The 55,418-nt window shown below is 63.9% G+C and carries 57 protein-coding genes, 1 tRNA gene and 1 pseudogene (2 of these 59 only partly in view); 20 read left to right on the top strand and 39 right to left on the bottom strand.

Annotation, left to right across the window (positions count from 1 at the left end; translation table 11 throughout):
* The 3 genes in view from IVA96_RS28920 to IVA96_RS28910 are tightly spaced (at most 55 nt apart) and all read right to left on the bottom strand, a layout consistent with a single transcriptional unit that may run on beyond the window.
* Positions 1–928: the 5' portion of a saccharopine dehydrogenase NADP-binding domain-containing protein gene (locus IVA96_RS28920; RefSeq protein WP_247277089.1), read on the bottom strand. Its footprint begins 251 nt before the window's first position; only the first 928 of its 1,179 coding nucleotides appear in the window; the start codon lies at positions 926–928; its stop codon lies off the left edge, out of view.
* Between the two features lie 9 nt (positions 929–937).
* Positions 938–1,720: a DUF169 domain-containing protein gene (locus IVA96_RS28915; protein WP_247277088.1), complete on the bottom strand. Its 783-nt coding sequence runs from the start codon at positions 1,718–1,720 to the stop codon at positions 938–940.
* A gap of 55 nt (positions 1,721–1,775) precedes the next feature.
* Entirely contained in the window at positions 1,776–2,543 is a 768-nt protein-coding gene (locus IVA96_RS28910; RefSeq protein WP_247277187.1) for a YdcF family protein, read from the bottom strand.
* A gap of 168 nt (positions 2,544–2,711) precedes the next feature.
* Between IVA96_RS28910 and IVA96_RS28905 the strand changes: the two genes are divergently transcribed.
* From IVA96_RS28905 to IVA96_RS28895, 3 genes are all read left to right on the top strand, one after another.
* On the top strand, positions 2,712–3,653 hold the full coding sequence (locus IVA96_RS28905) for an acetamidase/formamidase family protein (protein ID WP_247277087.1): 942 nt from the start codon (positions 2,712–2,714) through the stop codon (positions 3,651–3,653).
* Positions 3,654–3,853: 200 nt separating this feature from the next.
* Positions 3,854–4,051: a hypothetical protein gene (locus IVA96_RS28900; RefSeq protein WP_007603456.1), complete on the top strand. Its 198-nt coding sequence runs from the start codon at positions 3,854–3,856 to the stop codon at positions 4,049–4,051.
* 73 nt (positions 4,052–4,124) lie between these two features.
* On the top strand, positions 4,125–4,628 hold the full coding sequence (locus IVA96_RS28895) for a GcrA family cell cycle regulator (protein ID WP_247277086.1): 504 nt from the start codon (positions 4,125–4,127) through the stop codon (positions 4,626–4,628).
* Between the two features lie 265 nt (positions 4,629–4,893).
* Here IVA96_RS28895 and IVA96_RS28890 read toward each other — a convergent pair whose 3' ends face one another.
* A complete protein-coding gene (locus IVA96_RS28890) occupies positions 4,894–6,450 on the bottom strand; it encodes a porin (protein ID WP_247277085.1) in 1,557 nt (518 codons plus the stop codon).
* Positions 6,451–6,858: 408 nt separating this feature from the next.
* Between IVA96_RS28890 and IVA96_RS28885 the strand changes: the two genes are divergently transcribed.
* Positions 6,859–7,365, top strand: a complete 507-nt coding sequence (locus IVA96_RS28885; protein WP_247277084.1) for a MarR family transcriptional regulator — start codon at positions 6,859–6,861, stop codon at positions 7,363–7,365.
* A gap of 13 nt (positions 7,366–7,378) precedes the next feature.
* Here IVA96_RS28885 and IVA96_RS28880 read toward each other — a convergent pair whose 3' ends face one another.
* Together IVA96_RS28880 and IVA96_RS28875 are read right to left on the bottom strand one after the other, a co-directional pair.
* Complete coding sequence (locus tag IVA96_RS28880) at positions 7,379–8,494, bottom strand: alpha/beta hydrolase (RefSeq protein ID WP_247277083.1); 1,116 nt, start codon at positions 8,492–8,494, stop codon at positions 7,379–7,381.
* Positions 8,495–8,746: 252 nt separating this feature from the next.
* Positions 8,747–9,718, bottom strand: coding sequence for an SDR family NAD(P)-dependent oxidoreductase (locus IVA96_RS28875; RefSeq protein WP_247420693.1), 972 nt, complete (start codon positions 9,716–9,718; stop codon positions 8,747–8,749).
* A 520-nt stretch (positions 9,719–10,238) separates the two neighbouring features.
* On the opposite strand from IVA96_RS28875, the gene IVA96_RS28870 reads away from it, so the two are divergent.
* From IVA96_RS28870 to IVA96_RS28860, 3 genes are all read left to right on the top strand, one after another.
* On the top strand, positions 10,239–10,478 hold the full coding sequence (locus IVA96_RS28870) for a hypothetical protein (RefSeq protein WP_247277081.1): 240 nt from the start codon (positions 10,239–10,241) through the stop codon (positions 10,476–10,478).
* A 758-nt stretch (positions 10,479–11,236) separates the two neighbouring features.
* Complete coding sequence (locus IVA96_RS28865; protein WP_247277080.1) at positions 11,237–11,440, top strand: hypothetical protein; 204 nt, start codon at positions 11,237–11,239, stop codon at positions 11,438–11,440.
* A 392-nt stretch (positions 11,441–11,832) separates the two neighbouring features.
* The gene (locus IVA96_RS28860; RefSeq protein ID WP_247277079.1) at positions 11,833–12,345 is read left to right on the top strand and encodes a septal ring lytic transglycosylase RlpA family protein; all 513 of its coding nucleotides are present in this window, start codon (positions 11,833–11,835) and stop codon (positions 12,343–12,345) included.
* A gap of 361 nt (positions 12,346–12,706) precedes the next feature.
* Here the strand turns inward: IVA96_RS28860 and IVA96_RS28855 are convergent.
* The 7 genes from IVA96_RS28855 to IVA96_RS28825 form a co-directional block, all read right to left on the bottom strand.
* A tRNA-Pro gene (locus tag IVA96_RS28855) sits at positions 12,707–12,784 on the bottom strand.
* 103 nt (positions 12,785–12,887) lie between these two features.
* Positions 12,888–13,466, bottom strand: a complete 579-nt coding sequence (locus IVA96_RS28850) for a MerR family transcriptional regulator (protein ID WP_247277078.1) — start codon at positions 13,464–13,466, stop codon at positions 12,888–12,890.
* A 24-nt stretch (positions 13,467–13,490) separates the two neighbouring features.
* On the bottom strand, positions 13,491–13,832 hold the full coding sequence (locus IVA96_RS28845) for an integration host factor subunit alpha (protein ID WP_018456841.1): 342 nt from the start codon (positions 13,830–13,832) through the stop codon (positions 13,491–13,493).
* Between the two features lie 131 nt (positions 13,833–13,963).
* Complete coding sequence (locus IVA96_RS28840; RefSeq protein ID WP_247277077.1) at positions 13,964–14,944, bottom strand: beta-ketoacyl-ACP synthase III; 981 nt, start codon at positions 14,942–14,944, stop codon at positions 13,964–13,966.
* Positions 14,941–16,002 carry a phosphate acyltransferase PlsX gene (gene plsX, locus IVA96_RS28835; RefSeq protein WP_247277076.1) on the bottom strand — a complete coding sequence of 354 codons (1,062 nt, stop codon included), beginning with the start codon at positions 16,000–16,002 and terminating at the stop codon, positions 14,941–14,943. Before plsX ends, IVA96_RS28840 begins: the two co-directional genes overlap by 4 nt.
* A gap of 295 nt (positions 16,003–16,297) precedes the next feature.
* Positions 16,298–16,867, bottom strand: a complete 570-nt coding sequence (locus tag IVA96_RS28830) for a DUF177 domain-containing protein (protein WP_247277075.1) — start codon at positions 16,865–16,867, stop codon at positions 16,298–16,300.
* Positions 16,864–17,415 carry a ubiquinol-cytochrome C chaperone family protein gene (locus IVA96_RS28825; protein ID WP_247277074.1) on the bottom strand — a complete coding sequence of 184 codons (552 nt, stop codon included), beginning with the start codon at positions 17,413–17,415 and terminating at the stop codon, positions 16,864–16,866. The genes IVA96_RS28830 and IVA96_RS28825 overlap by 4 nt, the downstream gene beginning before the upstream one ends.
* Positions 17,416–17,513: 98 nt before the next feature.
* Here IVA96_RS28825 and IVA96_RS28820 point away from each other — a divergent pair, with 98 nt between their 5' ends.
* Both IVA96_RS28820 and IVA96_RS28815 read left to right on the top strand, forming a co-directional pair.
* On the top strand, positions 17,514–17,999 hold the full coding sequence (locus IVA96_RS28820) for an outer membrane protein assembly factor BamE (RefSeq protein WP_247277073.1): 486 nt from the start codon (positions 17,514–17,516) through the stop codon (positions 17,997–17,999).
* Positions 18,000–18,190: 191 nt separating this feature from the next.
* Positions 18,191–19,192, top strand: coding sequence for a tripartite tricarboxylate transporter substrate binding protein (locus tag IVA96_RS28815; protein ID WP_247277072.1), 1,002 nt, complete (start codon positions 18,191–18,193; stop codon positions 19,190–19,192).
* Between the two features lie 150 nt (positions 19,193–19,342).
* Here IVA96_RS28815 and IVA96_RS28810 read toward each other — a convergent pair whose 3' ends face one another.
* From IVA96_RS28810 to IVA96_RS28755, 12 genes are all read right to left on the bottom strand, one after another.
* A complete protein-coding gene (locus tag IVA96_RS28810) occupies positions 19,343–21,463 on the bottom strand; it encodes a sodium-translocating pyrophosphatase (RefSeq protein ID WP_247277071.1) in 2,121 nt (706 codons plus the stop codon).
* A 232-nt stretch (positions 21,464–21,695) separates the two neighbouring features.
* On the bottom strand, positions 21,696–22,694 hold the full coding sequence (gene thiL / locus IVA96_RS28805) for a thiamine-phosphate kinase (RefSeq protein ID WP_247277070.1): 999 nt from the start codon (positions 22,692–22,694) through the stop codon (positions 21,696–21,698).
* Between the two features lie 193 nt (positions 22,695–22,887).
* Entirely contained in the window at positions 22,888–23,385 is a 498-nt protein-coding gene (nusB, locus tag IVA96_RS28800; RefSeq protein WP_027548253.1) for a transcription antitermination factor NusB, read from the bottom strand.
* Between the two features lie 3 nt (positions 23,386–23,388).
* Entirely contained in the window at positions 23,389–23,880 is a 492-nt protein-coding gene (ribH, locus tag IVA96_RS28795) for a 6,7-dimethyl-8-ribityllumazine synthase (protein WP_247277069.1), read from the bottom strand.
* 155 nt (positions 23,881–24,035) lie between these two features.
* Entirely contained in the window at positions 24,036–24,647 is a 612-nt protein-coding gene (locus tag IVA96_RS28790) for a riboflavin synthase (protein WP_247277068.1), read from the bottom strand.
* Positions 24,647–25,795, bottom strand: a complete 1,149-nt coding sequence (gene ribD, locus IVA96_RS28785; protein WP_247277067.1) for a bifunctional diaminohydroxyphosphoribosylaminopyrimidine deaminase/5-amino-6-(5-phosphoribosylamino)uracil reductase RibD — start codon at positions 25,793–25,795, stop codon at positions 24,647–24,649. Before ribD ends, IVA96_RS28790 begins: the two co-directional genes overlap by 1 nt.
* On the bottom strand, positions 25,792–26,274 hold the full coding sequence (gene nrdR / locus IVA96_RS28780) for a transcriptional regulator NrdR (RefSeq protein WP_011087793.1): 483 nt from the start codon (positions 26,272–26,274) through the stop codon (positions 25,792–25,794). The genes ribD and nrdR overlap by 4 nt, the downstream gene beginning before the upstream one ends.
* Before the next feature lie 15 nt (positions 26,275–26,289).
* Positions 26,290–27,588, bottom strand: coding sequence for a serine hydroxymethyltransferase (gene glyA, locus IVA96_RS28775; RefSeq protein ID WP_247277066.1), 1,299 nt, complete (start codon positions 27,586–27,588; stop codon positions 26,290–26,292).
* A 266-nt stretch (positions 27,589–27,854) separates the two neighbouring features.
* The gene (locus tag IVA96_RS28770) at positions 27,855–28,076 is read right to left on the bottom strand and encodes a hypothetical protein (protein WP_014494771.1); all 222 of its coding nucleotides are present in this window, start codon (positions 28,074–28,076) and stop codon (positions 27,855–27,857) included.
* A gap of 37 nt (positions 28,077–28,113) precedes the next feature.
* Positions 28,114–28,350: a hypothetical protein gene (locus IVA96_RS28765; RefSeq protein ID WP_247277065.1), complete on the bottom strand. Its 237-nt coding sequence runs from the start codon at positions 28,348–28,350 to the stop codon at positions 28,114–28,116.
* 196 nt (positions 28,351–28,546) lie between these two features.
* Positions 28,547–29,065, bottom strand: coding sequence for a MarR family winged helix-turn-helix transcriptional regulator (locus tag IVA96_RS28760; protein WP_018320040.1), 519 nt, complete (start codon positions 29,063–29,065; stop codon positions 28,547–28,549).
* Positions 29,066–29,571: 506 nt separating this feature from the next.
* Entirely contained in the window at positions 29,572–30,069 is a 498-nt protein-coding gene (locus IVA96_RS28755; protein WP_247277064.1) for a DUF6163 family protein, read from the bottom strand.
* A gap of 123 nt (positions 30,070–30,192) precedes the next feature.
* Here IVA96_RS28755 and hemB point away from each other — a divergent pair, with 123 nt between their 5' ends.
* The 3 genes from hemB (at position 30,193) to IVA96_RS28740 (ending at position 32,904) form a co-directional block, all read left to right on the top strand.
* Positions 30,193–31,257, top strand: coding sequence for a porphobilinogen synthase (gene hemB, locus IVA96_RS28750; protein WP_247277063.1), 1,065 nt, complete (start codon positions 30,193–30,195; stop codon positions 31,255–31,257).
* A 211-nt stretch (positions 31,258–31,468) separates the two neighbouring features.
* Complete coding sequence (locus IVA96_RS28745; protein ID WP_247277062.1) at positions 31,469–32,008, top strand: RDD family protein; 540 nt, start codon at positions 31,469–31,471, stop codon at positions 32,006–32,008.
* Between the two features lie 119 nt (positions 32,009–32,127).
* Positions 32,128–32,904 carry an arginyltransferase gene (locus IVA96_RS28740; RefSeq protein ID WP_247277061.1) on the top strand — a complete coding sequence of 259 codons (777 nt, stop codon included), beginning with the start codon at positions 32,128–32,130 and terminating at the stop codon, positions 32,902–32,904.
* 140 nt (positions 32,905–33,044) lie between these two features.
* Here the strand turns inward: IVA96_RS28740 and IVA96_RS28735 are convergent, their stop codons facing one another.
* Entirely contained in the window at positions 33,045–34,409 is a 1,365-nt protein-coding gene (locus IVA96_RS28735) for an Nramp family divalent metal transporter (protein WP_247277060.1), read from the bottom strand.
* Positions 34,410–34,573: 164 nt separating this feature from the next.
* Between IVA96_RS28735 and IVA96_RS28730 the strand changes: the two genes are divergently transcribed.
* On the top strand, positions 34,574–35,818 hold the full coding sequence (locus IVA96_RS28730; protein WP_247277059.1) for an MFS transporter: 1,245 nt from the start codon (positions 34,574–34,576) through the stop codon (positions 35,816–35,818).
* 57 nt (positions 35,819–35,875) lie between these two features.
* Here the strand turns inward: IVA96_RS28730 and IVA96_RS28725 are convergent, their stop codons facing one another.
* Positions 35,876–37,135, bottom strand: coding sequence for an adenylate/guanylate cyclase domain-containing protein (locus IVA96_RS28725; RefSeq protein ID WP_247277058.1), 1,260 nt, complete (start codon positions 37,133–37,135; stop codon positions 35,876–35,878).
* A gap of 177 nt (positions 37,136–37,312) precedes the next feature.
* Between IVA96_RS28725 and IVA96_RS28720 the strand changes: the two genes are divergently transcribed.
* Positions 37,313–38,470 (top strand): MFS transporter, encoded by a 1,158-nt coding sequence (locus IVA96_RS28720; RefSeq protein ID WP_247277186.1) that lies wholly within the window; start codon positions 37,313–37,315, stop codon positions 38,468–38,470.
* Between the two features lie 31 nt (positions 38,471–38,501).
* On the top strand, positions 38,502–38,693 hold the full coding sequence (locus IVA96_RS28715) for a hypothetical protein (RefSeq protein WP_247277057.1): 192 nt from the start codon (positions 38,502–38,504) through the stop codon (positions 38,691–38,693).
* Here the strand turns inward: IVA96_RS28715 and IVA96_RS28710 are convergent.
* The 3 genes from IVA96_RS28710 to dmeF form a co-directional block, all read right to left on the bottom strand.
* A complete protein-coding gene (locus IVA96_RS28710; RefSeq protein WP_247420690.1) occupies positions 38,690–39,568 on the bottom strand; it encodes a DMT family transporter in 879 nt (292 codons plus the stop codon). The two genes, IVA96_RS28715 and IVA96_RS28710, sit on opposite strands and share 4 nt — an antisense overlap.
* Before the next feature lie 180 nt (positions 39,569–39,748).
* The gene (locus IVA96_RS28705) at positions 39,749–40,579 is read right to left on the bottom strand and encodes an N-acyl homoserine lactonase family protein (protein ID WP_247277055.1); all 831 of its coding nucleotides are present in this window, start codon (positions 40,577–40,579) and stop codon (positions 39,749–39,751) included.
* 72 nt (positions 40,580–40,651) lie between these two features.
* Positions 40,652–41,620: a CDF family Co(II)/Ni(II) efflux transporter DmeF gene (dmeF, locus tag IVA96_RS28700; RefSeq protein WP_247277054.1), complete on the bottom strand. Its 969-nt coding sequence runs from the start codon at positions 41,618–41,620 to the stop codon at positions 40,652–40,654.
* Positions 41,621–41,817: 197 nt separating this feature from the next.
* Here dmeF and IVA96_RS28695 point away from each other — a divergent pair, with 197 nt between their 5' ends.
* From IVA96_RS28695 to IVA96_RS28680, 4 genes are all read left to right on the top strand, one after another.
* On the top strand, positions 41,818–42,636 hold the full coding sequence (locus IVA96_RS28695) for a chromate resistance protein ChrB domain-containing protein (RefSeq protein WP_247277053.1): 819 nt from the start codon (positions 41,818–41,820) through the stop codon (positions 42,634–42,636).
* A complete protein-coding gene (chrA, locus tag IVA96_RS28690; protein WP_247420686.1) occupies positions 42,636–44,021 on the top strand; it encodes a chromate efflux transporter in 1,386 nt (461 codons plus the stop codon). The genes IVA96_RS28695 and chrA overlap by 1 nt, the downstream gene beginning before the upstream one ends.
* Before the next feature lie 69 nt (positions 44,022–44,090).
* Positions 44,091–44,375 carry a hypothetical protein gene (locus tag IVA96_RS28685; protein ID WP_247277051.1) on the top strand — a complete coding sequence of 95 codons (285 nt, stop codon included), beginning with the start codon at positions 44,091–44,093 and terminating at the stop codon, positions 44,373–44,375.
* A gap of 158 nt (positions 44,376–44,533) precedes the next feature.
* A complete protein-coding gene (locus IVA96_RS28680; RefSeq protein WP_247277050.1) occupies positions 44,534–44,971 on the top strand; it encodes a nuclear transport factor 2 family protein in 438 nt (145 codons plus the stop codon).
* Positions 44,972–45,242: 271 nt separating this feature from the next.
* Here IVA96_RS28680 and IVA96_RS28675 read toward each other — a convergent pair whose 3' ends face one another.
* On the bottom strand, positions 45,243–47,105 hold the full coding sequence (locus tag IVA96_RS28675; RefSeq protein WP_247420683.1) for a response regulator transcription factor: 1,863 nt from the start codon (positions 47,103–47,105) through the stop codon (positions 45,243–45,245).
* A 457-nt stretch (positions 47,106–47,562) separates the two neighbouring features.
* On the opposite strand from IVA96_RS28675, the pseudogene IVA96_RS28670 reads away from it, so the two are divergent.
* Positions 47,563–47,670 (top strand): annotated as a pseudogene (locus tag IVA96_RS28670) (IS110 family transposase); the annotation flags it as partial.
* Positions 47,671–47,706: 36 nt separating this feature from the next.
* Here the strand turns inward: IVA96_RS28670 and IVA96_RS28665 are convergent.
* The 8 genes from IVA96_RS28665 to lepB all read right to left on the bottom strand — a co-directional run.
* The gene (locus IVA96_RS28665) at positions 47,707–48,483 is read right to left on the bottom strand and encodes a DUF4239 domain-containing protein (RefSeq protein WP_247420680.1); all 777 of its coding nucleotides are present in this window, start codon (positions 48,481–48,483) and stop codon (positions 47,707–47,709) included.
* A 1,278-nt stretch (positions 48,484–49,761) separates the two neighbouring features.
* Positions 49,762–52,020: a DNA topoisomerase IV subunit A gene (gene parC, locus IVA96_RS28660; RefSeq protein WP_247277047.1), complete on the bottom strand. Its 2,259-nt coding sequence runs from the start codon at positions 52,018–52,020 to the stop codon at positions 49,762–49,764.
* Positions 52,021–52,080: 60 nt separating this feature from the next.
* On the bottom strand, positions 52,081–52,368 hold the full coding sequence (locus IVA96_RS28655; RefSeq protein WP_247277046.1) for a hypothetical protein: 288 nt from the start codon (positions 52,366–52,368) through the stop codon (positions 52,081–52,083).
* Between the two features lie 100 nt (positions 52,369–52,468).
* On the bottom strand, positions 52,469–53,221 hold the full coding sequence (gene recO, locus IVA96_RS28650; RefSeq protein ID WP_247277045.1) for a DNA repair protein RecO: 753 nt from the start codon (positions 53,219–53,221) through the stop codon (positions 52,469–52,471).
* Between the two features lie 40 nt (positions 53,222–53,261).
* Entirely contained in the window at positions 53,262–53,642 is a 381-nt protein-coding gene (locus tag IVA96_RS28645; RefSeq protein ID WP_247277044.1) for a hypothetical protein, read from the bottom strand.
* Between the two features lie 21 nt (positions 53,643–53,663).
* The gene (gene era / locus IVA96_RS28640) at positions 53,664–54,590 is read right to left on the bottom strand and encodes a GTPase Era (RefSeq protein WP_247277043.1); all 927 of its coding nucleotides are present in this window, start codon (positions 54,588–54,590) and stop codon (positions 53,664–53,666) included.
* A complete protein-coding gene (gene rnc, locus IVA96_RS28635; protein WP_247420676.1) occupies positions 54,580–55,416 on the bottom strand; it encodes a ribonuclease III in 837 nt (278 codons plus the stop codon). Before rnc ends, era begins: the two co-directional genes overlap by 11 nt.
* A protein-coding gene (lepB, locus tag IVA96_RS28630) for a signal peptidase I (RefSeq protein WP_247277041.1) crosses the window boundary here: on the bottom strand, positions 55,413–55,418 show its 3' portion. Its footprint extends 759 nt past the window's final position; only the last 6 of its 765 coding nucleotides appear in the window; the start codon falls outside the window, past its right edge — the gene reads right to left on this strand; the stop codon is at positions 55,413–55,415. Before lepB ends, rnc begins: the two co-directional genes overlap by 4 nt.

Genomic DNA, 55,418 nt, shown 5'->3' with positions numbered 1-55,418 from the left:
CGCGCTCTTCCTTCGAAGGTCCCTCGCCCGGCTTCGGTGCGCCGGGGCCGGTCTTGCCGGCGTTTGCCGCCATCACGCGCTTCGCGTTGGCCTCGCCCATCTCGCCCGGACCGGTCAGCACCATCTCGTCGTAGACGAAATCCTTGCCGTAGGGAAAGCCCATCAGCATGTTGGAGCGGTGAACGTTGCGCGTGTTGATCAGCGCCATCGCGAACGGGGCCGCCCAGGATTGCAGGTCCTCCTCGACGAAGGGCTTGTTGCCCTTCGGCTGCTTCGGGCCGGTGAAGCCGGGCGTCAACGCAAACGGATCGTTCAGGATCGCGACAAGGCTGAGGTCCTTGGCAACCGCATCGAAGGTCGCTTTTGCACTCGCCGCGGTGCCGCCTGACAGCGTACCACGCATGTCGCGCACGCGGCCCTTGACGCGCGGCGCCGGCGCGCCGAACACGCGCTTGGCCTCTTCCTGCACGAAGAAAGTGCCAAGCTCGAACGGCACGGAATCATAGCCGCAGGAAAACACGATGCGCGCGCCGCTTGCCTTGGCCGCGGCCTCGTATTTGTCGATCATCTTCCGCATCCAGACCGGCTCGCCGCAGAGATCGAAATAATCCACGCCCGCAGCGACGCAGGCCGCGAGCAGTTCCTCGCCGTAGAACTGATACGGTCCGACCGTCGTGATCACCGATCTGGTCTGCGCCACCATCGCCTTCAGCGAAGCCGCATCCGACGCGTCGGCCACGATCAATGGCGTCTCGGCGTGTGCGCCGATCGCTTCGCGCACCGATCTCAGCTTGTCGAGGCTGCGGCCGGCCAGCGCCCATGTCAGCGCCTTGCCGTCCTTGTAATGCGCCGACAGATATTCGGCGACGAGTTGGCCGGTGAAACCGGTCGCGCCGTAGACGACGATGTCGAATTTCGCAGAGCTCATAATCGGCCTTTACTTTTTCGCGTAGCTCACGCCCATGCCGGCACGGACGTCGCTTTGAATGCCATAGGGCGGAATCGGATAGCGCAGGCCATTCTTAGCCAGCGCCTTCATGCCCTCGATTGCCTTGGCGAGGTGCGAGGGCTTCAAGGCCATCAGCATCTCCTCGTCCGGCACGCCGCCATAGCGCCGTTCGGCATAGCATGGCAAGGACAGGCTGGGCTCGCCGGTCTTGAGCGCCCGCCCCCAGGAATCCGCGCAGGCGGTCTCCCCGACCACGCCCCATTCGAACTTCCTGTAGCCGGTATATTGCAGCCCGTTGATCAGGATGATCATCTGCCCGGGCGTCGCGTAAACGAGGCAAATGTCGGGCGGATCGAGCCTGCCGCTCGCGAGCGGGCTGACGGCGAGCGCCTGATATTGCCCGAACGGCACCACATCGAGCGCTTCCTGGCGCTTGCGTGCATCTTCCGCCGTGCCGTGCCACACCCCGACGTAACTGTCGCCCGCGAGCCATTTATCATCCTGCGGCGCAAGACCGATCACGGCGCGGCATTGCGCACCCACGAGATCGTCGGCGGTGATGCCGACGGTCCATCCCAGACGCGCGGCCATGCTGACGATCTGGTCGGTGGTGTGGATCGCGTTCGGCCGCCGGATTTTTGGGATCGCCTCCATGTCCGCGGCGCGCGCGAACAGTTTCATGCCGATCACCGTCGTCTTCAGCCGGAGCAGGCTGTTGAGATCGGCGACGAGTGCAGCAAGGTCGATCCTATCCGCGCTCTGCTGTTGCATGGCGTCCTCCGGTCCGGCGATCGCGCGCCGCCTGTTGTTGTTTGCGGCTCTCGTTCTAGTCCTTGGTGGGCCCCGGAAGCAACTCGCCGGTCCTGCCCATCAGGCGGTAGGCCACGAGGCCGATCCACTCGCGCACGGCGACGTCGGTTCGGCCAAGCCCGTCCGCACCCATATTGGTGAAGGAAAAGAGATCGTCACGCCCGCCCATTCGCCAGTCCACCGGGTAGGCTTCGACGTCAAATCCGGCCTTGCGAAAGATCCCCATCGAGCGCGGCATGTGAAAGGCCGACGTCACCAGAAGCCAGCGCTCGCCCGGCTTCGGCGACACCAATTGCTTCGTGAAGATGGCATTCTCCCAGGTGTTGCGGGAGTCCCGCTCGAGGATCAGGCGTTGCTTCGCTATGCCGACATTCTCCAGGACTGGCGCGGAGTAATCAGCTTCCCTCGCGACGGTCGAGACCAGGTTCGACGTGCCTCCGGTGAAGACGATACGCGCATTGGGATAGCGGCGCGCGAGCTCGGCCGGCGCAAACAGACGATCGGCCGCGTGCGCGACCACCGGCGTGCGATGAGCCGCCGACAGATCGGTGTCGACGGAGCCGCCGAGCACGATGATGCCGTCGGGCGCACCGCGCGACGGATCCCAGGGCGCAAAGCGCGACTCCAGCGGATAGAGCAAGAGATTGCCGAGCGGCGAGAACGCTGCGAGCGCCAGCAGAACCAGCGTGACTGCGGCAAGCTTGCGGCCGAACGCGGCAAAGCGCGTCGCCATCAGCACGACAGACACGATCCCAAGCTCGACCAGGAGATTGATCGGCAGCAGCGCGACACCAAGGGTCTTGGAAAGAGCGAAAAACAGGAGAGCCTCGCTGGAATGATCGTGCCCGTCATGCGCGGGCTTGACCGGCCCGGCCTTCTTCAGAAATCTTCTTGAAAGAGGATCGATCGCCGGGTCAAGCCCGCGGCCGATGAAACCAACCGGACCCGGCAAATGACCCATCATCACCTGCATTCCAGCCCCGAAACCTGCCATTGGGGCTTCTTCGAAGCCGCGCTCAGGCCTGTCCTCACCATCGCCAGCGGCGACGAGGTGACGATCGACACCATCAGCGGCGGTCCGGACATGCTGCCCGACCGCAATCAGTTTCACATTCCGCCGGAGATGTTGGAGGTTCACGCCAGGAACGAGCGCATGCTGCCCGGCCACATCCTCACCGGTCCGATCGCGGTCGAAGGCGCCGAGCCCGGCGATGTGCTCGCGGTCGAGATCCTCGACGTCGAGCTCCGGCAGGATTGGGGCTGGAACATGATCAAGCCGCTGTCCGGCACCCTGCCCGACGATTTCCACGCGACGCGTATCCTGAACATCCCGCTCGACCGAACGCGGATGACCGGCCGCATGCCATGGGGTCTGGACCTGCCGCTCAAACCGTTCTTCGGCGTGATGGGCGTGTCGCCGCCGCCGGCCTGGGGCCGCATCTCCTCGCTGGTCCCCCGCGCGATGGGCGGCAATCTCGACAACAAGGAGCTCGGCGCGGGCGCAACACTTTATTTGCCGGTGTTCGTGCCGGGCGCGCTGTTCTCCTGCGGCGACGGGCACGGCGTGCAAGGCGACGGCGAGGTCTGCGTCACCGCGATCGAGACTGCACTCCGGGGCCGCTTCCGCCTGACATTGCGCAAGGATCTCAAGTTCGACTATCCCCGCGCCGAGACGGCGACGCACTACATGACCATGGCGATGGACCCCGACCTCGACCAGTGCGTGGTGCGCGCGCTGCGCGACATGATCGCGCTGCTCGGCGAGACGCGAAACTTGTCGCGTGAGGACGCCTACACGCTGTGCAGCCTGGCCGCCGATCTGCGGGTGACGCAGACCGTTAACGGCGCCAAGGGTATCCATTGCATGATCGAAAAGGCGATCGTGCACGGCTGAGCCGGCGCGCCTCTCCTGATGTGGTGACGCCACGCCGCCGCCCGGCTTTCGGGCGACGTGCCGCGCCATGCCCGAACTTCTCCAGCGATTCCAACGGGCTGACATACCGGTCTGGCCCGGATTTGACTTGCACCCCCGAACCTAAATAGAGTCTTAATCGTTACTTTTATGTACCCGAGTAAGAGGCTAGCGTTCGGGCCATGGCCACCGAAAAAGCCGAGACTGACCGCATTCCCGTAACCTTGGCGCTCTCGACCATCACCTATCTGGAGAAACTGGTGAGACAGGGCACCCACGGCACGAGCGTTCCCGGCGTTGCGCGGACATTGATCGAGGAAGGCATCCGTCTCGCCATCAAGGACGGGCTTTTGTCGATCCGCGACAATGGCAGGACGTGAGCGCGCGCCTGACGTGAGGCGGACCGATCTCGAGAGGCGGATGGCCGACATCTGCAACCTGGGACCGTTACACATGCCTGCTCTTTCCCCGACTCCTTCTCAGACCGCTTCACCGACTTGGACCGACGAACGCATTGAACTCTTGAAGCGGCACTTCGACGCCGGCCTCTCCTGCCGAGAGATCGCCGCCGACATCGGCGTCAGCCGCAACGCCGTGATCGGCAAGCTGTCCCGATTGAATCTGACGCGGGGCCGGACGGTCGATGACCGCAAGGTTCACGACAGGGGCTTTGCGCCGGCGCGCGCGTCGAGGGCCGTCCCGCGGCTGCAATACGAGATGCTCGCCACGATCTACGGCGAGACCGGCATGCCCGTGGTTGCAGAGCCGATCGACGACGGCAACCGCTGCTCGCTGCTGGAGCTGTCTGAGAATCGCTGCCGCTGGCCGATCTCGACGCCGGGCGAAGACGATTTCTGCTTCTGCGGCAATGCTGCGCCGGAGGGCCAATCCTACTGCGGCGGCCACAGCCGCCTCGCCTACCGGCCGAACTCACGCACCCGCGCTATCCGCGGCTGAAACAGGCACTCCCACAACGAAAAACCTCCGGTGGGGCATCACCGGAGGTTTCTGGAGGCTTAGCGTGAAGCCAAGAGCCGCAACTTTCGTAATCGGCTGAGAGCTATATAGCTTAGTAACTCAGGTAAGTAAATAAATCTGAGGCGATTGAATCGCATAGCACGTCTTCATCGACTGCGTGGGAGGCTGCCGATTCCGAACCGCCTCCTTGTAAAAAAGCCCCGGCGGTTTCCCGCCGGGGCTGCTTCATCTTCGAAGACCGAGCTTACCAGTTGCGCTGTGCGCGCAGCAGCAGGCTGTAGGTGTCCTGGTCCTTCAGCTCGTAGGTGGCCGCCGGCTTGGCGACAGTCGTCAGTGCTCCGGTCGTGATCGCGCCCGAGTACTTCTGGTCGAGATGGCTGTAGGTGAAGTCAGCCGAGAACGTCAGGTTCTTCACCGGCGTCCAGCGCGTGATGACGCCGACCTGGCCAATGTTGAAGTCCGGGTTGCAGGTACCGGTCAGGGTGGCGAACGCCGCGCTGCCGCAGATCAGGCCCTTGGCGGTGCCGTTGTAGTTGACCGCAGCCCACGCACCATAGAGTGCCGTGTTCCAGTACGGGCTCCAGTTGTGGGTGTAGGCACCCCGGAAGCCGTAGGTCTTGGTCAGCTCGAGGTTGCCGCCCGGGCCGAACACCGCGTCAGACACGCCGGCGAAGCCGATGCTCTGATAAGCGGCGTTCGAGCTGCCGAACATCGAGTAGCTGGTCGCTGCCAGCGACTGGAAGTTGTAGCGGCTCGCGCCCTCGGTGTAGACGCCGGACAGATTGATCACGTCGCCGGCGCCGGTCGGAATGTTCTTGATCGACAGAGCGAGCTGGACGGCCCAGCCCCACTTGTCTTCCGGATGACCGGTGACTTCAGTGGCGCCGTAATAGCCGACGTGGTTGTCGTGTGCGGCGACCGACGCCTGGAACATACCCCAGGCCTGGTCGACGCGGACCATACCGACGAGGTCGGGAGATCGGGTGCCGCCGATGTCGTTCGAGCCGTAGGCGCCGCCGAGGACGCCGGTGGTGCTCATGCCCGCCGTGTTCCAGAGGTTGGTCGTGAAGAACTGAGTCTGGTCCTGCGCCGAGATCGTCGCCGTCACGCCCTGGCCGAAATCGGCCGTGTAGGTGAACTGGGCGACGCCGTTGGTCGAGCCGCTGCCGCCGACCAACTGGTCGAAGTTGTTGCCGGGATAGTTGACCCAGGGCGCGTCGAACTGCGATACCGCCTTACCCATCGTGAAGCCGGCGAACTGGATGAAGGCATAGTAGACGCCGAGCGCGCCGCCCGAGATGCCGCCGTCGGTGCCGTTGACGTTGCCGCTGGAGGAGCCGACGAGGCCCGTGCCCGCAGCGTTGAGGCCGAGGGTGCCGCTGTACTGGGTGGCGCCCGTGCCCGAACCGGTGCCGACATAATTGCCGGTCGTCCAGGTGAAGACCGCGTCGAAATAGGTGCGGACCACGCCGTACTCGGTCGCGGTGCGCGTGTCGATGTTGAGATCTTCACGAGCGCGCATCGAGTAGTAGTTCGTCAAGCGGTTGTTCGCCGCGAAGACGCCGTTGTACTGGGCGCTGTAATTGCCGCCCGCGTTGAGGGCGACTTCAGCACGCAGATAACCGCCCAGCTTGATGCAGGTGTCGGTCCCTGGGATGTAGTAGAAACCCGCACCATAGAGCGTGCAGATCTTGACGTATTCGACCGCCTTGGCCTTGACCGGAAGATCGGCCGCCTGGGCTCCACCGACGGCGATCAGACCCGCCGCAGTGCCGAGCAAAAGGCTCTTCACCAGTTTCATTTAAAACCTCCAAGTTGCTCATTTTACGGAGACCAGACCGTATGGCCCCCCAGATCTCCGTCTCTCAAATCCGCTCGGCCGCTTTGCGCTTTCGGACACACCCGCTTCGAGCGAGGGACGTGAGCGAACCACCTGCAACGGGACGATCGAGAACCCCCCACCGTCATGGATCAATATGCCTGCGTCGTTCGGTAATCAAAATAGTTTATTAGATCAGCTTTTTGGTTTTGCTGAACCTGTGCCCGGCGCGCAACACCGACGGCTCAAGGAGCAATCAACTGAGCTGATCATCTTTGTAGTTTTAGTGACAAAATTACCCTGCTCTGCACTTGCGTCAGGACAGGCTTGCGTGGACTATGGCCTGCTACGAACACTGGCCTGAAGAATCAGTTCACCGGGAGTGACGCTGTGTCCGCAACGAGGAAAGAGGGTTCACGCCTGCGCTCCGTCGGCAATCTGGATATCATCAGGCGCTTCACCTGGGAGATCTCTTCGATCAACATGTATCTGGAGGAGCTGCGTCAGTTCTGGGCGAGGACGCTCGGCATCAGCGGCCCGCAATGGCTGATCCTGATGGCCATCTCCGACCTCGATAAGGACGACGGCATTCCGGTCAACGTCGTCTCCAAGCTTCTCCACGTCGATCCGTCGTTCGTCACCACCCAGTCCAAGCTGCTCGAGAAAAAGGGCCTGTTGCGCCGTCGGCCCTCGCCGACCGACGCCAGGGTGGTCCGGCTGTCCCTGACCGAGAAGACACAGAAGCACCTGGCGAGCCTCAACGAGCAGTACAAGACCATCAAGGAATTCGTCTTCCAGGAGTTCGACGAGCAAGAGCTCACCGAATTCACCGCCAAGCTCGCAATGCTGAAGTCCCGCCTCGAGAAGGCCTGCGTCCGCCTCACACTCGATTTCTGACGCGCGCTTTAGATCATATCTGGCCGGTTGCGCCGAGCCGCGATTCGAGCCAGTCGAAGATGTATTCGTTGGCAAGGCTCGGATTGTCCGCATGGGCCTGCGCCGCGCCAGTCTCGGCCGCAGTGAACACCTTCAACATGACATCCGACGAGCTGCCAATACGGGAGCTCTGGACGATCTGACGCGCCCGGTCGGCCTTGAGCCAGCCATCCTCGCCGAGCGTGATCAACACAGGGCAGTCGATGCTGGAAGCCATCAGCGGCGCATGCGGCACCGGCACGATGCTGACGTCGCTCAGTGCGAATCGGCTGGCGAAGAAGGCCCGCTCGTGCAGGTCCCACAGGCCGCCGTCGCAGACGGCGGCGGCAAGCCGCGGCTCCTGCAACACCGCGCGCGCCACGAACGAAGAGCCCCAGCCATCCGCGACGATTGCAACGCGCGCGAAATCGACGTCACTGCGCGTCTCCAGATAGTCCATGACGCACGGTATCGCGCTCTCGAGATCCCGGCGCCGCAACAGCACATCGATATAATCGTCGCGCTGATCGCCGAACAGGTCCAGCGCCAGCACCGAGAATCCACGCTCGCACGCATGTGGCACGAGCTTGAAGAGAAATTCCTCCTTGCGGTGGCCGGGTTCGCCGATGCAGATCACGGTCGGAGCCCGCCCGCTTCCCGTCGGCGCAGGGAGGAAGTAGCCCTGCAGCGCATGTCCGTCGAGCCAAGGCACGGTCACGACTTCGCCGACCGGGCTGCGCGCCGAAAGGTAGCTGCGTGCGCATTCCTGCATTGCGAGCACAGCGACCCAGCGGCGCTCGTCGTCCTGCTCGAGCGGCATCGCCGCCGCGCCATAGTAGTTCATGGCGCGCAGCCAGTTGCGCCGTGCGCTCGCCATGTGGCCTTCTGCGGAGGCAGCCTCGGCGCGCTGCCGATTGGCTTGCGCCAGCTTCTTCCACTCGCGGTGCCAGGAGCGGCCGTCGCCCCGCTTCAGCTGCCGCGCGATCATCAGGCATTCGGCGATGGTGGCGCCGCCCTCCTGGGCGGCGGTGAGCAGCCGCGTGAATTCAGCGGAGATGTCCTCTCGCTCCGGGCAGAGGGTCCAGTCGTCGGAGAGGCATGCGGGCATCATCGGGAGCTACGCTCTATCGTCGCGTTACGCCTGGTTGACTAAACTATTTCAGGTCCCCAACCAAGCAGCCGCGACCAAAATGAAAGCCGTTCGAGATCACCATCGCTTGAACATTGTCGTGTCGCATGCGTGACATACCGATCGGTCATGATGCGGACGTCACATTGGCAAGAGGTGGCACACAAAATTGCCTGAGCACCTCTTGCCATGACGATCATCATACCCACATTGGCACCCCGCTCACAGGCGGTCTCAACCGAGCCGCCAGCCGACCTCCTGCGTAAAACTTTCGAAGAAGGCGCGGTCGTAGGCCTGCTCCGGCGCGGCGCGCACGCGCTCGTCCAGGCGCTTGGCGTCCTCGCCGACGAGAATGCGCCATCGCTCCGCCTTGACCCCGTCGAGAATGGTCTTCGCGGCCTCGGCCGCCGTCGTCGGCGCATCCTCCAGGAAGCTGCGGGCGCGCTCGGCAAACGCCGCCTGGATGTCCTCCTCAGTCATTTTGTCGGCATCTGGCACGCCGGCCGCGATCATGCGCTTGCGGGTCAGCGCGACCTCGTCGGCATTGAGCCGGTCCGAGCCGTCACTGCTCTGCACCTTGCGCGAATTGGAGACGATCGAGGTGCCGATGTGACCGGGCATCACCACCGAGCATTTGACGTGCGGCGCGTGCAGGCGGAGGTCGTTGATCAGCGCTTCGGTAAATCCCTTCACCGCGAACTTCGCCGAGCTGTAGGCGGTGTGCGCCTGGTTCATGCCGATCGAGGCCCAGAAGCCGTTGACGCTCGCGGTGTTGACGATGTGCGCCTCGTCCGCGGCGACCAGCATCGGCAGGAAGGTGCGCACGCCGAGATAGACGCCGCCCCAGCAGATGTTGAACGTGCGCTCCCACTGCTCGCGCGTGTTGGTGAACAGACTGCCGCCGCCGCCGATGCGGGCATTGTTGAACAACAAATGGATCCTGTCCGTCTTCTGCTGCTCGGCGAGCTCGTCGCGAAAACGCTTCAGATGGTCCTCGATCGCGACATCGGCGACATGCGTCGTGACGCGCAGGCCTTGCGGCAGCTTCTCGACCTCGCAGAGCCGCTTGGTCTCGGCCATCGCGGCTTCCGAGACGTCGCACATCGCAACGTTGCAGCCCTCGGCCACGAGCTGCCGTGCGAGCTCGCGCCCCATTCCCGTGCCTCCGCCGGTGATGACTGCGATCTTTCCTGCAAAATCCTTCATGGGACTTCGGTCCCTCCCCTTGTCGGTATGTTTCTTCAGAGCTGCCCGCGCTGCGGGGCGCCGCGTAAAATGTAGCAGCGTCGCTCGGCAGGTAAAAGCGCATCGGCGCGATCATTCGACGCCGGTGATTTCGGGCCGCGGACTATTCACATGAAGGCATCGGCAGCCTCGTCGAGGTCACCGCGGTCGAGATGAGGAGCGGTGCGCGGCAGCAGCTTGAGCGAGCACCAATGCCGTTAGCCTCATCCTGAGCAGACCGCGTGAAGTGGTCGTCTCAAGGACGACGCGCAAGACTGCTCAAAACCGTATGCGATAGCCCACAATCCGCCCGTCGCTGAGGCTGACCCCGTATTTGTCCGGCTTCGTGTTAGCGGGAATTTTTTTACAATCCGAATCGTCAAATCGATTCCATACGCTGGGGCAAGTCCGGCCCAGGCCAGCGTATTTCTTGCGATTCACAGGCTCTGGCACTCCGCTTGCATCCTCTTCGTGGTCAGAAATAACCGATGAGGTGACAGGAATGTTCGTGACCGTCGTTGCCGTGCTCTGCCGGCTAAGCGCAGCCAGCTCAAGCAGTTGCGTCGAGGAAATCGTGACCGACAGCAACATGACGCCCGAGATGTCGATGATGCAATGCGCGATCGGCGCACAGGCCCCGCTCGCGAAATGGATGGGCGAGCATCCCATCTATCGCGCCAACTGGCGCCTCGAGCGCTACAAATGCGTGCCTGGTCACTACGAGATCAAGGGCCACGCCTAGGCCCGTAGAACTACGACGTCGAGGAAACGCCCCGGAGGCGCACACCGCACGAACTGTTAGCGCCGAGCTCCTACGAAGAATTCAAACGAGTTTGCTACGTGGGAAAGTCAGCGAGATGCTGACCGTGACTGGCAAAAGCGACCGCTGCGGTCAGCAACAACCAATCGCAGCAGGCCGACGGCTGAGTCCTCGCACGCTCTGGCTACGAACGTAATCGATCCGGCTCAAGATACGCTCGCCAGTGTAATAGGCCTGGAGTAGGCTGCCGAAGCCACGTTTGTCGTGGCGATATTTTGGATCGGAGAAATCAATGTCAATAGTAAGAGCTGTTGCCCTGTTTACGATCCTTGCCTTCGGATGTGTTGTAGTCGCCGCGGGTTTCATGACATCGCCAGTATCCGCGGGCAAAATGGATGGCAAGCCGGGAGGGGGACGTAACTCGGCACACTATGACAATCCGAGCAGCGGCGGCGCAGCAAAGCCGCCGACTTCGACGAAGAAGTCACGTGCGCAATGAGAGTTGAGAGGGTCGCCGATTGACCCGAGCCTTGACGAGGATGGCCGCAGCGAAACATCGCTGCGGCCCGCGCGCCAAATGTGCCGGAGCATTTCGCAAGGAGCTAAATGGTAGTTCCATGCATGAGGCAATCGAAGCCACCGTATCGACCCGGACCTGCACCGCGTCCTCGCCGAGCAGATCCCACGCACCGGCCAGCTGAGGGACCTCGAAGCCTTCAACCGCGATTGTCCACGTTCTCGTGCGCGCCTATCTCGAAAGCCACCGCAAGGAGATGCGCAAGATCGCTCCGGGCCTTGCGACGTTCATCTGCGTCAGCGCGATCGAAGCGGTCGCACACAACACAGTGCTGAACCAGGCCGAGATGCTGCCAGAGAAAATGGTGAGGACGCTGGCGGACGAGACGACGCGGATGGTGGTGGGGTATTTGCGAGCAACCGCTTAGCAGTCGATATTGCGAGCGCTCATTGCGAGAGCATCGACAAGCCCCGAAGGTTGGGTCTCTACCTTGTCTGACTGGGCGTTGTGGCAGCTAACACAAATTGCGAAGCCCGAGCAGTTTGGAGATCGAAGGACTGTACTATCGAAGTAGAAGCCAAGTAGCGGCTGCTGCACGCGGCAATTTCGTGTCTTTGGGTTGCAGATCTACGGCGTGATGCGCCGCAGCGAAACAAGTGCTTGCTGCGCTGCCCTTAGTACTCTCGGAACTAGGCATCGAACCAGCGGTATGCATTCACCTTTGTCTGCACGAGAATGCGGGTGCAGGAACACAGGCCGATGAGTTTGCATTGTCCATCAGTTTTATGCGTGAGGCCGACCATGCAAGTTCTTTGTAGAATGATCGCGATTGCGACAATCCCAGCTTGGATGACGATCTGCTCGACTCCTGCTGTCGCGCAAAGCTTCGATGATAGGTGGTCCATCATTCCAAAAGCTCACGCGGAGCCAGCTCCTGAAGGGCTCGACCAGACAAAGAAGGATGAAACGCAATCGCAACCTTCGACCCCACAGCAAGCGCAACCTCTGACTCCGGAAGAGCCCTCGAAAGATAGTTTAGGAGCCCAATCTTCTCATCGAGTCATTTCCGGCAAAGCCTCCTACTATTCTTATCCCAAAGGCAAGACAGCAAGCGGTTCATCGTTTGATCGTAATCGGCTAACAGCGGCGCACCGCCACCTGCCCTTCGGCACCAAGTTGCGCGTCACTCACGGCAGCCGAAGCGTCATCGTGACAGTCAATGACCGCGGTCCGTTCGTCCGCAGTCGCGTCCTCGACCTTTCGCTGGCTGCTGCGCGCAGCTTGGGGATTACGGATCGTGGCGTGGCTCAGATTCGTGCAGAGGTGTTGTGAACATACAACCGGCGTCGAAGCGAAATTGCCTGCAATCAAAAGAACTCCGACGCTACTGCGCCATTGTTCTCGTCAGTATACCATTTACTCTGCGGGCCGACGGCAGCGCCGAATGGTGCAAATGCGATCACCCCCGATCCTCTACTTAAGTGCCTCAGCAGCCTCTTCTCCACCGCTGTCAAACCGCTTCGGAAAACCGTTATTCTCCAATGAGATCGCTACTGTGCATGGGGTTGTTTTCGGCGTTATTGTTTCCCGACCACCGAAGGGGCCACCCATTACTTGTCGCCACGCATCCGTGACGGCCGGGAGCAGGCTCCACGCCGACGGTCAATCCGCCCGACAGATGAGTTGAGAAAAATGGTCGGAGCGAGAGGATTTGAACCTCCGACCCCTAGTCTCCCAGACTAGTGCGCTAACCGGGCTGCGCCACGCTCCGAATGCCGTTCCATTAGCTAGGATCGCCGCTTTGTGCAAGGCGCCCGCACAAATTGGTGTCGGCTCAAATTCCCGGAACTGCCCGCAAAGCCGGCCGAGCGGCCCTACCCGTCCTTCAGCGCCTGATCCAGCATCTCACGGCAGGCAACGAGGTCGGCGAGCGCCCGCCCTAGCCGCTCCCGGTCCAGCGCGCTGGGGCCGGCCGGCGCGGCGGCAGTGCCGCCCTTGCGGAAGGTGGTGAGGATGTCCTCGTCGTCGATCTCGGCGAAGCGGAAGTCGATGCCCTCCTCTTCGTCGCCCTGGTAATCGTCATCGTCGCTGTCGGTGACGCCCTTGATCGGCGCCTCGTCGTCGGGCTCCATCAAGCTCGCGCCGATGGCGTCCTCGATGGCCCCGAACGAGACCGCGGCGGCGCTGTCGGCGAGGCCCTGCACCGATTTGACGCCGTGCTCTTTCAGGATCCGCTGCACCCCGCGGATGGTGTAGCCCTCCCCGTAGAGCAGGCGGCGGATGCCCTTGAGCAGGTCGACGTCGTCGGGGCGGTAGTAGCGGCGGCCGCCGCTGCGCTTCATCGGCTTGATCTGGGAGAACCGCGTCTCCCAGAACCGCAGCACGTGCTGCGGAATGTCGAGTTCCTGCGCTACTTCGCTGATGGTTCGGAACGCATCCGGCGCCTTGTCCAAATGCCAATCCTTTCCGAAAGGCGGTTACGCCTCGGGTTGAGCCTTGCTGGCGTCGCCGTTGGTGCGGTGCTGGGCGTTGATCCGCTGCTTCAGGATCGCCGACGGCTTGAACACCATCACGCGGCGCGGCGAGATCGGCACCTCGGTGCCGGTCTTCGGATTACGGCCGATACGCTGACCCTTCTTGCGCACCATGAAGGAGCCGAACGAGGACAATTTCACCGTCTCGCCCTTCTCAAGGCAGTCGGTGATCTCCTTGAGCACGAGTTCCACGAAGGCGGACGATTCCGTGCGCGACAGGCCCACCTTCTGGTAGACGGCTTCGCACAGATCGACACGCGTTACGGTTTTGCTTTGATCGGTCATCGCCCTGCCCCACATCACGGCGAACAATTGTTGTCTGAAATTAGGAGCTTACGATACAACGGTCAACAGCGCTCATCAATGCAGACGCATCGATAATCGCGCTGATTCCGGCAAAATTTTATCGACTGTTGCTACCAGCGCACGAGCGCGGAGCCCCAGGTGAAGCCGCCGCCCATGGCCTCCAGGAGAACCAGGTCGCCCTTCTTGATGCGGCCGTCCCTGCGTGCCACCGACAGCGCCAAGGGAATCGAAGCCGCCGAGGTGTTGCCGTGGCGGTCCACTGTCAGCACCACCTTCTCCGGCGCGATGTGCAGCTTGTGGGCGGAAGCGTCGATGATTCGCTTGTTGGCCTGGTGCGGCACGAACCAGTCGATGCTGTCGGCGTTGAGCCCGGTCGCCTGGAAGGCATCGACGATCACGTCCGTGATCATGCCGACCGCATGCTTGAAGACCTCACGGCCCTCCATGCGCAGATGGCCGACGGTCTGTGTCGAGGACGGCCCGCCGTCGACGAACAGCTTTGCCTTGTGGCGGCCGTCGGAGCGCAGATGCGTGGTCACGATGCCGCGGTCGGTCGCCGCATTGCCCGGCTGCTCCTGCGCCTCCAGCACGACAGCGCCGGCGCCGTCGCCGAACAGCACGCAGGTGCCGCGGTCGTTCCAGTCGAGGATGCGCGAGAAGGTCTCGGCGCCGATCACCAGCGCGCGCTTATAGGCGCCGGTGCGCAGGAAATTGTCGGCGGTGGCGAGCGCGAACACGAAGCCGGAGCAGACCGCCTGGAGGTCGAACGCCGCGCCATGGTTGATGCCGAGCCCGTGCTGCACGGCGACCGCGGTTGCGGGGAACGTATTGTCCGGCGTCGAGGTCGCCAGCACGATCAGCTCGATCGATTGCGCGTCCACGCCTGCATCGCTCAGCGCAGCCTGCGCCGCCCGCAGCGCCAAGTGCGAGGTGAACTCGCCCTCAGCCGCGATGTGCCGTTCACGGATGCCGGTGCGCTGTACGATCCACTCGTCGGAGGTGTCGATGCGCGCCGCCAATTGGGCGTTGGTCACCACCTGCTCCGGCAGATAAGAGCCGCAGCCGAGCACGACCGAACGAATTTTCGTCACGAAACAGCCTCCTGCGCGGCCTGCACGGAACTGAGTGCACCACCCTCGCGGTTGAGCATCTGATTGATCTTGTTCAGGAGATCGTAGTGAGCCATCTCATAGCCAACATCGATCGCATAGGCAAAGCCTTCGGCGCTGATTCCGCCATGGCTCTTGACCACTAGTCCCTTCAGACCCAGGAACACGCCGCCATTCGACTTGTTTGGGTCCATCTTGTCGCGCAGGGCCTGAAAAGCGCTGCGCGCAAACAGATAGCCGAGCTTGGACAGCCAGCTCCGCTGCATCTCGTTACGGAGTAATTCCGCCATCTGCCGTGCGGTTCCCTCGGCGGCCTTGAGCGCGATGTTGCCGCTAAAACCTTCGGTCACGATGACGTCGGCCAGCCCCTTGCCGATGCCGTCGCCCTCCACGAAGCCGATATAGTCGAGCTCCGGCAGGTTCCTCGCACGCAGGATCTCGCTGGCCTCGCGGATCTCCTCGTGGCCCTTGATCTCCTCGGCGCCGATGTTGAGCAGCCCGACCGTGGGCCGCGTCTTGTCGAACAGCACGCTCGCCATGGCCGCGCCCATGAGCGCGAGCGACACCAAATGGTGGGCGTCGCCGCCGATGGTCGCACCGAGGTCAAGCACGACGGACTGGCCACGCTTGGTCGGCCATATTCCGGTGATCGCCGGGCGGTCGATGCCCGGCAGCATGCGTAGGTGGAAACGCGCCATCGCCATCAGCGCGCCGGTGTTGCCGGCGGAGATCGCAACATCCGCCTCGCCCTTTTTCACGGCATCGATCGCGAGCCACATCGAGGAGGTTTTGCGGCCGCGCCGCAACGCCTGGCTCGGCTTGTCCTCCATGCTGACCGCGACGTCGGTATGGATGATCTTCGAGGCGGCCTTGAGCGCGGGGTGCTTTTCGAGCTCGGGCTCGATCTTGGCGCTGTCCCCGACCAGCAGGAATTCGCTATCGCGGTGCCTGCCAAGCGAGATGGCAGCGCCGGGAATGACCACGGCGGGGCCGACATCGCCTCCCATGGCGTCCAGCGCGATGCGAATCTTGCTTAGCATGAAAGTCCTGGAACCTGGTCTCGTGCGGTCTTGAGCTAGTGGGGCCGCAAATGGGTTCGCCACGGACATGGCGATTGGCCGAGCGCCACGCCGCACCCGGACGGGCCGCGACAATAGCGTTTTGTACCCCCGAAACAACCTCTTGCCCCCAGCCTTTTGCATTCAGGACGATCCGCGAGCGGACCGACAAATCAGGCCGGAAACGCATTGAAATCAAACGGATGAAACCGTTCTTCAAACCATCGCAGCAAACGGCTTGTGCCCGGTCCGAAGCGGTCCCGCCGCAAATGCCGAGCTATTTGCCCTTTTTCTTGTCCTGCAGGGCCTTCAGGGCTGCGAAGGGATGGTCCTCGGGATCGAGGGCGGTGACGTCCGCCTCGAACACGGCCCCCTCCTTGCGCGGGTAGGGATCGATCGCCAGAAACAGCGCGTCAGTGGCGAGACGGCCGAGGTCGATGATGCCATTGACGATCGCCTCCGGCGGGTCGGCGACCGCAGGCAGCGCCTCGTCGTCCCGCCCCTCTTCGATCAGGTCGGCCAGCCGGCGCGCCTCGGCTTCGGGGGCGAACATCATGTCCACCTCCTCCTCGATCTCGCTCTCGATTGGATCGAGCGTGACGACGCAGGTCTGGCCGATCCGGCCGCGGACCAGCCCCGTGACCTGGATCCGCCCGCCGCTTTTCGGCACGACATCGAAGCTGGCATGGGCGGACAGGATCTCCCGCAGGCCTGCGAGCTCGGCCATGGCCTGCCGTTCGGCCGCCGAGGCCTCGAGTACGCGATGCAGGCCGGTGTCGGGGACCTGCGCCACGATGACGGGCGCCCGCCAGGGATCGGGCTCGGATCCGGTCGTCGGTCGGCTCATGGCGTGACATCCTCTGGGAGGGCCGGGGGAAACTTGAAGGACGCGCGCAAGAGCGCGGCCTCGTCGGTCCGGCCGAGATCGGCTTCCGTGTCCCGAGCATAAGCCGCGAGCCTCTTCGCCTGATCCATGCCGGTCCCGTTCAAGATATTCTTGCAGATCGACGATGCCAGCGCCTCGCCGCCGCCCTCCATGGCCTGATCATAGGCCTGGACGCGGCCATAGAAGGCCTCGCCAAAAGCCCGCATCCGCTTCGGTACGGTCTGGTCCCCCACCCCCATCTCGCGCAGATTGTCGTCCATGTCCTCGCAGAACCGATCGAACAGCGCCTGCGACAGCTCGGTGGCGCCCTGGACCGTCCGCAGGCGGCGCAGCAGCAGCCAAAGATGCAGCAGCAACAGGTCGAAACGCCCGTTAACCGTATCCGGCACGCCCAAGTCACGGTAAAATATGGGTTCTCGCGCCTGCGTCACGATCATGCCATAGATGGCCTCGATGGTGCCCCGCGGGGCTAGCCGGGGTTTCCTGAAGTGATTGAACGGCCAAAGCATTGTGGTTTCCGCAAGCGGGCGCGCGCGTGTTGCATTCAGAGCCTCCGCCCGGTACTTCAGCGCCTCGTGCGACGCAAGGGGACGGAATCAGTTCCGCAATGACGATAACGAACCAGACCAGCCAGCGCGCACGTCAGCGGCGCGGCCTTTACGCACGCTGGCGCGGCCTGCGCATGCTCGCGGCCGCGACCCTGGTCGGCGCGGCGCTTGCGGGTTGCACCGGCGAGCAGTTCCAGAAGGGCTACATCCTGCCGCCTGGGGCACTGGAGCAGATTCCGATTGGCGCGAGCCAGGACCAGGTGCTGATCGTGATGGGCACGCCCTCCACCGTCGCGACCCTGGACGGCGAGGTGTTCTACTACATCTCCCAGCGCTCCGAGCGCCCCGTCGCCTTCATGAACCAGAAGGTGGTCGACCAACGCGTGATCGCGATCTATTTCGACAAGAACCGGCGCGTGCGCCGGCTGGCGAATTACGGCCTTCAGGACGGCAAGATCTTCGACTTCATCAGCCGCACCACGGCGACGTCGGGTCAGGAGATGAGCTACCTCGCCCCGCTATTCAAGCTGCTCAGCTTTAACTGAGCCCTTAGAGCGTTTTCGAGCCAAGTGGATACCGGTTCGCGTAAAGAAAACGCGTGAAACAAGAATCTGGAACCCGTTCCGATTGCACCGGAATCGGCTCGAGCCTGCGGCGTCGTGCCGTTTCGTGCGACTTGCCGTCGCGCGTCGGGTTCCCTACGCTCGCTGCAAAACGAGAAGCAGGGAGTGGATTCGTGCCCAAGACTTTTTTGTCCCGTCGTGGTGTGCTCGCTGGCGCTGCCGGCCTCTCGGCCGCAGCAATCCTGCCGCGATCGAGCCTGGCCGACTGGAAGCCCACCGAGAACGTTCGCCTCGTCGTGCCGGCGGCGGCTGGCGGCTCGACCGACGTCATGGGCCGGCTCCTGGCCGCGCATCTGCAGACTGCCTGGGGCCAGTCGGCGGTCGTGGAGAACCGCTCGGGCGGTGGCGGCACTATTGGTACAGCCGAGGTGGTCCGCGCCAAGCCCGATGGTCACACCATCCTGATCGGCAATCCGGGGCCGAACGCGATCGCCTACAGCATTTTCAAGAACCTCACCTACAAGCCGGACCAGCTCCAGCCGGTCTCCAACATGATCCGGATTCCGAACATCGTCTCGGCGCATCCGAAGACCGGCATCAAGTCGATTCCCGAGCTGATCGCGTACCTGAAGGCCAATCCGGACAAGCTCAGCTACGCCTCCTCAGGCGTCGGCCAGAGCCCTCACCTCACCGGCGCCTGGTTCCTCCAGCTCACCGGGTTGAAGATGACCCACATCCCATTCCGCGGCGCGGGCCCCGCACTCCAGGCCGCGCTCGCGGGCGACATCCAGATCCTGTTCGACAATCTCTATCCGAGCCTGCCGCAGGTGCAGAACGGCACGCTCAACGGCCTCTGCGTCACCACGACCGAGCGCAGCGAGCTCGCGCCCAATCTGCCGACCATGCGCGAGAGCGCGCCGGAGCTGGCGAACTTCGACGTCTCCTCCTGGTTCGCCGTCTTCCTGCCGAAGGGCGTCCCTGCGCCCGTGCTCGAAGCGCTCAATCTCCAAGTGAAGGCGATGCTGGAGCGCGACGACATCAAGAAGCAGATCGCCGCCATGGGGGCCCGCGCCGACTACGGCACGCCGCAGCAATTCGCCGTCTTCGTGGATGCCGAGACAAAGAAGTTCGCCGCGATCATCCAGAAGGAAGGCCTGCAAATGGACGTGCAGTAACGCACAGCGTCATTCCGGGGCGGCTCCAACGAGCCGAACCCGGAACCTCGAGATTCCGGGTTCGGTCCTGCGGACCGCCCCGGAATGACAATGAGAAAGAAAACCCCGCGGCTCGCGCCGCGGGGTTTTGTCTCGTTCCACTTCCGCCGCTCAATGCGCCAAGATCGCCAGCAGCAGCAAGGCCACGATGTTCGTGATCTTGATCATCGGGTTCACCGCGGGGCCGGCCGTATCCTTGTAGGGATCGCCGACAGTGTCGCCGGTCACCGCCGACTTGTGGGCATCACTGCCCTTGCCGCCGAAATGGCCGTCCTCGATGTACTTCTTGGCGTTGTCCCAGGCGCCGCCGCCCGAGGTCATGGAGATCGCGACGAACAGGCCCGTCACGATTACGCCGAGCAGCATCGCGCCCACCGCCGAGAACGCCGCCGACTTGCCGGCCGCACCTCCGCCCGCGATCGCGTAGATCAGGAAGTAGACGACGATGGGCGACAGCACCGGCAGCAGCGAGGGGATGATCATCTCCTTGATCGCCGCTTTCGTGAGCAGATCCACCGCCTTGCCGTAGTCCGGCTTGTCGGTGCCCTGCATGATGCCGGGCTTCTCGCGGAACTGCCGGCGCACCTCTTCCACGATCGCGCCGGCCGCACGGCCGACGGCCGTCATGCCCATCGCGCCGAACAGATACGGCAAGAGGCCGCCGAACAACAGGCCCACCACCACGTAGGGATTGTTGAGCGAGAAGTCCGGATTGACGCCGGCGAAGTAGGGATGGCGCGCGGAGTCGGCAACGAAGAACTTGAGGTCCTGGTTGTAGGCCGCGAACAGCACCAGCGCACCGAGACCGGCCGAGCCGATCGCGTAGCCCTTCGTCACCGCCTTGGTGGTGTTGCCGACCGCGTCGAGCGCGTCGGTCGACTTGCGCACCTCCTTCGGCAGGCCCGCCATCTCGGCAATGCCACCGGCATTGTCGGTGACCGGACCGAATGCGTCGAGCGCGACGATCATGCCGGCCAGCGCCAGCATGGTGGCGGTCGCGATCGCGATGCCGAACAGCCCGGCGAGGCTGTAGGTGACCAGGATGCCCGCGATGATGACGATCGCGGGCAGCGCGGTCGCTTCCATCGAGACGGCGAGGCCCTGGATCACGTTGGTGCCGTGGCCGGTCACCGAGGCCTGGGCGATCGACTTCACCGGTCGATAATCGGTGCCGGTGTAGTATTCGGTGATCCAGATGATCAGCGCCGTGACGACGAGGCCGACCACGCCGCATTCGAACAGAGCCATGCCGGTGTAGTCGACGCCGTCGAGCTTGCCGAAGCCGATCAAGTAGTAGATCACCAGCGCGATGCCTATCAGGGACAGGATGCCGGTCGCGATCAGGCCCTTGTAGAGCGCGCCCATGATCGACTGGCTTGGCCCGAGCTTGACGAAGAAGGTGCCGATGATCGAGGTGATGATGCAGATGCCGCCGATCGCGAGCGGCAGCGTCATCATGTTGGCGAGGATCGGCGTCTTTGCGAAGAAGATCGCCGCCAAGACCATGGTGGCGACCGCGGTCACCGCATAGGTCTCGAACAGGTCGGCGGCCATGCCGGCGCAGTCACCGACATTGTCGCCGACATTGTCGGCGATCGTGGCGGGGTTGCGCGGGTCATCCTCGGGGATGCCGGCCTCGACCTTGCCGACGAGGTCGCCGCCGACGTCGGCCCCCTTGGTGAAGATACCGCCGCCAAGACGAGCGAAGATCGAGATCAGCGAGGCGCCGAAGCCGAGCGCCACCAGAGCGTCGACGACGACACGGCTGTCAGGCGCGAGCTTCAGCGAGTGGACCAGGAAGGCGAAATAGAGGGTCACGCCCAGCAGGGCGAGACCGGCGACCAGAAGGCCAGTGATGGCGCCCGCCTTGAAGGCGAGCTCCAGGCCGCCGGCGAGCGAGGTCGTCGCGGCCTGGGCAGTGCGCACATTGGCGCGGACCGAGACGTTCATGCCAATGAAGCCGGCCGCCCCCGACAGGATGGCGCCGATGGCAAAACCGATCGCGACATAAACCCCAAGGAAATAGGCAAGCAGCACGAAGATGACGATGCCGACGAGACCGATCGTGGTGTACTGGCGCCGCAGATACGCCTGTGCACCTTCGCGCACCGCTCCTGCGATCTCCTGCATGCGCGGCGACCCCGCATCCGCGCTCAACACCGAAGACGTCGCCCAAATCGCGTAGACGACGGAAAGCACTCCGCAGAGTACTATCAACCATAATGCTGTCATGTGATTTTTTGCCTCAGATCCTTGATGTACCCCCGGCGCCTTTTGTTCTCCGTCGTGCGGTGCGGCGCCTTGATTTTGAACAAAGCCGCCCTTGCCCGAAGGGGCGGCCCCAGTCGGTTGCGAGCTTGCCAAAATCAAATTGAGGGTGCAACGCCGGATAAGGCCGAAACAGCCGATCTCGGCAGGTATTTAGGCCAGGCCCTGAGCGTCTGGCGCCGGCTTGGAGCGATTCCTAGAAATGGCTGTACGAAAGGCGCTTCAAAGTCAATTCCTGCCCCTGCCCATCAAGGAAGCGCGGCGGCTCTTGGCCCGCAACAATCGTGCCGATCGCCGTGACGGCAAGGCCAGCCGCCCGCCCCGAGGCGATCAGCGCATCGCTTTGCGCCGGCGGCGCGGTGCACAGCACCTCGTAATCGTCGCCACCGGCCAGTAGCGTCTGGATGCCAACGGCCATCCGCGCGACCAGGCCAGCTGCCGCAGCCGATAGCGGTACGTTCGCCACGTCGACGGTGGCCGAGACACCGGACGCTGCGCAAAGTTTGGCGAGATCGCCCGCAAGCCCGTCGGAGACATCCATCGCGGCGGTTGCGTGATCGCGCACGGCCTGCGCCAGCGCGTTGCGCGGCCGCGGCACGCGATAGCGCGAGACCAGAAAATCCCGTGCGGCGGGATCGGATGTCAGCGCGCCGGCCGCAGCGCCGCCGGTGAGCACGTCGAGGCCGAGCGCGGCATCGCCGATCGTTCCCGTCACCAGAATGCGCTCGCCCGGCCGCGCGCCGATGCGACCGACCATTCGTCCTTGCGGGACGCGGCCGAAGGCGGTGATCGAGATCATCTGCGGCCCCGGCGTCGACACCGTGTCGCCGCCGAGCAGCGGGCACGCGAAGCTCTTGGCGTCCTCGCCGAGCGCATCCGCAAACGGCCGCAGCCAGGCATCCTCCCTGTTGCGCAATGCCAGCGTCAGCACGAATCCGGCTGGGACCGCGCCCTTGGCCGCGAGATCGGACAGGTTCACCCGCAGCGCCTTGCGCGCGATGGTGTCAGGGGGATCAATGGCAAGATAATGCACGCCCTCCACCACCGCGTCGGTGGTGACGACGATGTCCTCGCCAGCCGATCTCAGGATCGCGGCATCGTCGACCAGTCCGAACGCGCCGGGATCGATCGCCAGCGGCTTGAAATAACGCGCGATAAGGGAGTCTTCGCCAGAGAGATTTTGCGTGTCTGCCATCGGCGCCAGCCTCACCCCTCTCTGTCATCGCCCGGGAAAAGCGCGAAGCGCGTCATCAAAAAAGCGACCGGGCGATCCGGTATTCCAGAGACGGTCGGGCGACATCGATAGGCCGCGGCGTACTGGATTCGCCGGTGATGACGCCGGTATATGGGGCAATCATATCGCATCACTTCACCACCCCAGGGTATCGCTACCCACGCCCGAACTCGTCACCGCGAAACTGGCGGCCGATCTGGTCGAGGACTGCGTTGACCATGCCGGTCTCCTCGCGGTCGACGAAAGCGTTGGCGACGTCGACATATTCGGAGACCACGACGCGGCCCGGGACGTCCTTGCGGTGCTGGAGCTCATAGGCCCCGGCCCGCAGCACTGCACGCAGGATCGCCTCGATCCGCTTCAGGGGCCAGCCCTTCGACAGCGCCTCGTCGATCAGCGGATCGAGCTTCTTCTGGTCGCGCACGACGCCGGAGACGACGTCGCGGAAGAAGGCGGCCTCCGCCGGAAGGTACGTATCGCCCTCGACCTCGTTGCCGAGCCAGTGGCTCTCGAACTCCGCAAAAATGTCGTTGATGCCCGCACCGGCGATGTCCATCTGGTAGAGCGCCTGGACGGCGGCGAGCCGCGCCGCGCCGCGGCGGTTCGCCTTCTTCTCCGGAGCACCCGCCGGCTTTTTGTTGTTGTCGGCCATGGCTCAGGCCTGCGCCAGACGGCGTTTGATGCGCAGCATCGCAAGCGCGGCACGTGCGGCATCGCCGCCTTTGTTGAGCTCGCTGGCGCGTGCCCGCGCCCAGGCCTGCGCTTCGGTGTTGACGGTGAGAATGCCGTTGCCGAGCGGCAGCTTTCGCGCCACGGCAAGATCCATCAGCGCGCGCGAGGATTCCTGCGAGACGATCTCGAAATGAATGGTGTCGCCGCGGATGACGCAGCCGAGCGCGATCACTGCGTCATAGGGCTTGCCGTTCGCCGCAGCCGCGTCGACCGCGATGGCGACCGCCGCCGGAATTTCCAGCGCGCCGGGAACCGTGATGACGTCATGCGTCAGGCCGGCCGCCTTCAGCTCGGCGATTGCGCCGTCGAGAAGCGCGTCCTGGAGATCGTCATAGAACCGCGCTTCGACAATCAGCGCGCGGGCGCCGGAAATGTCGGTCTGGTCTTTCAGGGGTGCGCGCCGCGCGTCTGCCATCGTTCAATCCGTTTCGAAAGGGTCGGCGCTATGTAGTCGCCGGAAGCAGGTAAGCCAAGTTCTAAAGACATGGTCATTCCGGGGCGGCTCGAAGAGCCGAACCCGGAATCTCGAGATTCCGGGTTCGATGCTAACGCATCGCCCCGGAATGACGGCTACGCCGTCATTTCCGTCAGCCGCGCCGCGTAGCGAGCCATCAGATCGACCTCGATATTGACCTCGTCCCCCGCTTTCCAGCCGCCGATCGTCGTCACCGTCAGCGTGTGCGGGATGATAAGCACCGAAAAGGTCACGTCCTTCACTGTATTGACGGTCAGCGAGACTCCGTCGAGCGTGATCGAGCCCTTGGTGGCGATGAAGCGCGCCAGCTCGCGCGTCGTCGAGAGCTCGAACCTCGCCATCTCGGGCAGGTCCTCGCGGCTGAGCAGCGTCGCGACACCGTCGGCATGGCCGGCGACGATATGACCGCCGAGCTCGTCGCCGATCTTCAGCGCCCGCTCGAGGTTCAGCCGTGTGCCGACCTTCCAGTGTTTTGCGGTCGTCAGCGCCAGCGTCTCGGCGGCGGCATCGACGTCGAACCACGTCTTGCCCGCCTGAACGCCGGAGGCGACCACGGTGAGGCAGACGCCGTTGCAGGCGATCGAGGCGCCATCGGCGATGGTGGCGCGATCATAATTGCAGGCGATGCGCAGACGGTGCAGCTGCCCCTGCGCCGTCGGCGTGAAACTGACGATCTCGCCGATATCGGTGACAATGCCAGTGAACATTACGAGCGCTCGTAAACGGTGAGAGTATCCTTGTCGAATGTCTCGCTAGCATGAACCTTGTAGGCCCGCGACTGCGTGATTTTCGACAGGGGCAATGCATCGAGCGCATCGACGCCGCCAGAGCCCACCTCTTCCGTGCCGCGGAACAGCCAGATTTCGTCGGCGAGGTCGGCCGCGACGAAGGACGCGGCGACACGGCTGCCGCCTTCGACCATCAGCCGCGTGATGCCTTTCTCAGCCAGCGCATGCAGCACGGCCGTGAGATCGAGTCCTGATGCACCGACCGACGGCACACGCAACATTTGCGCACCGGCCGCGCCAAGCCGTGTGGCGGCTGCGGCTTCGGCGAGTTCAGAACTCACCACCCAGAGCGGTGTTTCTCGCGCAGTGCGGACAAGCTTGCTCGCGCCGGGAATGCGCAGGCTCTGATCGAGCACGACCCGCACCGGCGAGCGCGCCCCCATGCCCGGCAGGCGGCAGGTGAGCATCGGATCGTCCGCCAGCACCGTGCCGATGCCGACCAGGATGGCATCGCTCTGAGCGCGCAAGAGGTGCACGCGATTGCGCACCGCCTCGCCGGTGATCGCGACCGGCTTGCCGCCGGCCGCACCGATCTTGTCGTCAGGCGAGACCGCAAGCTTCAGGATCACGTGCGGACGCTTGTCCCGGATGCGACGGAAATGCCCGGCGTGATCGAACGCAGCCTCTGCCGCGCAGAGACCGACGTCCACCGTTATGCCGGCTGCCCGCAAGCGCGCATGACCCTGGCCGCCGACTTCAGGATTGGGATCCTCGATCGCCGCCACGACCCGCGCGATCCCGGCGGCGATCACCGCATCGGCGCAAGGCGGCGACTTGCCGAAATGCGAGCACGGCTCCAGTGTGACGTAAAGCGTGGCGCCGAGCGCCGCTTCGCCTGCCCGCCGCAAGGCTTCGGGCTCGCCATGCGGCCGCCCGCCAGGCTGTGTCCAGCCGCGACCGACGATCACGCCGTCCTTGACGATGACCGCGCCCACGGCCGGATTAGGCCAGGTGCGGCCCTGCCCGCGGCGCCCAAGCGCCAGCGCAAGCTGCATGAAGCGGAGATCCGCATCCTTGGCCTCACGGGCCTTCTGCGCGAACTGATCTTCCAGGATGCGGAAGATCATTTGCGGATCGCGGCGAGCCGCGCTTCCTCCTCACCGGAGAGCTCGCCGAGCACGTCGGCGAAATCCTTGGCCTCGCGGAAATTGCGGTAGACGGAAGCAAAGCGCACATAGGCGACGTCGTCGAGCGTGCGCAGATGCTCCATCACGGTCTCGCCGATCACCTCGGAGGAGATCTCCGCCTCGCCGCCGGTCTCGAGCTCGCGCACGATGGTGGAGACCATCTTCTCCACCCGTTCCGGCTCGACCTGCCGCTTGCGCAGTGAGATCTGCACCGAGCGCATCAGCTTGTCGCGGTCGAACGGCACGCGGCGGCCGTTGCGCTTGATCACTGTGAGCTCGCGCAGCTGCACGCGCTCGAAGGTGGTGAAGCGGAAATTGCAGGCGACGCACACGCGCCGCCTGCGGATGACGGACGAATCCTCGGTCGGACGCGAGTCCTTTACCTGCGTATCGAGACTGTTGCAGTTCGGGCAGCGCATCCGTGTACCTTGACCTTACTGGTAGATCGGGAACCGGTCGGTGAGCGCCTTGACCCGTTCCTTGATCGCCGCTTCCACGAGCGGCGCCTTGCCGTCGTCGGATTGTGCGATCGCGTTGAGCACTTCGGCGATCATGCCGCCGACCTGCTGGAATTCGGCGACACCGAAACCACGGGTGGTCGCGGCCGGAGTGCCGAGGCGGAGGCCGGAGGTGACGAACGGCTTTTCGGGATCGAACGGAATGCCGTTCTTGTTGCAGGTGATGGCGGCGCGGACCAGCGCCTTCTCCGAGACGTTGCCCTTCAGGCCCTTCGGCCTGAGGTCAACGAGCATCAGATGGTTGTCGGTGCCGCCCGAGACAATATCGAACCCATGGCTCTTCATCGCCTCGGCCAGCGCCTTGGCATTCTCGACGACGTTCTTGGCGTAGACCTTGAAGTCCGGACGCAGCGCTTCGCCGAAGGCGACCGCCTTCGCCGCGATCACATGCATCAGGGGACCTCCCTGCAGGCCCGGGAAAATCGCCCCGTTTAGCTTCTTGGTCAGCGTCTCGTCGTTCCAGAGCATCAGGCCGCCACGCGGACCGCGCAGCGATTTGTGCGTCGTGGTGGTGGTGACGTGGGCATAGGGCACCGGCGAGGCGTGCACGCCGCCGGCGACGAGGCCGGCGAAGTGAGCCATGTCGACCAGCAGATACGCGCCGACACTATCGGCGATCTCGCGGAAACGCTTGAAGTCCCAGGCGCGAGAATAGGCCGAGCCGCCCGCGACGATCAGCTTCGGCTTGACCTCTTCGGCCTGCTTGGCGACCGCGTCCATGTCGATGATCTGGTCCTCGCGGCGCACGGTGTAGTGCGCGGCCTTGAACCACTTGCCGCTCATGTTGACGGGCGAGCCGTGGGTGAGATGGCCGCCGGCCGCAAGATCAAGTCCCATGAAGGTGTCGCCCGGCTGGAGCAGCGCCAGGAACACCGCCTGATTCATCTGGCTGCCAGAGTTCGGTTGCACGTTGGCAAAGTTGGCGCCGAACAGCTTCTTGGCGCGATCGATCGCAAGGTTTTCGGCGACGTCGACCCACTCACAACCGCCGTAGTAGCGCGCGCCCGGATAGCCTTCCGCATATTTGTTGGTCATCACCGAACCCTGCGCTTCCAGCACGGCCCGGCTGACGATGTTCTCGGAGGCGATCAGCTCGACCTCATGGCGCTGCCGGCCCAGCTCGCCCTTGATGGCGGCGGCGATGTCCGGGTCGGCCTGCTCGAGCGAGGCGGTGAAAAACGAATCGGGCGCGGAAGCGGTTTTGGCTGAGGTCATCTTGCGAATATCTCCACCGCCGCAGCCTGTTGGCGGGCTACGGGCGGGTCTGGTGTGGCGGTCGGAAGCAATGCGCGATCTACCACATTGCCCGCTCCCGGCCAAGCATTTGCGGGTCGGGCCTGAGATTTGTGCAAGATATGGTGGGGATTGGAGGTTTTCGGCATTGGAGCGGTTTCATAGAACCGCTCCTCCGCGAATGTCCGGACAGGACCACTTTGGACCGCACGTCGCGCCAACGGCCGGCGGCCGCAGCCGGCGTCGTTTTAGAGCCCGGTATACCCCGCTTTCACGGGGTCCACGCTGCCGTCGAGCTGCCGCAGATAAGTCAGGCCGCAGACCGTCAAGCGGTGCGGGTCCTTCTCGCCGGCCTCCATCAAAGTATTGAGATAGTTCGTGACCTTGGCCCGTGCCTCCTCGCTTGCCGCCGCGGTGCGGTTGGCGAGCAGGTCATAGGTCTGCATGATGCGGTCGATGGCGGCTTCCATGGCACCCTCTGGTTCTCTCGAATTTTGGGAGTTTTGATCAGGCAACCGCTCGAGCCTCGGACTGCATCTCAAACCTGGTGATCGCCTTGTTGGCGAGCCTGATCTTGTTGAATTCGCCCTGCTGGAGCAGCTTGACGATGATCCCGAGCAGGCGCTCGTCGGTGACGAGGGAATCTGGGATCGCGCCGGAGCGGCGAAGGTAGTTGGCGGCAATGGCGTAGGCTTCGCTCACAAGTTCCACGTTCAGCGCCTGAAGCCCACGCTCGACCAGCATCGACGTTTCTCCGATCCGAAGGAGATAAGCGCCGAGCCCGGAACTGGTTCCTCACGGCGAGACATTTTCTTCGCAGCGCAAAAAGTAAAGCGCACCGGTCCGGACGAATCCGGGCCGGCGCTCTGGGGAAGTTGAGGCACGTTCGGGCGGTTTGCCGGTCTTGTTTGGGGCCGGCTTGGCCTTAATCCCTTGGAACTCAGAGCCGATACAGGATCTGGTCGGTCCAGAACCGCTCGAGGCGGTGCAGCGACTTGTTGAGGGTCGAGAACTCCTCGCCCGAGATGCCGCCGACCTGCTCCACCGTCTTGACGTGCTTCTGGTAGAGCGCATCGACTATGCGGCGGACTTCCTGGCCCTGCGGGGTCAGGCGGATGCGCACCGAGCGGCGATCAACGCGCGACCGCTGATGATCGAGGAAACCGAGCTCGACGAGCTTCTTCAGATTGTAGGAGACGTTGGAGCCGAGATAGTAACCGCGCGTGCGCAGCTCGCCCGCGGTCAGCTCCTTGTCACCGATGTTGTAGAGCAAGAGCGCCTGGACCGAGTTGATGTCCGCACGGCCGCGGCGATCGAACTCGTCCTTGATCACGTCGAGGAGCCGGCGATGCAGCCGCTCCACCAGAGTCAAAGCTTCCAGATAGAGCGACTGCACCGAACCCTGCTGGCCGGAGACGCGCTCTGCGGTATCTGCCGCAGTTGCGACGGCTTTCATCATGACACTTCCCCTGTTGTCGTTTTTATCGACACTTATTCGACGAAACTTGTGTCCCGCCTGATAGGTGCAACTTAAGGGGCTCGTTTGAAGAACGGCTTAAATAAGAGAATAAAGAGATCATGAATTTAAGACAGTGAATTGCGGATTAAGCCTGTACTACAAGCACTTTTCGCAACACTCTGTTGACCCTCGCAAGGTCCTGTTCACCCTCCGTCCGCCCCCTTGTCGCATTCCAGCACAGCGGCGCCCCGTTTCGAAACGCGGGCGTAACAGCTGTGGCGGAACAATGCTGGTCAACGAAAACTTACCGCAAATTTTAGGCAACCAACGGTCAACCAAGTGCAACATCTCTTGTCCTGACAAGCGCCGCGAAGCAGGGCGCAGAGCCGGGACTCAGATGCCATAATCGGGACCGTAAAAAGATGCGGCGCGGCTCTACAAGCATTACGCCGCAAATGCAGCGCGCTGCATTGCGCCCGGGCACGAGAGCATTTCCGCGAAACGCGCTACGGCGGTCGTTCCCGCGCAGCCATCCAGGCGAGCGCGAGATAGGCGGCGAGCATGAACGCTTCGACACCGACCACGACCAGGCTGCCGCCGTAGATGCCGGGAAACATCAGCTCGATCACCGCCATCGACACCACGGTCGTCAGCCACACCACAGCGCCCCAGGGCGTCGCCAGCCAGAGACCAACTGCTGCGACGAGCTCGATCACGGCGAAGTAGACGGTTGCGGCCTGCCAGGCCATCGCCTGGTTCTCGAAGGCCTCGTCGTCGCCGCCGACGAAACCCGTCACTTGCGCCCAGTGATAGAGACCCTTCAGGATCGAGAGCAGCGCCATCACACGCAGGAACAGCACGAGCCGGCGCGTCCAGACATTGTCATCGGACGCAGAGCGCTCCGACGAGATCGCCGCCACCGACATCGCGCTATCCCTGGCGCTGTCTCTGGCATTGTCCCGGGCGCTGTCGCGGGCCGCATCGCGTGTGGAAATCTCGGACATGGCCCCCTTCTGGCTGCTTCGCCTCGCAAAATCAATCGGCTGCCATCCCTTGCGGCAGGTCAAGCCGCGGTGACGGGAACCATGCGAGCTGGTATAAGAATAATTCCAGCCGGAGGAAGAGTGATGGCGATCAAATACGGACGTCCGATCGAACTGCGCGAGGTTTCGCGCCGGGATGGCGCTAGCGCCTCCCCTGCCCTCGATCTGACCGTCCGCCCGCGCCGCAACCGCAAGGCCGAGTGGGCCCGGCGCATGGTGCGCGAGAATGCCATCACCACGGATGATCTGATCTGGCCGCTGTTCCTGATCGACGGCAGCGACAAGCGCGAGCCCGTCGCCTCCATGCCCGGCGTCGACCGCCTCAGCGTCGACCAGGCGGTGCGCGAGGCCGAGCGCGCCATGAAGCTCACCATCCCCTGTATCGCGCTGTTTCCCTATACCGACCCGTCCTTACGCGACGAGGAAGGATCGGAAGCGACCAACCCGAACAATCTGGTCTGCCAAACTGTGCGCGCGATCAAGAAGGAGTTTCCGGAGATCGGCATTCTCTGCGACGTCGCGCTCGATCCCTTCACCAGTCACGGTCATGACGGCCTGATCTCCGACGGCAAGATCTTGAACGACGAGACGGTCGCGGTGCTGGTGCGCCAGGCCCTGGTGCAGGCCGAAGCCGGCTGCGACATCATCGCGCCGTCGGACATGATGGACGGCCGCGTCGCCGCGATCCGCGAGGGGCTCGACTGCTCAGGCCTGCTCGACGTGCAGATCATGGCCTATGCGGCCAAATACGCTTCCGCCTTCTATGGCCCGTTCCGCGACGCCATCGGCTCGGCCAAGACACTCACCGGCGACAAGCGCACCTACCAGATGGACAGCGCCAATAGCGACGAAGCACTGCGCGAGGTCGAGCTCGACATCGCCGAGGGCGCCGACATGGTGATGGTGAAGCCCGGCATGCCTTATCTGGACGTGGTCCGCCGTGTGAAGGATACTTTTGCGATGCCGACCTTCGCCTACCAGGTCTCCGGCGAATACGCGATGATCGCGGCCGCGGCCAATAACGGCTGGCTCGACGGCGAGCGCGCGATGATGGAAAGCCTGCTCGCCTTCAAGCGCGCCGGCGCCGACGGTGTGCTGAGCTACTTTGCGCCGAAGGTCGCGGAGAAGCTGCGGGCGCAGGGGTCATAAACGCCCACCGCCTCTTTGATGTCGTCCCGGCGAAGGCCGGCCACCTGTCCTGGTCTTGGCCAGGACGACGGAAGCGTCGCGCCAGCGCGGCCTCCGCGCCGCTCCGCCGCCGAATTGCCGGAATATTTTCGCTTGTTGATCCCAGCGCGCCCTTGGCATGCGAACGGCCTGTTCCCATGTCCTGCCACGGGGGTTCGCTGGGAGAACGGACATGTCGGACTCGGGCAATTCAGGCGCCTGGCGCAACGACAGCGGCGTGCAGCCGCACGCCTACGATCCCTATCTGCATCCGGAGCTGTTCCGCGGTGTTGCGACGCGGCGGGTGTTCGCCTTCCTGGTCGACATGGTCGTGATCTCGGTGCCGGTGATCCTCGGCTATATCTTCATCGCCTTGTTCGGTGTGGTCACGCTCGGCATCGGCTGGGCGCTGTTCTGGATCGCCTGGCCGGCCTCGGTGGTCTGGGCCATCGTCTATTACGGCGCCAGCATCGGCGGCCCTTCCTCCGCGACAGTGGGCATGCGCCTGATGGATCTGGAACTGCGCACCTGGTACGGCGCGCCCGGCTACTTCGTGCTCGGCGCCACCCATGCGGTGCTGTTCTGGGTGACCGTCTCGTTCCTGTCGCCCTTCGTGGTGCTGGTCGGCCTGTTCAACGGCCGCCGTCGCCTGCTGCATGATTTCGTCTTGGGAACGGTCGTGATCAACAATTCGGTCCGCGTACCCGCGCCCCAGGCCGCAAGGACGTCCTGATCAAGGACCTATCAACCCGGATCTTCTAAGCTGACTGATCTGATCTGCCGAGCAGGCCAATTGACCCGGAGCTTCCGTAGCGCGATGCTGACACACAGTTCGGAGGCCCACGACGTCCCTTGACCCAGCACTCGCGCGATACCCCGCAATTTTACCTCACGGCGCCCTCCCCGTGCCCCTATCTGCCGGGCCGGCATGAGCGCAAGGTGTTTACGCACCTCGTGGGTGAGCGCGCCGGTGACCTCAACGATCTCCTGACCCATGGCGGGTTCCGCCGCAGCCAGTCGATTGCGTACCGTCCCGCCTGCGACCAGTGCCGCGCCTGCGTCTCGGTTCGGGTCGTCGCCAACGAGTTCCGGCCGTCCCGCAACTTCAGGAAAGTGCTGGCGCGCAACGCCGACATCATCGGCGAGCAGCGCAGCGCCGTTCCCACCTCCGAGCAATATTCGATATTCCGCGCCTATCTCGATGCCCGCCATCGCCATGGCGGCATGGCCGACATGACCGTGCTCGACTACGCCATGATGGTCGAGGACAGCCATGTCGAGACCCGCATCATCGAGTACCGCAAGCGCGGCCCCGACAGCGGCCTCACCGGCCGCGGCGAGGAACTGATCGCGGTGGCGCTGACCGACGTGCTCAGCGACGGGCTGTCGATGGTCTATTCGTTCTTCGAGCCGAGCCAGGTCAGCCGCTCGATGGGCACCTTCATGATCCTCGACCACATCGCCCGCGCGCGCCGGCAAGGGCTGCCCTACGTCTATCTCGGCTACTGGATCGAGGGCTCGAAGAAGATGGACTACAAGGCCCGCTTCCTGCCGCAGCAGCGCCTCGCGCCCTCAGGCTGGCTACGCGTCGACGCGCAGGGGGATGTGGCATCCGAGCCGCAGGATTAATTTAGCCGACGCGCACTGGTGTCATGCCCGCGAATGCGAGGCATCCAGTGCGCCGCGGCTTCTCCGTTCGATCGCAGGCTTCACCGAGTACGGGCCGCGCGGTCAAGCCAGGCGACGACAGCTGTGCATTCGGCGGACACTCACCCGAACAGCGTATCCGCCAGCAGCTTCACGTTCAAAACAACGATTACGCCTGCGACGATCCACGCGATCGCGGCGACTGACATCGGAATCGCGAACTTCCCCATCTTGCGGCGGTCGGAGACGAAGCGAACCAGCGGGATGACGGCGAATGGCAGTTGCATCGACAGCACGACCTGGCTGAACACCAGCAAATCGGCCGTGCCGCGCTCGCCATAGATCGCGGTGACGACGATCACGGGAATGATGGCAATGCCGCGCGTGAGCAGGCGGCGCGCCCAGCTCGGCAGACGCAGATCGAGAAAGCCTTCCATCACGATCTGGCCGGCGAGCGTCGCCGTAACCGTTGAATTGAGGCCGGAGGCGAGCAGCGCCACCGCGAACAGCGTCGAGGCGATGCCGAGACCGAGCAGCGGCGATAGCAGTTCAAAAGCCTGGCCGATCTCGGCGACGTCGGAATGGCCGCTTCTGTGGAAGGTCGCAGCAGCGACGATAAGGATGGCGGCATTGATGAACAGCGCCAGCATCAGGGCGATGGTCGAGTCCGTCGTCGCCCATTTGATCGCCTCGCGCCGGCCAGCGTCATTGCGCTCATAGGCGCGCGTCTGCACGATCGAGGAGTGCAGGTAGAGATTATGCGGCATCACGGTTGCGCCGATGATGCCGATCGCGATGTAGAGCATCTCGGAATTGGTGAAGATCTCGGTCTTCGGCACAAAGCCACGCAGCACCTCCGCGACCGGCGGCGCCGCAGCCACGATCTGGACCGCGAAGCAGACCGCGATGACGCCAAGCAGCGCGATCACGAACGCTTCGAGGAAACGGAAGCCGCGATTCATCAGGAGCAGCAGCAGGAAAGCGTCGAGCGCGGCGAGCAGCGCGCCGCCGATCAGGGGAATGCCGAACAGCAGCTTCAGCGCGATCGCGGTGCCGATGACTTCGGCGAGGTCGCACGCGATGATCGCCGCCTCGCAGGCAAGCCAGAGCAGGAAGTTCACCACGGGCGAATAGGTCGCGCGGCAGGCCTGCGCGAGGTCGCGGTCGGTGACGATGCCGAGCCGCGCTGCCAGCGACTGCAGCAGGATCGCCATCAAATTCGAGAGCAGGATGACCGAGAGCAGCGTGTAGCCGAACTTCGATCCGCCGGCGAGGTCGGTCGCCCAGTTGCCGGGATCCATGTAGCCGACCGAGACGAGATAGCCCGGACCGACGAACGCCAGCAGCCGCCGCCACCAGCGGCCGGCGGCCGGAATGGCAATTGTGGAATTGACCTCGGCGAGGCTCTTGGTGGTGGGCGCATCGGTGCGCCAGCCGGCGGCGTCTTGGCTCAAGTCTCGGGTCAGATGGGGTGATTGGGCATCCATGCCGGCAGAATACCCAACTTGCTTCTTATTGCAACTCATTTGCAACTGCATCTAGCCGCACCGGTTCTCAGCACAGACCCGTGGCCCTTGTCGGGAAGCGGGTGGGTTCGGCGGTTCTCGCGGGCGAACATGGGCGCAAATTCGCCTTTTGCAGGATATGAGCCATGTCAACGCCCCCGCGCCTCCCTGACACCTTCAACCGCCTCGCCTGGTCGAACCTCGCGGCGCAATCGGCCGAGCAGATCGCACTGGCCGCAGCGCCCATCGTCGCGGTGCTGACGCTGGGTGTCGCCGAAGGCCAGACCGGCCTGCTGCAGACCGCCCTCACCCTGCCCTTCGTCCTGTTCGCCATTCCTGCCGGCGTGCTCGCCGACCGCATCTCCCGCCGTTGGCTAATGGCGGGAGCCGAGGCGGTGCGGGCCGCCGCACTCGCGGCCATCGTCCTCCTGCTGGCGCTGGGGACGCTCGATTTGCCGCTGCTGGCGCTGCTCGGTTTTGCCGCGGTGTGCGGCACCGTCGTCTATAGTGTGGCGGCACCGGCGCTGGTGCCCTCGCTAGTGAGTTCGGACCTGCTGCCGGCGGCGAATGCGCGGATCGAGCTCGCGCGCACCATCGCGTTTGCGAGCGGACCTGCGCTCGGCGGCGTGCTCGTGGGCTGGTGGGGCGCAAGCCCGGCCTTCGGCTTTGCGGCTGCGCTGTCGGCTATCGCCGTGGTGCTGCTTGCCGGCATCTACGAGCCCGCGCGGGCAGCATCTCCGCGGCGCCATCCGTTCCAGGATATCCGCGAAGGCGCGGCCTTCGTGTTTCACCATCCGCTGCTGCGGCCGGTGTTCATCACCCAATTCATCTTCAACACCGGATGGTTCTTGCAGATCGCGGTGTTCGTGCCATACGCGGTGCGCCATCTCGGCCTGACCGCCGCCGGCGTCGGCACCGTGCTGACGATGTACGGCGTCGGCATGGTAATCGGCGCGCTGGTCGCCACCCGCGTGATGCAGCGCGTCGCGTTCGGCACCGTCGTCGGCCTCGGCCCCGTCACGGGCTTCGTCGCAGCATTGGTGATGGCGCTGACGGTGCTGGTCCCCTCGCCCTGGCTTGCGGCCTTGAGCTTCTTCCTGCTCGGCGTCGGACCGATCCTGTGGGTGATCTCGACCACGACGCTGCGCCAATCGGTGACGCCGCCGCGCCTTCTGGGGCGCGTCTCCGCCATCAACATCATGAGCTACGGCGCCCGCCCGCTCGGCTCGGCGCTGGGCGCAATCGTCGGCGGGTTCTGGAGCGCGGAGGCCTGCCTCTATCTCGCAGCGGCAGTGTTCGGCGTACAGGCCCTGGTGATCCTGCTGTCACCGGCGGTGGCGCTCGACCGGCAGCCGGACATGGTGAGGGACGAAGTGGTGGCGGGGTGCTGAAGTCCGGTCATTCCGGGGCGATGCGAGCATCGAGCCCGGAATGACTGGTGAAATCACCTAGCCCGCCAGATACCGCTCGTAGCTCCCCGTCACCGGCTCGCTGACATCGACGTCGGGATCGAGCGTGTAGAGATCCTGCGCGCGGCCGATGCCGCGCAGCGCGTAACGGCCGGTGGAGACGAGATAGCGGCGGCCGGCGGTGTCGAGGCCCTTGTAAAATTCCGAGGACGCCAGCAGTTCGCGATCGACCGAGCGGCTCATCGAGGCGATGCGACTGACTTCGTTGACGGTCGGTCCGACCACCGTGAAGTCGAGCCGGTCCTCGCTCCCGATATTGCCGTAGAAGACCTCCCCGACATGCAGACCGATATAGGCCGACGTGGTGGGACGACCGTCGGCCGCGCGGCGTGCGTTCAGCGCCGCGACGTTCTTGCGAAACAGATGCTCCGCCCGTAGCGCGGCGCGGCGCGCCGCCGCCATGTCCTCGCCGGTGAACATTGCAAGCACGCCGTCGCCGATCAGCTTCAGCACGTCGCCGCCCGCATCGTGGATCGGGTCGATCACGGCTTGCGCATAGTCGTTGAGGAACGGAATGATCTCGTCGGGACCGATGCTCTCGCTGATCCCGGTCGAGCCACGCAAGTCCGAATACCAGAGCACGGCGTTGATGCGCTCGGTGACGCCGCGCGAGATACGTCCACGCAGCACCTGCTCGGAGGCGTCCCGGCCGAGATAGACGCGGCCGAGCGTGCGGGCGATGTCGACCTGCTGTGCCGATTTGATCGCGAGCCCCAGCACCGGCACCAGATCGCGCAGGGCTTCGAGCTCGGGTTCGGAGAACCCGCTGTCACGACGCGTGGTCCAGCAGGAATAGAGGCAATCCATCAGGCCGAGCGCGCCGTTCTCGCCGAAGCGATGCACGAAGGCGAGATAGTGCTTGTGCCCCTTCTCGGCGAGCTCGCCGATCTGCGAGAAATCCAGCGACGGCGCGTCGGCGAGATCGATCACCATCTCGTCGTGGCCGTGCTCGAGCATGTGGAAGAAGACCGAGCGGCGCCAGCTCTTGGCTGCATCGCCTTCGGCAGTCGAGCCGTATTCGAACGCATCGCTCTCGTTGCTCGGCCGGTCGCTCCAGCGAAAGCCGCGCCCTTCATAAATCGGATGCAGCGTGTCGATGACGACGAGCCCGCGCGATAGTTCCAGCCCCTCGGCGCGGCAGCGCTCGCAGAAGCCACGCAGCAGTTCCGGTTCGGGCAGGCTGGTAAGGCCCTGGCCGGCGATCCAGTTCATCAATTCGAGGCGCGAGGTCAATTGCATGCGCCATTATGGCGTGCATTCGTGACGAGCGAAAGGCGCGAGCCACGCGCGGGCCGTGCGCAAGGCTCCCATCCCTTGCAGATCGAATATGTCGCAGGGGCGGTTGACGTGTTCGCCGCGCGCGCGGCAGATGCCCACAATGACGAGCTTGTCGGCAAGAATCGGAGCCACGCGCAGATGAGCCGGCGCCAGCTTCCGATCATCCTGGCGCTCGGCGCCACGCAGACCCTGGCCTGGGCTTCCAGCTATTATCTGCCGGCGCTGCTCGCCGATCCCATGGCGCACGACCTCGGCATTTCCTCCAACTGGATTTTTGCCGCGTTCTCGGCTTCGCTCGTGATCGCGGCGCTGCTCGGCCCGCGCATCGGGCGGCAGATCGATCTCGTCGGCGGACGGCAGGTGCTTTCGGCCTCGAACCTGACCATCGCCGCCGGCCTCGTCCTCCTCGGCCTCTCGCACTCGGTGGCGGTGATGGCGATCGCCTGGCTCGTGCTCGGCGTCGGCATGGCGATGGGCCTCTATGACGCCGCCTTCGCCGCTCTGGGGCGCATCTACGGCACCGAGGCGCGCAGGCCCATCACCGGCATCACGCTGATGGCGGGCTTCGCCTCCACGGTCGGCTGGCCGCTCACCGCCTGGGGTCTGTCCCATATCGGCTGGCGCGAGACCTGCTTTGCCTGGGCGGCTGCCAATATCCTGATCGGCCTGCCCCTCAACTTCTTCATGCTGCCGGTGATCAGGGGTGCGAGGCAGACGGCGGCGACCGCCGAGAAGCCGCATTTGCCGCTCGACCGCACCATGATCCTGCTGGCCTTCATCTTCGCCGCGGTCTGGACCGTCACCGGCGCGATGGCCGCGCATTTCCCCCGCATCCTGGAGACGACGGGCGCAACACCCGTCGAAGCCATCGCGGCCGGCGCGCTGATCGGCCCGGCCCAGGTCGGCGCGCGCATGCTCGAGGCGGGCTTCCTCAGCCGTTTCCATCCGCTGTGGTCGACGCGGCTCGCCTGCCTCACCCATCCGATCGGCGCGGTGGTCGTCGCGATCTTCGGCGGCGCTGCGGCGAGCGCGTTTGCGCTGTTCCACGGCTCCGGCAACGGTATCCTGACGATCGCGCGCGGCACGCTGCCGCTCGCGATTTTCGGACCAAAGGACTTTGGTTACCGTCTCGGCATCATCGGCGCACCGGCGCGGATGGCCCAGGCGGTGGCGCCGCTCGCCTTCGGTCTGCTGATCGACATCATGGGGGCCAAGGTGCTGATCGTCTCCTCCGCGCTCAGCCTGTCGGCGTTGGCGGCGTTGTTCCTGATCCGTGCCGGGCCGCGCCCGGATTGACCGCCCGGCCCCTTTCGCGCACAAGCGGGCCATGAGCGAAGACCCCGGCCCGCCACGCACGTTCAAAGGCCTCCTGCGCTGGGCGACCACGGCGCCCCAGGCCTGGGGCGTCTATCTCCTCGCCGTCCTGCTGGTCTGGCTGCTCTCGTTCTATGCCGGCACGCTGAAGCCGAAGAAGACGCCGGAAGCGAGTCCGCCCACGGTGACCGTCCCGCGGAGCTAGGCGGGCTTCGTCTCGCTGGTCGCGATCCAGATCCCGGCGAACACCGCAACCAATCCGACAAGCAGATGAGCCGTAATCGGCTCGCCGATGAGGAGCGCAGCAAGCAGAGCGGCGGCGATCGGATTGATCGTCATCGTGTTGGCGACGCGAGTCGGCGTTGCCCGCTCCAGCGCCATGACCCAGAGGATGAAGGCGAGTGCGCCGCCGCCAATGCCGAGATAGATGCCGGCAATCCACTGCGCCGTGGTGAAGTGCTCGAGCGCCGCAAAGCTGCCTCTCACCAGACCCGCCAGTACCAGCACGACGGCACCCGCACCCATGCCCACGGTGAGAAAGCCGAGCGCGCTCGAGCGCTGCATCAACGGACGCGACAATACGTTGTAGAACGCCATGCAGAACACGGCTGCAGTCATGATCAATTCGCCGCGCCAGACCCCTGGCGGACTGTGCGCCAGGCCGGTAGCCAGCGCTGCCGCCACGCCGAGCACGGCGATGCCGACACCGATGATCTTCCGCACCGTCAGCCGCTCGACGCCAAGGAGCGCCCCCACCACCATCGTGTGAAGCGGCAGCGTCGCGAGCGCAAGACTGGCGCGGGCAGCGGTCGTGTAGGACACCGCGATGTTGTAGAGGATGAAGAACAGACCGAAGAAGCAGATGCCGAGCAGCGCCACGGTCGGCCAATCGGACCGCTGCGGCCAACGCACGCCAAGCAGCAGCGCGCATGGCACGAGGCAGAGAAAGCCGATCCCCCAGCGCAGGATCGCGAGCATGATCGGATCGGCGCCGCCCACGAGATAGCGGGTAATAGCCGCCGCCGTGCCACCGAGGCTGCTCGACGCCAGCGCGATCGCAACCCCGGCCCATTCGCCCACCGCTGTCTCCTGTCGCGGAGCTTTTGGCGGGCCTAGCACGAAGCTGCTGCCATCGTCGTGGCAGCAGCTTCTTCACACGCCCAGCGCTTCCGGTCCGATGCGATCGGAACGGAAGCTCTGGATGCTTGTTTTGACGCGTTTTCTTGGCGCGAACCGGTGCCCACTTCGCTCGAAAACGCTCTACTCGTAAAACTCGGGCGCCATCTTCTGGCTGTCGCGCTGGGCCTTGTCGTGGTTGATCCAGAGCTGCGCTTTTTCCCTGGCGAGCGTGTCGGCAATCTTCTGCATCGAGGCCGCGCTCTGGTCCTTGTTGACGTTCATGCTCGGCACGCGGCGGTTGTCCCAATTGTCCTTGAAGTGGACGGCATCGCCCGACAGGATCACCGCGCCGGTTTTTGGCAGTTTCACCAGCAGCGACTGGTGTCCCGGCGTATGGCCGGGCGTGGATAGAATGGTCACGCTGCCGTCGCCGAACACGTCCTTGTCGCCTGCGAGCAGCTCGACCGGATGCGACGGCTTGAAGCGCGGCGCGTTGTTGGGCCCGGGCCAGTCATATTCGGCCTTCTGCACGTAGAGCATGGCCTGCGGAAACAGCTCGACATTGCCGGTATGATCGGGATGCGTGTGCGAGACGGCCACCACTTTGACGTCGTCGGGCTTCAGCCCGAGCTGTTCGAGCTGGGCGGCAAGCGTCTTCGGCCGGCGCCAAGTGACGGCTTTGGGATCGGCGGGCGCGAGTCCATTCGGCATCGCGGCGACGGAATCGGCAATGCCGGTGTCCCACAGGAACCAGCCCTTGGCGTGCTTGATGAGATAGCAGCTGTCGACGAAGTCCATCGTCTTGCCTTCGTTGAGGCCAGGCGTCCAGCGGGAGATGTCGCCGGCGGTGCCCTCGCCGCAATTGAGCACGTAGAGCTTTTCGACCCCGGTCTTCTCCGATTGCGCCAGCGCCGAAGGGCCGGGCAGAGCGAGTGCAGCGATGGCGAGCGCGAGCTTGATCCTGGGCATCATTGTTGTTCCTCCCGTACAGGGCGACGACCGAGGATCAACCCCGGCCCGTTCGCGCAATTCCCGTCAAGCAAATCAATGCGGGCAGGTCTCGACCTCGACCGTGACGTGGCTGAGGCCCTTTAGCCCCGCGAGCCGCCGCTTGTAGACGGCCGGCTGCTTCGGCTGGTCCGACACCACCGAGAGCAGCACGGCACAATGGCCGGGCCCCACCTGCCACAGATGCAAATCGGTGACGCGGTCGTCGCCAACTTCCATCCGCGCCCGGATCACCCGCTCCAGCTTCTCGTCGGCGCGCACGTCGAGCAGCACCGCCCCCGATGACTTGATCAGGCCGAACGCCCAGCTCGCGATCACGGCGCTGCCGATCAGCCCGACGGCTGGATCGGCCCAGACCCAGCCCGAATACATCGCGACGGCGAGTGCTGCGATCGCCAGCACCGAGGTCGCTGCGTCCGCCATGACGTGCACATAGGCGGCACGAAGATTGTTGTCGTGATGATGATGGTGATGGCCATGATCATCCTGGTCGTGGTCATGATCGTCGTGATGATCATGGGCGTGGCTGTGGCCGTGATGATGATCGTGGTTGCCGCGCAAGAGCCACGCGCTCGCGAGATTGACGCACAGGCCGAGCGCGGCGACCGCGATCGCCTCGCCATAGACGATCGGCACCGGCGTGATCAGCCGCAGCACGCTCTCATAGGCGATCTCGATCGCGATCAGGCCGAGGATGATCGCGCTGGAGAAGGCGGCGAGATCGCCGAACTTGCCGGTGCCGAAGGTGAAATGCGCATTTTTCAGGTGCCGGCGCGCAAAACGATAGGCAAAGGCGGCGATGCCGAGCGCCGCCGCATGCGTGCCCATGTGCCAGCCGTCGGCCAGCAGCGCCATCGACCCGAACAGCGAGCCGGCGACGACCTCGCCGACCATCATGACCAGCGTCAGGACGACCACGAGCCAGGTACGCCGCTCGTTCTCGTCGTGCTTGTCGCCAAGAAAGGCGTGGTCATGGGTCCATTGTTCGATGGAGTGGGAATGCATCGAATTCTCCAGAAGATTCAGGTCTGTCGGCCTGCAGTATAGACCGCCGAGGCGCGATTTTCTAAGGCCCAATCGTGCCGCGGATTGACAGTCCTGCTTAGTTTCGCTGTAATCGGCGCCATGGGGATTTGAGCGATCTCCCCACGAGGCGACACGCCCAAGCATCGCGTCCCGTTCGTTTCTTGCGAGGACGCATCATGTCTACTTTCACGACCATCTCATCTGACAAATTGGCACGGCTGGTCGGCACCGCGAACAGCCCGGCCCTCATCGATGTGCGCACCGAGGAGGATTTTGCCGTCGACCGGCGGCTGATCCCAGGCTCCATTAAGCTCAGTCACGACAAGGTGACGGACTGGGGCGGCGACTTCGCCGGCCGCCGGGCCATCGTCTCCTGCCTGCGCGGTGAAAAGCTCGCGCAGGGCGCGGCGGCGTGGCTGCGCCAGCTCGGCGTCGAGGCTGAGACGCTGGAGGGCGGCTTCGAGGGCTGGAAAGCGGCAAACCTGCCGCTGCTCGACACGCGCAAGCTGCCGCCGCGCGATGCCAGAGGGCGCACTGTCTGGGTCACGCGGGCCCGGCCGAAGGTCGACCGCATCGCCTGCCCCTGGCTGATCCGCCGCTTTGTCGATCCCAATGCGGTGTTCCTGTATGTGGCACCGTCCGAGGTGATCGGCGTCGGGGAGCGGTTCAATGCAGCTCCCTTCGACATTGAGAACGTGTTCTGGAGCCACCGCGGCGAGCTCTGCACCTTCGACGTCATGATCGAGGAATTCGGGATCGCCTCGCCACCCCTGCTCCGGCTGGCGACGCTGGTGCGCGGCGCCGACACCGCGCGGCCTGATCTCGCGCCAGAAGCGCCGGGCCTGCTCGCGGCCTCGCTCGGACTATCGCGCATGTATGACGACGACCTCGCGCAGCTCGAGGCCGGCATGCTGCTCTACGACGCCTTCTACCGCTGGTGCCGCGACGCCACCACCGAGACCCACAACTGGCCGACCAACAAGGTGAAGGCGTAATGGATATCCGCAACGTTCAAGCAGGAGCTGACGCCGGTCACGGGGTCAGCTTCAATGAGGCCTTTCGTGTCTGGCTCCGCGTCGCCTGCCTGAGCTTTGGCGGGCCCGCGGGCCAGATCGCGGTGATGCATCGTATTCTGGTCGAGGAGAAGAAGTGGATCTCTGAAGCCCGTTTCCTGCATGCGCTGAATTACTGCATGCTGCTGCCGGGACCGGAAGCACAGCAGCTCGCGACCTATGTGGGCTGGCTGATGCATCGCACCGCCGGCGGGCTGATGGCGGGCGGGCTGTTCATCCTGCCCGGCATCATCGCCATCATGGGCCTGAGTTACGTCTACGCCGCCTACGGCAATGTCAGCTTCGTCGAGGCGCTGTTTTTCGGACTGAAGGCCGCCGTGCTCGCCATCGTGGTCGAGGCCGTGGTCCGCGTCGGCAAGCGCGCGCTGAAGAACCGCATCATGATCGCGCTCGCGGCCGCGGCCTTCGTCGCCATCTTCTTCTTCGCGGTCCCCTTCCCGATCATCATCATCGCCGCCGGCATCATCGGCTATGCCGGCGCGCGCGCTGGCCGTCCGGAATTCGCACCGGCTGGTCACGGCCACGGCGGCAGCGGCGCCGCGATCGACAGCATGCTCGGCGAAGCTGTGCCTGAGCACGTGCGGCCCAATACGGCGCGCGCGATCCGCGTCGGCGCGCTGTGGCTGGCGCTCTGGCTGATACCGGTGATCGGGTTGTTGCTCGCTCTTGGGCAAGACAATGTGTTCAGCCAGATCGCACCGTTCTTCTCGAAAATGTCGCTGGTCACCTTCGGCGGCGCCTACGCCGTGCTGGCCTACGTCGCACAGCAGGCGGTCGAGCATTATCACTGGCTCAAGCCGCATGAGATGCTGGACGGCCTCGGCATGGCCGAGACCACGCCGGGCCCGCTGATCATGGTGCTCCAGTTCGTCGGCTTCATGGCCGCCTACCGCGACCCGAGCGGCCTGTCGCCAATGCTGGCGGCAACGCTTGGCGGCTTGCTCGCGACCTGGGTCACCTTCACGCCCTGCTTCCTCTGGATCTTTCTCGGCGCGCCCTATATCGAGCGCCTGCGCGGCAACACGGGATTGGCCGGCGCGCTCGGTGCGATCACCGCCGCGGTTGTCGGCGTGATCCTCAACCTCTCGATCTGGTTCGCGCTGCACACGCTGTTCCGCGCCACGGTGCCGGTGACCGCCTTCCCGTTCGACTTCGACATGCCGGTGCTGACGAGCGTCGACGTGCCGGCGCTGGTGCTGTCGATTGCAGCGGCCACCGCGATCTTCCGGTTCAAGCTCGGCATGCTCACAGTTCTCGCCGGCAGTTGTGCCGCGGGCGTGGCGATGCGGTTAGCGGGGGTAATTTAGGGCCTGCACCCACGAGTCCGTCGCGCCCGACTTGCCATCGGAAGGCGACGTTGAAGGCGACAGCGCTACATGGCGGTCTTGCCCAAAATGGCGAATTACACCGTGACCAGCGCAGGGATTTCCGGCCTACGTACTGTGCGCCGGCGCTCTCTCCCATTCGTCAACGTGGTTGACGGTAGTTGCCCGGAATTGCTGTTCCGCGAGCTATTGGATGGAGTCTTCGGGCAACCAGCCATGATCAATATGCCTTCGCAAAACTGGTCGTGGTGGTTGAAGTTCGGCGCATGTGTGACCGGCTGCATCAGCGGTGCCATGGCGCGCGATACGGACTCCCGAGGTGAACGGCGTCATTGAAGTTACCATCGCCTGCACCTCTTCCTTAATGAACCAATGGCCGGCCACAACGCGACCGGCGACGGTGTCGTCATGCCCGCGGGAGCGCAGCCGCGCCGGACGACCGGACTGATAATCTGATCAATCGGGAAAGGGATTATCCAACAGAGGAGTATCCTATGAAGTTGGCTCAAACATCAGCACTAGTCATTTGTCTGCTTGGCGCGCCAGGGATTTCGCTGGCTGCGGATGCCAAGGGGGATGTGGAGAAGGCATACGCCTCTTGGGATGCCGCATTCAACAAGCACGACGCAAAAGCCATCGGCGCTTCCTATGTCGCGACGGCAAAATTGATGCCGCCTACACATCAGGTGGCGTCAGGTCCGGCTGAGATCGAGAGTTTCTTTGCTGGACTGTTCGCGAACGGCGTGACGGGTCACAAGTTGGAGATGATTGACGCCGGCGGAGACGACAAGGTTGTGTTCGGGACAGCCAAGTGGAGTGCCACGGGTAAGGACAAGGAGGGCAAGCCGTCTCCATTGGGTGGTCTGGCGATGCACGTATTCGAACGCCAAGCCGATGGATCGCTCAAATTGAGGCTGCAAACATTCAACTAAAGCGGTCGAAGCTGATCAGTCCGGTGAGGCGGCGGCCTTACCGGACACTCAGAAGGGCTACTTGTCCCGGTGCAAGATATGTCCGGGGTGGGTCGCAAGCCGTCGATGATGACCAAGCGGGACGACTTCCGATTCGCCCTTAGAAGCTGCTGCCGGAACGCGACTTGAACCGACAGGGCTGCGTGGCGGCTAAGGGCCTAGAAGCAGACGCTGCGGACGCGCCGGCAACGCTCAAAGCAGCAGTACCGACGCTAGCGAGGCGCCGAGTAAGCTACACAAACAAATCATGCGTCAGATGGTGCTCAACGCTTGCGTGATCAAGGGCGCTTTGCTCGGCGTGCGAAGGGCCAATCAGGTCCGCATCCTGAATTAGCGCCAGTCCATTTTTTCCGGCATCGTGCAGAGTATATTCCACTGCATCCGGTCCGTGGCCGTTCCCAGAATTCTCTGAAACTCTGACCTCTGCCCTATCATTCTTGAAATGAAAGGAATCTTCGAACTGGGGCGCAGCTGCCGTTGCATTCTGGTCCGGCCCCGCATGCAGAGTTTTAGAACCGCTTATGGGCACCTTGGGCAAGTCAGCCTGCGATTGGCCGGAATTGAAATGGCTACTCTGTACATCGTCCTTGGCGTGCTGATCGGCAGTTGCGGAACCTTCCTCCGAAGCGTCTAAGTCGCGATGCGATTGCCCCCAGTCAGAATCGTGTCCGGTTGAGTCGTGCTTGGCGGGCTGCTTATCGGCTGCTGCCCCGTGTTCCGAAATATGCAAATCACGCTGCGATTGTCCATGATCTGGATCGTCTCCCGGTGGCCCGTCTCCGGCGTGTGGCTTACCGGCTGCTGCTCCCTGTTCCGAAACATGCAAATCACGCTGCGATTGTTCATCATTGGATCCGTCGGCTGCGGTCGCGTGTATTGTGCCGTGTTCGGCATTCCTCGACGCGTCCGTCGCGGCCGCCTGCTCGAAGCCGCTATGATCGATCGGAGCGTCGATGGCGCCGGATCCGACGTGAGGGTTGCCGCCGGCGCCTACGCTATGCTCGCTTGCGGCTGCATCGACGATCTGATGCTCGTCGCTTTTGCCGATGGCATCGCTTCGGCCAGCCTCGAAAACGAATGATTCATGGCGGCCTTCGGGATTAAGCCGGGCTAGGTTCTCCAACTCGTTTAGGGTCGCATCGGCGCTGCCAGGCATATTAAGGGCGCCCAATTCGCTGGTGGCGTTTTCGGCAGCCGACGCAAAGCTATCCCAAAAAGTGAACGCCTGCGCAGGACTGTTAAGGAGTTCGTAAATCGAAACTCCGACCGCCATGAGCATAAACCCGCCAAAGTCACTGATGCTTGACCTTGGAGGGTTGAGTGCCGGCGATGTGATCGTGCTGGCGGCAATATCGGCGCGGGACTCGATGAGCTTGCTGCCCCGCGTCGGGATGTCAGCTCCAGAGTTCTCGGCACGATCGGCTTTACCCACGGCTCTGGCCGTTTTACCCGAAGCCGCGGTCGTTTTTGGGGGGCTGATTTTGATGGTCACGACAGCGCCGGTGTCGTCTGCGGCCATTACCGTGACACTATCGGTAAGCGCATGATGAACTGCGCTCGCGCTCGCGGGCTGAACGTCGTCCAGCGCTGCCCAAATCAGAGCTGCAAGCGCGCCGACCCTGCCGTAAAGGCGCGATAGGGCGAACGTTGCGAGCTCGGTTCGGTTTTTGATCTCAGACTGCGCAGACATGTGATCAACTCGCGCCTTGATCGTGCCTGTGGCGACGTTGAGCTGGCGCGCAATCTCCTTGTTCGACATACCGCAGGCGACCAGACGTAGGATCTTGCGCTCCAGGTCCGTCGACGCTGCAAGTCCATTTTCGCCGCACGCGCCCTTGCCGGGCTTGCGGATAGCCGCCCGATCGGCGGTCGGTGCCACCAGCCTCAGGGACCGGAACAAGGTTTCGGGCTCCTCGCGCATCGGAATCGCAGTGCAGGCGCCCGCCGCGACGGCGTCAGCGATATCGCCTCGCGCAACCGATGCTGTGTAGAATACCAAGCGCGTGGGAAGGTTTTCCGCAGTAACGGCGGCGAGCATTTCAGAAGCCGTCACGTCAGAAAATCCGTCCTCCAAAAGGGCGACATCTGGCGTCAACCTCCGGACTGCTTCGAGGCAAGCCGCTCCATTAGTGCATGACGCAACAATCTCGAAGTCACGCTCCGCCGCAAGTAGCGTCCCAAAACCCTGCAGAACGATCGGACGACGATCTGCTATCAGTAGTCGGATACGAAGCACCTGCTCTACCTCGCCCGGCCTTCCGTCCTAAGTCACCCAGCAGAGGCGAGCTAGATTGAACGGAGTGACACTCAAGAGCAGCCCGGCAACGCACAACAATCCTCTTGGTTCCTGTAGATTAGTACGGCAATCGGATGATGTTCGTGCTTGCAGCCGATCGATGGCCCTCGTAGCCGGCAGAAAGCCCATCGGATAGGAAATCACAGTGTGGGCAGAACGAGATGAGCAAACCGTCCGCTCATGGGATGGTCCGGCTGTGCTCCAGCCCCGCCACTGCGAGAAGGTGGCAAGGGGCGCTCAAGGCAAGGAGCACGCCATGTCTCAGAACCTCAATGCAGCGATCGCAGTGATCGGCATCGGTATTGGCAAGAATTCGTTCCACCTCGTGGGTCATGATCACCGCGCTGCCATCGTGCTGCGCAGAAGTGGTCACGCCTCCCATCCCCAAGGGTATAGGGTGTCAATCCACAGCGACCTGTCGAAACGCTGTCGGCGCCATGGACACGCCGCCAAAGCCAAAAGGCCGGTCATAGACCATGAGCAGGACGAGGCACACAGCGATTGCCGTAGAAAAGATAAACAAGGTCGCCGCCATCGCCGCTCGATTATCGATATGTATCATTGCGATCGTCACGAGGATCAGCATCGTCAAGACAATGATGACTGCCCACTGGATCGGCGCGATCTGAAGCTGGCTGAGCCGAATTCTATCTCGCCGGACTTCAAACGCATGTTCGATCGCGACCAAGGCGCGCTCCTGGGCCAGCTGCTGAGCGGGTTGTGCGGGCGTAAAGGAAAGGACCGCCGCCATCGCGTCAGTCAATCCAGTCGGGATTGCTTGCAAAGTGGCTTCGCCCCTGCCCATCGCTGGCCAATCCTGCGTTTCAATGAAATGAAGGTGGCGCTTGAGGCTATCGCGCAGATTGTTCCGAACATCCGGTGGCAAAGCATCCGCGAGGAGCATGGCCTGTCGGAGAGCACTGGCTTCCTGACCGACATATTCCCCGGCCCGATCGACATTTGTCCATACGCGCGAGGACAGGAAGGCGAGGAGCAGGGCCAGGATAACCGCCAGAGGCGTCAACGTCACAGGCGAGGCCGCCTTCAGCTGCCTCACCACTGCGCGCCGGGACAGGATTGCCGCTGCGCCGAAAGTCGCAATCGCCAACACGTAACAGAAGCCGAATACAAGAAGCATGATGCCGGGAATCGAATGGGACTCAACCCAATGCAACATTGGTCCTCCTGAGCTGGCTACTCCTGTCCTTCTAGAATACGCCCCGAGTCCCCTGACCGGAAGGCCACACCGCACGGGTGCTGCAGGCAAGCGGGCATTCGCGTGGTGCCGAAGGACGACACCGACTAGGATCAGGAATATGGCTTCACCGACAATCGGCGGATGCCGAAGCCGTTAACTGCTGCGCCGCGGCAGTTCGATCCCGATGTCCGGAGGGGTCAGGAGCCCTCGATAATGCTCGAGCGGGGCGACTTCCGCTTTGCCCCTTAGAAGATGCCGTTCAGGAGCACCAGCCCTCAAAACAAAAGCTCGTCACGGCGCACCCGTCGGCCATCACCCGTCGGGCAAAACAGCTGACCACTTCCGCACCCTCGGCTGTCAAGACCCGCTCTGCAAAATATTCATATTTACCGAAATTCGGATTTGTCGTATAGAAAAGCACCCTGGCCCGAGACAAGGGGCGGATCGCGATCGTCACGAACCGCGGGCTGGGCAGCGATGGACGCGACGGCGTCGAGCGTAACAGGCATTGCAGGGCGGCTTCAGCCGTGAGCAATGCCTTCGCGCGAACGACACGACGCCGACAGCGTCTTCGCATGGCTTCGGGGGCGAGCACACGCCACCCCTCGGATTCCCAGCGAAGACGTGCGCGGACGGAGAAGTCGTGTGGTCCTGACGCCCGGGGTCTGTGCGTCAAGTCCTGTGGTGATGTAGCGGCCCGACCGGGCCCGCGCATCAGTCATCTGCATGGCGACGGGGGCAACAGTGCATCGCTCCCCGAGGAGAGCACGAAGGACACCGTTAAAACCATTCGCGCAGGGAAGGCCGGGCGACCGGCATCACCTGTTGTCCACCCCGTGTGCATTTCTATCGCACACGGACTCGGGTGCCGCCGGCGCCTGGCCTTCCCTGCGCCCTTGTCTTTTCCGAGGGCGCGCCGTGAAGCAAAGCTCGGGCGAGATGCGCCGCGAGAACGCGATGGTATGTCTGCTGTTTGAGATGCGAATCGGAGAGCGATGGCCTCGCCACTTGCTCCATTGCGAGCGCAGCGAAGCAATCCAGAGTCTTTCCGCGGCGGGATTCTGGATTGCTTCGCTGCGCTCGCAATGACCATGTGAGACGGCGCTCCCCTCTGGTGCCCCGGACGCAGCGCAGCGCTACTTCAGCGGTGCGCTGCTGAGCCGGGGCGCCCATGTCTCCGAGCGATCCGTGCCGCACGGGTCCCGGCTCTGCGCAGCAACGCGAAAAGCGTTGCAGCGCGTCCGGGACAAGAGAGTGCTACCCAATCGCCCGGCCGAACTTGTTCGACTTCGGAAACCCCTTCGGTGCCAGACGGCCGGCATCGGCGCGGTTACCTTGCCATTCGGCGAGCTCTTTCATCGTTGCCGAGAATTCGCGCCCCGCGGAGTCCTTCCAGGTCAGCCCCGCCTTGGCATCGAATACCGCGACGTCGGAGAGGCCGCCGTCCTTGTATTTCTGCAAGCGCATGCCGCGGCCGCGGGCCATCTCGGGGACTTGGTCAAGCGGGAAAATCAGCATCTTGCGGTTCTCGCCGATGACAGCAACGGTGTCGCCTGTTACCTCGGTGATCGCGCGCGCCTCGTTCGGCATCTCGACGTTGAGGACCTGCTTGCCCTTCTTGGTGGTGCCGACGCAATCGTCCTCGTTGACCACAAAACCCTGGCCTTCGTGGCTCGCGACCAGGAATTTGCGCCCGCCCTTGTTGACGAACAGCGCAACCGGCGCAGCCTCCTGCTCGAGGTCGATGAACAGGCGGATCGGTTCGCCGTGGCCGCGGCCCCCGGGCAGCTTCGCCACATCGAGCGAGTAGAACTTGCCGTTGGTGGCGAACAGCAGCAGCTTCGAGGTCGTCTCCGCAAAGAAGGCGAAACCGAGCTTGTCGTCCTGCTTGAAGGCAAGGCCGGAGAGATCCTCGACATGGCCCTTCATGGTGCGGATCCAGCCCTTGTCAGAGACCACGACCGTCACCGGCTCGCGCTCGACAAAGGCTTCCTCGATCGCGGCGAGATCGTGCTCGGGTGCGTCGGCAAAGGTGGTGCGGCGCTTGCCGAGCGGCGTCTTCGGCCCGAACATGTCGCGGACCTTGCCGACCTGCTCGCCGACCTTTTTCCATTGCTCGGCTTCCGAGGCGAGCACCGCATTGATGCCCTTGAGCTCGGCGCGAAGCTTCTTGTCCTCGGTGCGGATCTCCATCTCCTCGAGCTTGCGCAAACTGCGCAGCCGCATGTTGAGGATGGCTTCAGTCTGCACCTCGGTGAGCTTGAACGCCTTCATCAGCTCGGGCTTCGGCTCATCCTCGGTGCGGATGATCTTGATCACCTTGTCGATGTTCAGATAGGCGATCAGGAGGCCGCCGAGCACTTCCAGCCGGTGCTCGATCTGCGCCTTGCGGTGATTGTTGCGGCGGATCAGCACGTCGCGCAGATGGTCGAGCCACTCGCGCAAGCACTCGGCCAGGCCGACCACCTTGGGCACCTTGCCCTTGATCAGTACGTTCAGGTTCAGCGGGATCTTGCTTTCAAGCTCGGTCAGCCGGAACAGCGACTCCATCATCAGCGCGGGATCGACGTTCTTCGACTTCGGCTCGATGACGAGACGGACGTCCTCGGCCGATTCGTCCCTGACATCACCGACCAGCGGGAGCTTCTTCTGATCCAAAAGCTCGGCGATCCTCTCCACCATCCGCGACTTCTGCACCAGCCAGGGGATCTCGGTGACAACGACCACCCAGGTGCCGCGAGCGCCCTCCTCCTGCTCCCACCGCGCGCGCACGCGGAACGAACCGCGGCCCGTCGTGTACGCCTCGGCGATCGCCTGCTTGGAATCGACGATGATGCCGCCGGTCGGGAAATCCGGACCCTTGACCCACTTCAGCAGCGCCTTGGATTTCGCGTCGGGCTTCTCGATCAGATGCAGCGCGGCGTCGCACAGCTCGGCGGCGTTGTGCGGCGGGATCGAGGTCGCCATGCCGACCGCGATTCCTTGCGCGCCGTTGGCAAGCAGGTTCGGGAAGCCGCCGGGCAGGACGATCGGCTCCTTCGACTGGCCGTCGTAATTGGCGCGGAACTCGACCCCGTCCTCGTCGATGCCATCGAGCAGAAGACGCGCGACGTCGGTCATGCGCGCTTCGGTGTAACGGTAGGCGGCCGGGTTATCACCGTCGATATTGCCGAAATTGCCCTGGCCGTCGACCAGCGGGTAGCGCGAGGAGAAGTCCTGCGCGAGACGCACCATGGCGTCATAGATGGCCTGGTCGCCATGCGGATGGAACGAGCCCATCACGTCGCCGACGATTTTTGCGGATTTCTTGAAGGCCGTGCCGGGGTCGAGCCGGAGCAGGCGCATGCCGTAGAGGATGCGCCGGTGCACCGGCTTCAGGCCGTCGCGCGCGTCCGGCAGCGCACGGTGCATGATGGTGGAGAGCGCATAGGCGAGATAGCGCTCTTCCAGCGCTTCACGCAGCGGCACCTCGTGAATTTCGGCCGGTTCTTCCGGCGGAACGATTCGTTTTCCCATGTCGCCCGGTTAAACCGTGGAAGCGAATCGGGCAAGGATGGATTGGTTCCTTGTGGGTGGCTAGTGCCCCGCCCAGCCGGCCGTCACAGGCTGGGTGGTTTGCGGACTCTGAGCCTGCGTGCTGGACGGTGCATTCGCCAGGCAATGCCGGGCGGTCTCGATCTCAGCCTCGCTCGCGCCCTTGGACCGCGCCCATGCCTCTGCGGCTGCAGCCGAATATTTGGCCACATAGTACCGGATGACGGTGCAGGATGCCCGACGAAACACGCCAGGTTGCGGCTCGCCGGCCATTGCATCAGGCGCGCACGCGAGCAGCGCCGCCGATAAGGCGAATCCCTTGATCAACATTTAGGCTAACCCCGCTGTGGAACCGGCGGGTCAATTCGGCCGGCCGAGATTTGGTTCCCGGGGAACTTTCAAGTAGGTTGGCAGGCCCAGGCGCTTTTCATCATGGCACCGGAATCTCCGCCCTTGCCTGCTGCCGCATCAAGGCGTTGATGAATCCGGCGCGCGCGTCGGAATGGCCCTGCCCGCGCGGCTCCAGCACGTGGCGCAGCAGGAACAAGCCGGTGAGCCGAAAGCCGTCCTGGAGATCCTGCTCGGTAAGGTCGGTGTGCACCTCGCCCTGGCGCAGGAATGACGGCAGCCGCAACAGCCGATCGCGCCACGGCTCGCCCGCGCCGCGCGACACCGCGCCGCCGGATTTGGGCGAGACATAGATCAGGTCCGTGGTCTCCCCGGTCACCGCGCAATTCTCCAGCGCGAGCCCAAAGCCGAGTTCGGCGAGCATCGCCAGCTCGAAATGGATGACATGCACGGCGGCGCCGCCGATATCGTCGAAATCGTCGAGCGAATGTTCGAGCAGAGCAAAGATCGCCTCATGCGGATCGCGCTCGGGCAGCAGCCGCGCGATCGAAGCGAGATGGGTAACGCCGTAGACGCCGTGGGATGATGCCAGCAGCGTCGCCGCGCGCAGCTTCAATCCCTCGATCGCATAGGTCCCGAGATGCTCGTCGAGCCGCGCCCGCCACACCGCACTGACGCTGTTCCCCGGCTGCAAAAGCGGCCGCATCCGCGAGCCGGCACCGCCGCGGACGAGACCAAGATGCCGGCCGTGCGCGCGCGTCAGCAACTCGACGATGGCGCTGCTCTCGCCATGCCGCCGCACCCCCAGCACGATGCCTTCGTCGGTCCATTCCATGGCAGGAAGTGTAGCCCACCCTGCGGCGTCGCGCGAGACGCTAGGCGTTGAACCAGCTCTGCGCATCGCCCGTGAAGGAGAAATACAGGCCCATCGTCGTCAGCACGCAGGAGACGATCTCGATGGCACTGTCGAGCTCCATGCCCTTCTCGCCGATGATCTGGCCGAGCGAGATCACCGACAGCACGAGGGCTGCCGCAAGCACCCAGCGCGGCCAGTTCTTGCGTCCATGCGCGGCGAGCCAGACGAAATAGACGAGAAGCAGGATCATGCCGCCGGCGAGCAGGGTGGCGGTCATGATCATTTGCTCGGCCATCTCGGCGTTGGGCGTGCGGTCCTGCACCGCGACCGACAGGGCATCCAGCATCAACGATGCATAGAGCAGCGCTTCGAAGCGCCGGACGTTGCTGGGCACGCTCATCGGATACCGATCTTTTCTTGGTTATTCCTTGGGGAAGTCCAGGCCCATCTCGCGATAGCGATCCGGATCGTCGCCCCAGTTCTCGCGCACCTTGACGAACAGGAACAGATGCACCGGCACATCCAGGATCTGCATCAGTTCTTTGCGCGAGTCGGCGCCGATCGACTTGATGGTGGCGCCGCCCTTGCCGAGCACGATCTTGCGCTGGCTTTCGCGCTCGACGAAGATCGTCTGCTCGATGCGGACTGACTTGTCCTTGCGCTCCTCCCACTTGTCGGTCTCGACCGTGGACTGGTAGGGCAATTCCTGGTGCAACTTCTGATAGATTTTTTCGCGCGTGATTTCGGCAGCCAGCTGCCGCATCGGCGCGTCCGACATCTGGTCCTCGGGATAGAGGAATGGACCAGGAGGCACCATCTCGGCCAGCGTCGTGCGGATGTCGTCGACGCCGTCGCCCGAGATCGCCGCAATCATGAAGGTTTTCGCGAATTTCATGCGCTCGTTGGCGGCTTGGGCCAACGCCAGCAGCTTCTCGCGCTGGACCAGGTCGACCTTGTTGATCACCAGGATCTTCTCGTGATTGACGCTGGCCGCCTTGGCGAGGATCGCCTCGGCCTCCTCGTCGATCCCGGTCTTGGCATCGAGCAGCACGCAGACGAGATCGGCGTCGTGAGCCCCGCTCCAGGCGGTCGAGACCATGGCACGGTCGAGCCGGCGCTTCGGCGAGAAGATGCCGGGCGTGTCGACCAGGATGATCTGCGCGTTGTTCTCGATCACGATGCCGCGGATCAGCGCGCGCGTGGTCTGCACCTTGCGCGAAACGATCGTGACCTTGGCGCCGACCAGCGCGTTCGTCAGCGTGGACTTGCCGACATTCGGCGCGCCGATCAGCGCAACGAAGCCGCAGCGCGTAGCAGTGGGCGCCTCGCCGCTTGCTTCAGCCGTCATTGCCGCCGCCAACGCCTTCGCGTTCGATCATCACTGAAGCCGCCACCTTCTCTGCCGCACGCTTGCTGCCGCCGATGCCTTCGGCCGGGGCCAATCCCGGCAGGTCGACGGCGACGCGGAATTGCGGATCGTGATGCGGGCCGGTGCGCTCGACCTCGCGGTAGACCGGGGTCGGCAAGCCTTTCCCCTGCGCCCATTCCTGGAGCACGGTCTTGGGGTCGCGCAAGGGACGGCGCGGCTTGTGCATGCGCTCGGTCCAGTTGCGCCTGACGAATTCGGCCGCCGCCGCGTACCCGCCGTCGAGGAAAACGGCGCCGATCACGGCCTCGCAGATGTCCCCGAGCACGCTCTTGCGCAGGCGGGCGTCGGCGCTGGGGCCGACCGAGCCGAGCTTGATGTCGTCGAGCAGACCGAGCGATTTTGCGACGTCGGCGCAGCTCTCCTTGCGCACGAGCTCGGCAAGCCGCTTGGACAGCTCGCCTTCGTCGGCGTTCGGAAAGGTGTGATAGAGCATGTCGGAGACGACCAGCCCGAGCACGTGGTCGCCGAGAAATTCCAGCCGCTGATAGCTGTCGCCGCGCTTGCGCCCGGACTTCAGTGCCGAGACATGCGTGATCGCCTGCATCAAGAGGTTCGGGTCAGTGAAGCTGTGGCCGATGCGCGCCTCGAGCGCCGCGTTCGCGTCCGCGCCCTTGGCCTTGCTGCTTCGCGTCCGCTTCTTCTTCGCGGGCGCCTTGCTCGCAAGCGGTTTGGTCGCAGCTTCGCCCTCGGGGCCGGCTTGCGCCTCCGTCAGTGGGGTCGCGATGTCCTTGGCTTCGTCTTTCATCG

Source organism: Bradyrhizobium sp. 159, assembly GCF_023073795.1.
In the GTDB taxonomy this organism is placed as follows: domain Bacteria; phylum Pseudomonadota; class Alphaproteobacteria; order Rhizobiales; family Xanthobacteraceae; genus Bradyrhizobium.
This window is presented reverse-complemented; position numbering and strand designations above follow the sequence as displayed.

What these genes read in the sequence shown, in the direction of transcription:
- IVA96_RS28915 (WP_247277088.1), bottom strand. Translation starts at nt 1,720, where the DNA reads ATGCAACAGCAGAGCGCGGATAGGATCGACCTTGCTGCACTCGTCGCC.
- IVA96_RS28905 (WP_247277087.1), top strand. Translation starts at nt 2,712, where the DNA reads ATGACCCATCATCACCTGCATTCCAGCCCCGAAACCTGCCATTGGGGC.
- IVA96_RS28900 (WP_007603456.1), top strand. Translation starts at nt 3,854, where the DNA reads ATGGCCACCGAAAAAGCCGAGACTGACCGCATTCCCGTAACCTTGGCG.
- IVA96_RS28895 (WP_247277086.1), top strand. Translation starts at nt 4,125, where the DNA reads ATGCCTGCTCTTTCCCCGACTCCTTCTCAGACCGCTTCACCGACTTGG.
- IVA96_RS28890 (WP_247277085.1), bottom strand. Translation starts at nt 6,450, where the DNA reads ATGAAACTGGTGAAGAGCCTTTTGCTCGGCACTGCGGCGGGTCTGATC.
- IVA96_RS28880 (WP_247277083.1), bottom strand. Translation starts at nt 8,494, where the DNA reads ATGATGCCCGCATGCCTCTCCGACGACTGGACCCTCTGCCCGGAGCGA.
- IVA96_RS28875 (WP_247420693.1), bottom strand. Translation starts at nt 9,718, where the DNA reads ATGAAGGATTTTGCAGGAAAGATCGCAGTCATCACCGGCGGAGGCACG.
- IVA96_RS28870 (WP_247277081.1), top strand. Translation starts at nt 10,239, where the DNA reads ATGTTCGTGACCGTCGTTGCCGTGCTCTGCCGGCTAAGCGCAGCCAGC.
- IVA96_RS28860 (WP_247277079.1), top strand. Translation starts at nt 11,833, where the DNA reads ATGATCGCGATTGCGACAATCCCAGCTTGGATGACGATCTGCTCGACT.
- IVA96_RS28845 (WP_018456841.1), bottom strand. Translation starts at nt 13,832, where the DNA reads ATGACCGATCAAAGCAAAACCGTAACGCGTGTCGATCTGTGCGAAGCC.
- plsX (WP_247277076.1), bottom strand. Translation starts at nt 16,002, where the DNA reads ATGCTAAGCAAGATTCGCATCGCGCTGGACGCCATGGGAGGCGATGTC.
- IVA96_RS28830 (WP_247277075.1), bottom strand. Translation starts at nt 16,867, where the DNA reads ATGAGCCGACCGACGACCGGATCCGAGCCCGATCCCTGGCGGGCGCCC.
- IVA96_RS28825 (WP_247277074.1), bottom strand. Translation starts at nt 17,415, where the DNA reads ATGCTTTGGCCGTTCAATCACTTCAGGAAACCCCGGCTAGCCCCGCGG.
- IVA96_RS28820 (WP_247277073.1), top strand. Translation starts at nt 17,514, where the DNA reads ATGACGATAACGAACCAGACCAGCCAGCGCGCACGTCAGCGGCGCGGC.
- IVA96_RS28810 (WP_247277071.1), bottom strand. Translation starts at nt 21,463, where the DNA reads ATGACAGCATTATGGTTGATAGTACTCTGCGGAGTGCTTTCCGTCGTC.
- thiL (WP_247277070.1), bottom strand. Translation starts at nt 22,694, where the DNA reads ATGGCAGACACGCAAAATCTCTCTGGCGAAGACTCCCTTATCGCGCGT.
- nusB (WP_027548253.1), bottom strand. Translation starts at nt 23,385, where the DNA reads ATGGCCGACAACAACAAAAAGCCGGCGGGTGCTCCGGAGAAGAAGGCG.
- ribH (WP_247277069.1), bottom strand. Translation starts at nt 23,880, where the DNA reads ATGGCAGACGCGCGGCGCGCACCCCTGAAAGACCAGACCGACATTTCC.
- IVA96_RS28790 (WP_247277068.1), bottom strand. Translation starts at nt 24,647, where the DNA reads ATGTTCACTGGCATTGTCACCGATATCGGCGAGATCGTCAGTTTCACG.
- ribD (WP_247277067.1), bottom strand. Translation starts at nt 25,795, where the DNA reads ATGATCTTCCGCATCCTGGAAGATCAGTTCGCGCAGAAGGCCCGTGAG.
- nrdR (WP_011087793.1), bottom strand. Translation starts at nt 26,274, where the DNA reads ATGCGCTGCCCGAACTGCAACAGTCTCGATACGCAGGTAAAGGACTCG.
- glyA (WP_247277066.1), bottom strand. Translation starts at nt 27,588, where the DNA reads ATGACCTCAGCCAAAACCGCTTCCGCGCCCGATTCGTTTTTCACCGCC.
- IVA96_RS28770 (WP_014494771.1), bottom strand. Translation starts at nt 28,076, where the DNA reads ATGGAAGCCGCCATCGACCGCATCATGCAGACCTATGACCTGCTCGCC.
- IVA96_RS28765 (WP_247277065.1), bottom strand. Translation starts at nt 28,350, where the DNA reads ATGCTGGTCGAGCGTGGGCTTCAGGCGCTGAACGTGGAACTTGTGAGC.
- IVA96_RS28760 (WP_018320040.1), bottom strand. Translation starts at nt 29,065, where the DNA reads ATGATGAAAGCCGTCGCAACTGCGGCAGATACCGCAGAGCGCGTCTCC.
- IVA96_RS28755 (WP_247277064.1), bottom strand. Translation starts at nt 30,069, where the DNA reads ATGTCCGAGATTTCCACACGCGATGCGGCCCGCGACAGCGCCCGGGAC.
- hemB (WP_247277063.1), top strand. Translation starts at nt 30,193, where the DNA reads ATGGCGATCAAATACGGACGTCCGATCGAACTGCGCGAGGTTTCGCGC.
- IVA96_RS28745 (WP_247277062.1), top strand. Translation starts at nt 31,469, where the DNA reads ATGTCGGACTCGGGCAATTCAGGCGCCTGGCGCAACGACAGCGGCGTG.
- IVA96_RS28735 (WP_247277060.1), bottom strand. Translation starts at nt 34,409, where the DNA reads ATGGATGCCCAATCACCCCATCTGACCCGAGACTTGAGCCAAGACGCC.
- IVA96_RS28730 (WP_247277059.1), top strand. Translation starts at nt 34,574, where the DNA reads ATGTCAACGCCCCCGCGCCTCCCTGACACCTTCAACCGCCTCGCCTGG.
- IVA96_RS28725 (WP_247277058.1), bottom strand. Translation starts at nt 37,135, where the DNA reads ATGCAATTGACCTCGCGCCTCGAATTGATGAACTGGATCGCCGGCCAG.
- IVA96_RS28720 (WP_247277186.1), top strand. Translation starts at nt 37,313, where the DNA reads ATGAGCCGGCGCCAGCTTCCGATCATCCTGGCGCTCGGCGCCACGCAG.
- IVA96_RS28715 (WP_247277057.1), top strand. Translation starts at nt 38,502, where the DNA reads ATGAGCGAAGACCCCGGCCCGCCACGCACGTTCAAAGGCCTCCTGCGC.
- IVA96_RS28705 (WP_247277055.1), bottom strand. Translation starts at nt 40,579, where the DNA reads ATGATGCCCAGGATCAAGCTCGCGCTCGCCATCGCTGCACTCGCTCTG.
- dmeF (WP_247277054.1), bottom strand. Translation starts at nt 41,620, where the DNA reads ATGCATTCCCACTCCATCGAACAATGGACCCATGACCACGCCTTTCTT.
- IVA96_RS28695 (WP_247277053.1), top strand. Translation starts at nt 41,818, where the DNA reads ATGTCTACTTTCACGACCATCTCATCTGACAAATTGGCACGGCTGGTC.
- chrA (WP_247420686.1), top strand. Translation starts at nt 42,636, where the DNA reads ATGGATATCCGCAACGTTCAAGCAGGAGCTGACGCCGGTCACGGGGTC.
- IVA96_RS28685 (WP_247277051.1), top strand. Translation starts at nt 44,091, where the DNA reads ATGGCGGTCTTGCCCAAAATGGCGAATTACACCGTGACCAGCGCAGGG.
- IVA96_RS28680 (WP_247277050.1), top strand. Translation starts at nt 44,534, where the DNA reads ATGAAGTTGGCTCAAACATCAGCACTAGTCATTTGTCTGCTTGGCGCG.
- IVA96_RS28665 (WP_247420680.1), bottom strand. Translation starts at nt 48,483, where the DNA reads ATGTTGCATTGGGTTGAGTCCCATTCGATTCCCGGCATCATGCTTCTT.
- parC (WP_247277047.1), bottom strand. Translation starts at nt 52,020, where the DNA reads ATGGGAAAACGAATCGTTCCGCCGGAAGAACCGGCCGAAATTCACGAG.
- IVA96_RS28655 (WP_247277046.1), bottom strand. Translation starts at nt 52,368, where the DNA reads ATGTTGATCAAGGGATTCGCCTTATCGGCGGCGCTGCTCGCGTGCGCG.
- recO (WP_247277045.1), bottom strand. Translation starts at nt 53,221, where the DNA reads ATGGAATGGACCGACGAAGGCATCGTGCTGGGGGTGCGGCGGCATGGC.
- IVA96_RS28645 (WP_247277044.1), bottom strand. Translation starts at nt 53,642, where the DNA reads ATGAGCGTGCCCAGCAACGTCCGGCGCTTCGAAGCGCTGCTCTATGCA.
- era (WP_247277043.1), bottom strand. Translation starts at nt 54,590, where the DNA reads ATGACGGCTGAAGCAAGCGGCGAGGCGCCCACTGCTACGCGCTGCGGC.
- rnc (WP_247420676.1), bottom strand. Translation starts at nt 55,416, where the DNA reads ATGAAAGACGAAGCCAAGGACATCGCGACCCCACTGACGGAGGCGCAA.